Annotated in this window: 25 protein-coding genes (1 of these 25 running past the window's edge); 5 read left to right on the forward strand and 20 right to left on the reverse strand. The window is 75.2% G+C overall.

From position 1 onward, the window contains the following. Positions 1-384 precede the first annotated feature (384 nt). The gene (locus tag N5079_RS30600) at positions 385-825 is read right to left on the reverse strand and encodes an acyl carrier protein (RefSeq protein WP_261587644.1); all 441 of its coding nucleotides are present in this window, start codon (positions 823-825) and stop codon (positions 385-387) included. 200 nt (positions 826-1,025) lie between these two features. Here N5079_RS30600 and N5079_RS30605 point away from each other — a divergent pair, with 200 nt between their 5' ends. Next, positions 1,026-1,784 carry an AfsR/SARP family transcriptional regulator gene (locus N5079_RS30605; protein ID WP_261587645.1) on the forward strand — a complete coding sequence of 253 codons (759 nt, stop codon included), beginning with the start codon at positions 1,026-1,028 and terminating at the stop codon, positions 1,782-1,784. A 167-nt stretch (positions 1,785-1,951) separates the two neighbouring features. Here the strand turns inward: N5079_RS30605 and N5079_RS30610 are convergent, their stop codons facing one another. Beyond that, positions 1,952-3,382 (reverse strand): MFS transporter, encoded by a 1,431-nt coding sequence (locus N5079_RS30610; protein WP_261587646.1) that lies wholly within the window; start codon positions 3,380-3,382, stop codon positions 1,952-1,954. Positions 3,383-3,521: 139 nt separating this feature from the next. On the opposite strand from N5079_RS30610, the gene N5079_RS30615 reads away from it, so the two are divergent. The 4 genes from N5079_RS30615 to N5079_RS30630 all read left to right on the forward strand — a co-directional run bounded on the left by N5079_RS30615 (position 3,522) and on the right by N5079_RS30630 (position 8,757). Next, positions 3,522-4,106: a TetR/AcrR family transcriptional regulator gene (locus N5079_RS30615; RefSeq protein ID WP_261587647.1), complete on the forward strand. Its 585-nt coding sequence runs from the start codon at positions 3,522-3,524 to the stop codon at positions 4,104-4,106. Between the two features lie 241 nt (positions 4,107-4,347). After that, positions 4,348-7,140: a helix-turn-helix transcriptional regulator gene (locus N5079_RS30620; RefSeq protein ID WP_261587648.1), complete on the forward strand. Its 2,793-nt coding sequence runs from the start codon at positions 4,348-4,350 to the stop codon at positions 7,138-7,140. Positions 7,141-7,200: 60 nt separating this feature from the next. Next, entirely contained in the window at positions 7,201-7,746 is a 546-nt protein-coding gene (locus N5079_RS30625) for an allene oxide cyclase barrel-like domain-containing protein (protein WP_261587649.1), read from the forward strand. A 12-nt stretch (positions 7,747-7,758) separates the two neighbouring features. Further along, a complete protein-coding gene (locus N5079_RS30630; RefSeq protein ID WP_261587650.1) occupies positions 7,759-8,757 on the forward strand; it encodes an aldo/keto reductase in 999 nt (332 codons plus the stop codon). A gap of 137 nt (positions 8,758-8,894) precedes the next feature. Here the strand turns inward: N5079_RS30630 and N5079_RS30635 are convergent, their stop codons facing one another. From N5079_RS30635 to N5079_RS30725, 18 genes are all read right to left on the reverse strand, one after another. After that, positions 8,895-9,137 carry a ferredoxin gene (locus N5079_RS30635; RefSeq protein ID WP_261587651.1) on the reverse strand — a complete coding sequence of 81 codons (243 nt, stop codon included), beginning with the start codon at positions 9,135-9,137 and terminating at the stop codon, positions 8,895-8,897. Between the two features lie 29 nt (positions 9,138-9,166). Next, the gene (locus N5079_RS30640) at positions 9,167-10,405 is read right to left on the reverse strand and encodes a cytochrome P450 (RefSeq protein ID WP_261587652.1); all 1,239 of its coding nucleotides are present in this window, start codon (positions 10,403-10,405) and stop codon (positions 9,167-9,169) included. Positions 10,406-10,474: 69 nt separating this feature from the next. Next, the gene (locus tag N5079_RS30645) at positions 10,475-11,584 is read right to left on the reverse strand and encodes an acyltransferase family protein (protein WP_410007846.1); all 1,110 of its coding nucleotides are present in this window, start codon (positions 11,582-11,584) and stop codon (positions 10,475-10,477) included. Positions 11,585-11,694: 110 nt separating this feature from the next. Continuing rightward, entirely contained in the window at positions 11,695-11,910 is a 216-nt protein-coding gene (locus N5079_RS30650; protein ID WP_261587654.1) for a ferredoxin, read from the reverse strand. Then, complete coding sequence (locus N5079_RS30655; RefSeq protein ID WP_261587655.1) at positions 11,907-13,094, reverse strand: cytochrome P450; 1,188 nt, start codon at positions 13,092-13,094, stop codon at positions 11,907-11,909. Before N5079_RS30655 ends, N5079_RS30650 begins: the two co-directional genes overlap by 4 nt. Positions 13,095-13,211: 117 nt before the next feature. After that, positions 13,212-14,891 carry a dipeptide ABC transporter ATP-binding protein gene (locus N5079_RS30660; RefSeq protein WP_261587656.1) on the reverse strand — a complete coding sequence of 560 codons (1,680 nt, stop codon included), beginning with the start codon at positions 14,889-14,891 and terminating at the stop codon, positions 13,212-13,214. Then, positions 14,888-15,688 carry an ABC transporter permease gene (locus tag N5079_RS30665; protein WP_261587657.1) on the reverse strand — a complete coding sequence of 267 codons (801 nt, stop codon included), beginning with the start codon at positions 15,686-15,688 and terminating at the stop codon, positions 14,888-14,890. Before N5079_RS30665 ends, N5079_RS30660 begins: the two co-directional genes overlap by 4 nt. A gap of 3 nt (positions 15,689-15,691) precedes the next feature. Further along, positions 15,692-16,696: an ABC transporter permease gene (locus tag N5079_RS30670; protein WP_261587658.1), complete on the reverse strand. Its 1,005-nt coding sequence runs from the start codon at positions 16,694-16,696 to the stop codon at positions 15,692-15,694. Next, the gene (locus N5079_RS30675) at positions 16,681-18,396 is read right to left on the reverse strand and encodes an ABC transporter substrate-binding protein (protein ID WP_261587659.1); all 1,716 of its coding nucleotides are present in this window, start codon (positions 18,394-18,396) and stop codon (positions 16,681-16,683) included. Before N5079_RS30675 ends, N5079_RS30670 begins: the two co-directional genes overlap by 16 nt. Before the next feature lie 116 nt (positions 18,397-18,512). Further along, entirely contained in the window at positions 18,513-19,499 is a 987-nt protein-coding gene (locus N5079_RS30680) for an LLM class flavin-dependent oxidoreductase (protein ID WP_261587660.1), read from the reverse strand. A gap of 65 nt (positions 19,500-19,564) precedes the next feature. After that, a complete protein-coding gene (locus N5079_RS30685; protein WP_261587661.1) occupies positions 19,565-21,499 on the reverse strand; it encodes an HAD-IIIC family phosphatase in 1,935 nt (644 codons plus the stop codon). Continuing rightward, complete coding sequence (locus tag N5079_RS35410; protein ID WP_315967900.1) at positions 21,496-24,996, reverse strand: type I polyketide synthase; 3,501 nt, start codon at positions 24,994-24,996, stop codon at positions 21,496-21,498. The genes N5079_RS30685 and N5079_RS35410 overlap by 4 nt, the downstream gene beginning before the upstream one ends. Next, entirely contained in the window at positions 24,989-35,518 is a 10,530-nt protein-coding gene (locus N5079_RS30700; protein WP_261587662.1) for a type I polyketide synthase, read from the reverse strand. Before N5079_RS30700 ends, N5079_RS35410 begins: the two co-directional genes overlap by 8 nt. A 60-nt stretch (positions 35,519-35,578) precedes the next feature. Next, positions 35,579-54,883: a type I polyketide synthase gene (locus N5079_RS30705; RefSeq protein ID WP_261587663.1), complete on the reverse strand. Its 19,305-nt coding sequence runs from the start codon at positions 54,881-54,883 to the stop codon at positions 35,579-35,581. Between the two features lie 43 nt (positions 54,884-54,926). Further along, entirely contained in the window at positions 54,927-55,688 is a 762-nt protein-coding gene (locus tag N5079_RS30710; protein ID WP_261587664.1) for a thioesterase II family protein, read from the reverse strand. After that, positions 55,685-56,767 (reverse strand): esterase FrsA, encoded by a 1,083-nt coding sequence (locus N5079_RS30715; protein ID WP_261587665.1) that lies wholly within the window; start codon positions 56,765-56,767, stop codon positions 55,685-55,687. Before N5079_RS30715 ends, N5079_RS30710 begins: the two co-directional genes overlap by 4 nt. Then, on the reverse strand, positions 56,764-57,519 hold the full coding sequence (locus tag N5079_RS30720; RefSeq protein WP_261587666.1) for a 2-oxo acid dehydrogenase subunit E2: 756 nt from the start codon (positions 57,517-57,519) through the stop codon (positions 56,764-56,766). The genes N5079_RS30715 and N5079_RS30720 overlap by 4 nt, the downstream gene beginning before the upstream one ends. Then, positions 57,516-57,671, reverse strand: partial view of a phosphopantetheine-binding protein gene (locus N5079_RS30725; protein ID WP_261587667.1) — the 3' portion only. 78 nt of this gene lie beyond the right edge of the window; only the last 156 of its 234 coding nucleotides appear in the window; the start codon falls outside the window, past its right edge; the stop codon is at positions 57,516-57,518. The genes N5079_RS30720 and N5079_RS30725 overlap by 4 nt, the downstream gene beginning before the upstream one ends.

The following is a 57,671-nucleotide window of genomic DNA, read 5'->3' on the forward strand; positions in this document are numbered from 1 at the left end:
ATAGTCCGTTTGAACACGGCCCGCACGACCACCTCTAGAACGGGCGAATGCGGTGACACGCTGGACAGACATGTGTCGCCCGACGGCACCCAGTGGGAGGGCGGCCTATGATGACACACAAGAGAAAAGCCACAGCATCCGATCTTGGATACTGTGGCTCCGACCTGCGAAAACGCGGTCGGGACGACAGGATTTGAACCTGCGACCCTTGACCCCCAGGCAAAACAACAAGTCGGCCTGGACTGCACTAAAGCGGCCCTGAGCTGGGGAAACAGTCCCTAGCGGTCCGTCAGCATCCGCACACGTCCAGACGCGTTGTCACTCAGTGTGTCACCCAGAGGTCGGGCTATCTCCACGGGACACGAACGTCCACGCCGAGTGCCCTCACCGATCACCCTTCGTCCTGAGGTTCCTTCCGCTCCCCGGCTTCTGCGATCTCTTCGAGACGCGCCCGGTCGCGGCGTTCAGCTGATTGCGCAGGTGGACCGTGGTGACCGAGTCGAATCCCATGTCCAGGAGATCCTGGTCGTCGAGGATCGCACCGCTGTCGGCGCGGCCCAGCACCCTGGCCACCACGTTGCGCACCAGTTCGGACACCGCCGGCCGGCGAGTGCCCAGGCCCGCCAACCGCTCGGCGAACGGCATCGAGACCGCGGCCGACTCGGCGGCGACCGCGCGGCGCACCGGGGGAGGGACCAGGCCGCGCAGGACGGGGTGCACATCGCCGCGTGCCCGTACCGCGGCGGTGTCCAGCGCCATCGGTATCAGTTGCGCACCGTCTACGGCCATGGCGGCGTCGAAGAGCGCCGGACGACGACGGCTCACTCCTTCCCGCTCCGCGCGGCAACGCCCCCGGGATGCACCGGCACGTCACCCCGCTTCCTCGCGCAATACGCACCCCGAAATGCGCGCCGTACGCACTTCCGCTGATGTCAGGGGCGTGAGCGATCGCAAGAATCGTCGTCATCGCGGTGATATGCGCCGATTTCCAGGAGCACCTCAGGCAGCCGTGCGCGGGGGGACGAATGAGATACGAATTGCTCGGGCCACTACGCCTGGTGGACGAGGAGACGCACACGATCAGCGCGCCCAAGGTCGAGACGCTGCTGGCCGCGCTGCTGATCCGGGCGAACCAGCCGGTGTCGACCGACGAGCTGCTCGACGAGCTGTGGGGGAACGAGCCCCCGAAGCGCGCTCGCGCCGCTCTGCACGTGTACATCTCGCATCTGCGCAAGAACTACGTACAGCCCGCGGTGGACGGGGCCGCCATCCGGACGCACGCCCAGGGCTACCTGCTGGACACGGACCGCGCGTCGGTGGACGTGTTCCGCATGCAGGGTCTGCACGCCGCGGGCCGGGACAAGGCGGACCGCGACCCGGAGCGGGCGCTGGAGTTCTTCGCCGCCGCCGCTGCCCTGTTCCGCGGACCCGTGCTCGCCGGGATCGACAACGGGCTCATCGTCGGCGCGTTCGCCCGCTGGGCCGAGGAGGTCCGGCTGGAGTGCCTGGAGGCGATCGCGATGTGCTCGCTGCGGCTCGGGCGGCATCGAGAGGTGATCGGCGACCTGTCGCGGTGGGTCGAGCAGTACCCGCTGAACGAGAACCTGCGCGAGCAGCTCATGCTGGCGCTCTACCGCTCCGGGCGGCGGGCGGAGGCGCTGGAGGTCTTCCAGTCGGCCCGGCAGGTGCTGAGGGAGGAGCTGGGGCTCGACCCCCGCGTGACCATGCGCCGGCTCCAGTTCGCGATCCTCTCCGCCGACGCCGACCTCGCCATCGCCGGATGAGCAGGGCGGCCCCGGGCGGCCATGCACGGCCCGGCGGCCGGCTGGGGTCCCCGGCCCCGCGCGGGCTGCGGGCCACGACACGGACACGACGCGGGGAAACGACACGAGGGGCGAGCCGGCTGCGGACGGCTCGCCCCTCGCCATGGGACGCGGAGCGAACGGCCGCGTCAGCCTCGGGCGGCGGGTGTAGCCCCCCGCGCCCCGGGGCGGTACCAGAAGACCAGCGCGACGAGCAGGGCGATCACCAGGGCGCCGCAGGCCCAGAAGAACACCGACGAGATGGTCTCGGCGAGACCACCCGTGCCCTGCGTGAGCGGGATCAGCATCGCGGCCAGGCCGAGCGAGCCGCCGATCGTGAGCGCCGTCTGCAGCACCCCTGCGGTGACGCCGGCGTACTCCTGCGGCGCGGTGGTCAGGACGATCATGTTGAACGGAATGATCGCCACGCCGACGCCGAGCCCCATGACGATGAGGGCCGGGAGCACACCGCCGGCGTAGGTGCTGCCGCCGTCGAGACGGGTCAGCCAGGCCACCCCGGCCAGCACCACGAGTAGGCCGACCACGGCACGCGTCTTGAGACCGATCGTGGCGATGTACTTGGTGAGGATCTGGGTGCTGACGAGCAGCGCCAGGCCGAAGGGCAGGATGGCCAGGCCGCTCTGCAGTGCGTTGAGGCGCAGCACGCCCTGGAGGTACTGGACCAGGTAGATCAGGAAGCTTGTGAGCACGGCCGCGAGCAGCAGCAGGACGAGGAAGGCGCCGGCCCGCTCGCGGCCGGCGAAGACGGCCAGGGGCAGCAGCGGCTCGGCGGCCCGCCGGTCCACCAGCAGGAGAACCACGGCCAGCACGACGGCGGCGCCGAGGGCGGTCAGCGTCCAGCGGTCGCCCCAGCCCTTCTCCGCGGCGTGGACGAGGCCGTACACGGCGGCGGCGAGGGTGGCCGTGCTGAGCAGCGCGCTGGGCAGGCCGAGCGGGCGCGACCGGGTCGCCTCGTCCCGCAGGCCGAGTGCCCGGGCGGCGACCGCGATGATGACCAGGCCGATGGGCACGTTCACCAGCAGGCTCCAGCGCCAGTCCCCCGCCCACGTGAGCACGCCGCCGAGCACCATGCCGGCGGAGGCGCCGAGCCCGGTCACCGTGGAGTAGAGGCCGAAGGCTCGCTGCTGCCGCTCCCCCTGGAAGACGATCGCCAGCAGCGCCAGCCCGGTGGGACCGGCGATCGCCGCGCCGGCGCCCTGCAGGACGCGGCCGGCGAGCAGCACCTCCAGGTTCGGCGCGAGCCCGGCGATCAGGGAGGCCACCACGACCAGCCCGATCCCGGAGAGGAAGACCCTGCGGTGCCCGAGCACGTCGCCGAGGCGGCCGGCGAACAGCAGGAGGCCGCCGAAGGCGAGGAAGAAGCCGTTCGGCACCCACGATCCCCCGGCCACCGACAGATGGAGGTCGGACTGGAGGGTCGGGAGCGCGACGTTCACGATCGTGCCGTCGAGCTGCAGCATGAACTCCGCCCCGACGATCGCCGCGAGCACGAGGGCCCAGGCGCGGTCGGCCCGCGACACGCCGGCCGAGACGTCGCCGGAGACGCTTTCGGTGGTCATGGAACCTCCACGGTCCGCTGACAGGGACATCAGAGCGAGGCGACCTCAGGTTAGTGGGCGCATTTATACTGAGGTCGTCTCAGGTTAGGTGAGAGGATTTAAGCTGAGGCAACCTCAGGATGTCAAGCGGGAGGTACCGGTGGACGGCAAGCCCTACATCGCCCAGCGCCCCAAGCGGGCCGACGGCCGGCGCAACTACGACGCGATCCTGGCCGCGGCCCGCAAGGCGTTCGAGAGCGCCGGGGCCGACGCCTCTCTGGAGGACATCGCGAGCCAGGCCGGCGTGGCGATCGGCACGCTGTACCGGCACTTCCCCACGCGGGCCTCGCTCGTGGAGGCCGCGACCCGGGACGGCCTGGAGAACCTCGTCGCCCACGCGGAGCGGCTGACCGCCGGGCCGGACCCGCTCGACGCGCTGATCGCCTGGATGCGTGAGGCGGTGGTCCACTTCAGCACCTTCCGCGGCCTGGTGGGCATCCTCGCGCAGAGCATGTACGACGAGGGCACGCCCTCCCACACGATGTGCAGCGCGATGCACCGCAGCGGCGCGGACCTGCTGCGCGCCGCCCAGGCGGCCGGCAGGGTGCGGCCCGACCTGACCCCCGACGAGCTGTTCGACCTCCTCAGCGGCGCCGCTTGGGTGCGCGAGCAGGCCACCCCCGACCGGGACGGCAGCGCCCGCTTCCTCGAACTGTTGCTGGAGGGCATCACCACGCGGGACTGACTCTCCACATGGTCGCACCTGACCCTTCGTAACACAGGTCAAAAAACCAATCAATCCGGTATGTAATGTAGAGTAAGGAGGAATCCCATCCCGCACAGCCGGATCGACGAAGACCGGTGCCCGAACCTCCGCCCTCTGCTACCGCTGGAAGTTTCGGCCCAGATGCGAGAAAGAAGCGCGATTAAGGGCCGGAAAGCTCTTTTCGGTCATCAAGTGCCTGGGGTCGTCACAGACAATGAGCGTGTACGAAGACAGACTGACCGACACCGTGTCGACCAGGGTGGTGCGCACGGCCGAGTTCGACCTGCTGCGGTCCCTGACCCAGGAGCCCGGCTCCGAGGGGCGTCTCATCGCCGTCCTCGGGGAGCCGGGGTCCGGGAAGACCCACCTGTTATCGGCGCTCGCCCGGGAACGGCAGTGGACCGCCCTTCCCGCTACCGTCTACCGATGCTCCTCGGGCGACCGGGAGCGGGCGATGAACGCCGTCAGGAAGCTGCTGTGGCGCGCGCGCCGGGCCGGCGAACGCGAGGGGGGCGACCGCCCCGTGATCGGCCTCGCCCGCCGGCGCCACCGGCCCGACCGCGAGCTCGTGGTCATCGAGGACGCCCACCTCGCCGACGACCAGACGATCGGCGAACTGGTGGGCATCGCCGGGGGCGACCCCGCGCCGCTGGTCGACGTGATCGTCTCGCTGCGCCCCCGCCAGACCCCCGACCGCCTGGCCGAGGCGGTGTCCGTCACCGCGGCCTTCGGACGCACCGTGCGGATCGAACTGGGGCCGCTCGACGACGAGCAGATGCTCGCCATGTCGCCCGTCCCCGCGCCGTACGAGCTTCGCCACCGCAGCGGCGGCAACCCGTTCAACCTCCGGGCGCTGCAGGCGCTGGAGCACAGCGCCCGCGGCGACGGCGCGCTCGCGCCGTACGAGTTCGCCGTGATGAGCGAGGTGCGCGACCTGACGCTCACCGAGCGGTACGCGCTGCACGCCGCGGCGATCCTGCGCTCGCGGTTCGACGCGGACCTGCTCGCCGAGGTCGCCGAACTCGACCCGCTGGTGGCCTCCGCCGCGCTGCGCCGCCTCGTCCGCCGGGACCTGGTGCGGGTGGAGCCCATCGGGACGCTCTTCTCCATCAGGGACGAGGTCTTCGGCACGCTGCTGCGCCAGGTGATCGACCCCTGCTGGGCCGCGCTGGCCCACCAGCGGGCGCTACACCGGCTGTCCGCCCGCGGGCAGGCCGGCACCCAGATCGGCTTCCACCTGGTCAGCTCCCTGTCGCGGGCCCGGGCGAGCGAGCTGGCGCAGATCGTGGACGCGTCCCAGGAGATCATGGAGACCGACGTCAGCGAGTGCGTCTCCTGGCTCACGCCGGTGCTCGGCGAGGCGCCTGTCTCAACGGAGATCGGAGTGCGCGCCCGGCTGGCGCTCAGCACGGCCTTCGGCCGCCTGGGACGGATGCCCGAGAGCCGCGACCTGCTGTTCGTGGTGCACGAGTCGGGCGCGGCCGTGGACCCGGCGGCGCTGGCGGAGCAGGTCGCGTTCGTCTCGGTGGTCGAGGGCGTGCTCAGTCAGGACGTGCAGACGCTCGACCTGCTCGGCGACCTCCTCGGGCGACCCGACCTGCGCGGCTCCCCCGTCTGGCCCCGCCTGGTCTTAGCGCGCGGCTTCCGCGTGTCGATGCTGGGCCGTACGGCCAGCCGGGCCGAGACGGAGCCCGCGCTGCGCGCGGCGCGGGCCGCGGGCGACGACCCGGTCGCCGCGGGGCTGCTCGGGCTCGGGGCGCTGGCGTCGGTCGCCGCCGGGGACGTGGATCGGGCCCTGGCAGAGGCCGACGCCGCCGCCGAGTCGCTGGACCGCACCCCCGAGCACCTGATGGCGCGCCACATCGAGTGCCTGCTGCTGGCCGGGCTCGCCTACATTTACCTCGGCCGCAACGCCGACGCCCAGCGGCAGGTCGGGCGCGGCGTGGAGATCGCCCGGCGGCGCCAGCGGCCGTTCCTGCTGCCGACGGTCCTGGTGCTGCTCAGCGAGACCGAGCGCCACCTCGGCCGGCTCAGGCAGGCCAGGGACGCGGCCGACGCGGCCATCGTCGAGTCAGATGCGGGCAACCCGCTGCGGCACGCCCAGGCGGTCGCCCTGAAGTCCGCCGCCGAGGTGTGGATGCAGCCTCCGGGCAGCGGGCGGGCCAAGTCGCTCGCCCAGCAGGCGCTGGCGCAGCAGGCGCTGACCGGCGCGCACGTGAACGGCAGCGCCTCGATCGCGGCGCTGACGCTCGCCAAGTGCGCCTGGCTGGACGGCGACCCGACTCACTGCGTCACGCTCCTGCTCAACGAGGGCCGGGGCGCCGACATGCAGGTGATCCCGTCGGGCAGCCGCCTCACGATCTGGGAGACGCTCTGCGCCGCCGGGCTGGACGCGGGCATACCCCTGGACGACTGGGCACGCCGGGCCCAGGAGCACGCCCGTGCCGTGCCCGTGCCCCCCAACCTGGCGTACGCCGCCATGACCCGCGGCCACCTGCTTCGCGTGCAGGGGTCGCCGGGCGAGGCGGTGCGGTGTTACCGCGAGGCGGCCGACCTGTTCGCCTCGGTCGGCATGCCGGTGGAGCAGAGCTACGCCCTGGGACAGGCGGCGCGGGCGCTCGGCGAGCAGGGCCGCGCCGAGCAGGCGGCCCACATGGTAGGGCTCGCCGCCGAGATCGCGCGGCGGTCGGAGGCGGTGACCCTGCTCGACTGGCTGGGCCGGCGGACCGGCCGGCCGGCCGCGGCCCCCGCCCCCCACCCCGGGGCGCGGCAGGAGGTATTCGGGCGGCTGGAGGTGTTCGGCCGCCTAACCCACCGGGAACGCGAAATCGCGCTGCTCATCTGCTCGGGGATGAAACGGCGGGACATCGCCGACCGGCTTACGATAAGCATGCGAACGGTCGACGTCCATCTGACCCGCATTTACCGCAAGACCGGGGTCAGCTCGCGCATGGAACTCGCGCTGGCGATTCAGCGGAATACGGCCGGGCAGGAATACGCGACCCGCTTTTAGGGCCGCTTGAGCGCCTCCTTTTAGTGTCGGAACACGTTGTTTCCGCCTCGGGAGGCGAATATGGATCTGCGCGCGCTGTCCGACCGGATCGCGCCGGTGCACGAAGCGGTGAGCTCCTTCCTGCTGCCGTTCCTGGCCGCGCCGCCGGAGACCACCTCGGACCGGGTGGGGGCCCTCGCCCGGCCCGGCCGGTCGCTCATCCTGCGCGACCTCACCGAGAGGGTCGTGGAGTACCACTCCAACAACGCCGACCCCACCGGGACGACCCCGACCGAGAAGGACTTCGCCACGGTCAGGCTGGAGATCTTCGGCCCGGACGGCGAACCGCTCGGCGAGACGACCGGCGCGGGCCGCATGCTCTACAAGCAGGAGCACGACGGCCACTTCATCGCGTACTTCGGCGAGGAGATCCGGCTGCGGGACGGCAACGTCATCCGCTCCGGCGGCCTGGTGGACGACGCGCGGCTGACGGCGGGCGAGGCCGCGCACTTCCCGGCCGTCGTCGTCGCCGGGCCGCTGCGGGGGGCCGTGGGCGTCCGCTGGTTCCGCCCGCTGGTCAAGGACGCCCACGACGCGTACGAGTCCGCGATCGTGGTCTACCGGTAGCGGAGGGACGCCATGACTCTGACCCGGCTGCCCGCCCGCAGAATCGGCTCCCTGACGGTCGGCGCCCAGGGACTCGGCTGTCTCGGCATGTCCGAGTTCTACGGTCCCGTCTCGGAGGCCGAGGCGATCGCGACCATCCAGCGCGCCCTCGACCTCGGCGCCACCCTGCTCGACACCGCCGACGTGTACGGCCACGGCGCCAACGAGGAACTGGTCGGCCGCGCCGTCGCCGGGCGCCGCGAGTCAGCGGTGGTGGCGACCAAGTTCGGCGTCGTGCGCCCCGGCCCCGGCGTCGGCTCGGGGGTGCGGGGGGATGCGCCGTACGTGCGGCGGGCGTGCGACGACTCCCTGCGGCGGCTCGGCCTCGACCACGTCGACCTGCTCTACCTGACCCGGATCGACACCGAGGTCGGCGTCGAGGAGACGGTCGGCGCGATGGCGGAACTCGTGGCCGCGGGGAAGGTGCGCGAGATAGGGGTGTGCGAGGCGGCGCCGGAGACCATCAGGCGCGCCAGCTCCGTGGCCCCGATCGCCGCGCTGCAGACGGAGTGGTCGCTGTTGTCCAGGGACATCGAGCGGCGCGTCCTCCCCGTGTGCCGGGAACTCGGGATCGCCGTGGTGCCGTACGCGCCGCTCGGCCGGGGCTTCCTCACCGGCACCGTCCGCTCCCGGGACCAGTTGGACGACGGCGACTTCCGGAGCTTCGGCCTGCCCCGGTTCTCGGCGGAGAACCTCCCCCGCAACCTGCCCCTCGCCGACCGCCTGGGCAAGCTCGCCGAGGAGCTGCGGATCACCCCGGCCCAGCTCGCGCTGGCCTGGCTGCACCACCAGGGCGACGACGTCGTCCCGATCCCCGGCGCGAAGCGGCGGGCCCATCTGGAGGAGAACGTCGACGCGGTGTTCCTGACCCTGACCCGGGCCGAACTGGCGGCGGTCGAGGCCGCCGTGCCGGCGGACGAGGTGCACGGAACCCGCTGGAACGAGCAGAGCATGCGTTTCGTCGATCTCTGACGCGTTCCGCCGCCGCGTCACCGCCGGAATCGGGGGCGCGCACGCGGCGGGAATCACCGGAGACTCGCCGAGCCCGGCGAGCCGGAGGGGCGGCGCCGCGGGAGATCGTCCCGGGCGCCGCCCCCCGCCCGCATGGGTCAGCCGACGGTGTCGGGGGCGCCCGCCTCCGCCGGGCCCCCGACCGCGCCGGAGCGGAGGATGGCGATGGCGCGGGACGGGCACAGGTCCTCCGCCACCTCCACCTCCCGGCGCCGCTCCTCCCCCGGCTCGGCGTCCAGCACCACCACCAGCCCGTCCTCGCCGTGGTCGAAGACGTCCGGCGCGCTGATCGCGCAGTGCCCGGCGGCCATGCAGCGGCTCCGGTCGGCGGTCACCTTCATCGCTTCTCCTCTCTCGCCCCTGCCGGGGCTCACCACTCGATCGGCATGGTGTGGACGCCCTGCATCGTGCCGCCGCTGCGCGTGGGCAGCGCCTCCAGCGGGACGCCGAGCCGCAGGTCCGGGATCCCCTCGAACAGGATGGAGAAGGCGACCTCCAGCTCCATGCGGGCGAGGTTCTGCCCCAGGCACTGGTGGATGCCGAACCCGAACGTCAGGTGCTGGCGGCCCGACGCCGCGTTCCCGCCGCGGGTCCGATGGACGTCGAACTCGTACGGCCGGGGGAAGACGCCGGAGTCGCGGTTGGTCATCGAGGACGAAACCAGGACGCCCTCCCCGGCCCGGATCACCTCACCGTCGATCTCGATGTCCTCGGTCGCCACCCGGACGCCGGAGACGTCGGTGATGGAGACCAGGCGCAGCAGTTCGTCGACGGCGGCGGGCAGGACGCCCGGGTCCGCCCGGAGCGCGGCGAGCTGGTCGGGGTGCTCCAGCAGCGTGACGACGCCCAGCGCGATCATCTGGGAGGTCGTGTCGTGCCCGCCGATGAGGAGCGCGAGCGCGATGCGGAGCAGGTCCTCGCGGGTGAGGTCGCCGTCCTCGTCGACCTCGCTCGCGAGGCGGCTCAGCACGCCGGCGCCGCCGGGCTCGTGCTCCTTGCGCGTGATCAGGCCGTCGAGGTAGTCCCACAGCTCCCGGCCCGCCCTCTCGGCGTCCTCGGCCGACTTGGCCTGCAGCAGCCCCACCGTCTTCGCCTCGAAGAACTCATGGTCGTCGTACGGCACGCCGAGCAGCTCGGAGATCACCATCGAAGGGATGGGCAGCGCGTACGCCTCGACGAGGTCCACCGGCGGCCCCTCCCGGAGCATGTCCGCCACCAGCCGCCGGGCGAGGTCCTCCACGTGCGGGCGCATGGCGCGCACCTGCTTGAGGCTGAAGTCCGGGGCGAGCAGCCGGCGGTGCACGTCGTGGACGGGCGGGTCGAACCCGATGATCGCGATGGGCTTGAAGATGGGCGCGTCCAGCCGGGGCAGGACGGAGGGGAAGTCGTCGCGGGACCGGTCGGCCGACATGCGCGGGTCGGCCAGCAGCCGGCGGGCCTGGCTGTGGCCGGTGACCATCCAGATCCACCTGCCGTCCCAGAGCCGGACCCGGTGGAGCGGCCCCTGCCGCCCCAGGTCCTGGTAGCCCGGGGACGGCTGCCAGGGGCAGGCCCGGTCCTGCGGGTAGGCGAACAGGTCCTCGTTCGCTGTGGTCGACGGAGCGTTCACGTGGGATACCTCGGTTCCTTCCGTCTCGAGGGCATTACGGTGCTTCAAGGGCGTGAGGGTGTGTCCGGGTCAGGCGGTGGGCTCGGGCGAGCGGGTCCCCGGCAGCGGCGCGGCCCCGTGCCCGCCGACGGGCCTCGCGCCGGCCCAGGCCCGCATCGCCGGCTCCTCGACGAACCGCGTCAGCCCCCAGGCCAGCAGCGTCGTGACCCCGAACAGGGCCGTGACGAAGAACAGGGCGGACGGGGCGTCCCACGTCCGGCCGGCCCCGAGCGCGACGTGGGAGTACGTCAGGACCAGGAAGTGGACCAGATAGGAGGCGTACGAGATGCCGCCGAGCCAGACCAGGGGCCGGGAGCGGAACGGGCTGAAGCGGCCCCGGTGGTCGGCGACGGCGACCGCGGCGATCAGCAGGGCGATCGGCAGCGCGACGGGCGCGGTGAGCCCGTAGACGGTCGGCCACAGGAACATCTGCAGGCCGAAGGCGGCGGCGAGGATCGCCAGCGCGGGCGCCCAGCCCAGCCGGATCCACCGGCCGGTGACCACGATCCTGGCCATGAGGATGCCGAGGACGAAGTCCAGCGCCCGGGTCGGCGGGAACGACACGAGGAACCAGTTCTGGGTGAGCGACATCTCCTGGCCGGGCAGCTTCGGCGTCCCCGGCAGGACGGCGAGGGCGATCGCGGGCAGCACGGCGATCACCACGGCGACCACGCCGGCCGCCGGCCACAGCCGCGCGGCCGGGATCCGCCGGACCAGCCGGTACAGAAACGGGAACGCCAGGTAGAACAGCACGTCGCAGGCGAGCGACCAGGTGACCACGTTGATCGAAAGGATGAATTCGGCCCGGGGCAGCCAGGTGTGCACGAGCAGCAGGCTCGGCAGCGCCGTCAGGAGGTCGACGGACTGGCCGGCCCAGAGGGCGAGCCCGAGGGCGGCGAGCCAGGTGACGACGTGGTTGGGGTAGACCTTGACGAGCCGCCGCCGCCACAGGCGGGTGCGCGGCTCGCCCTCCCGGACCGACCAGGTCAGCACGAAGCCGCTCAGCACGAAGAAGAACTCCACGCCGAGCCAGCCGGACGTGAAGGCGTACGTCTGGAGCGAGGCCGCGACGTCCGGGTGGAAGTAACCCAGCACGCAGGCGTGGCAGACGAACACGAGGAACGCCGCGACGAATCTCATTCCGGTCAGCGAGGGGAGAGGAGAGGCTTGCTGTGCCGTTTCTGTCATTTTCGTCCGCCTGTTTAGGTTGTGCGTGAGCCATGGACCCCGGCGGGGCCCAGCAGATGGGATCAGCCCTCGGAGGGGCCGTCGCCGATCCGGATCGCCCGCGACGGGCAGAGGTAGGCCGCCTTACGGACCCGGTCCTCCAGCTCCGGCGCGACCTGCGGGGTGAGGACCACGACCAGGCCGTCCTCGTCCTGGTCGAAGACCTCGGATGTGGCGGCCATGCAGCGGCCGCCGCTGATGCAGCGCTCCTGGTCGGCCGACACCCACACGGCCGTCACCACGCGACCGGGAGCTGGAGCACCCGCTGCACGGTCCCCGCGCCGAGGATGGGCAGCTCGCCGACCGGGGCGGCCAGCCGGATCCCGGGGATCCGGGTGAACAGCTCCTTGAACGCGACCTCCAGCTCCATCCGGGCGAGGTTCTGGCCGAGGCACTGGTGGATGCCGAAGCCGAACGTGAGGTGGTGGCTGTCCTCGCGCAGGACGTCGAGCTCGTCGGCGCGCTGGTGCACGGCCGCGTCGCGGTTGGCCAGCGTCCCGGAGACGAGCACGCCCTCCCCCTCACGGATGAGGTGACCGGCGATCTCGATGTCGCCCTTGGCGACCCGGGTGGCGACGAGGTCGGTGGTGGCGATGTAGCGCAGCAGCTCCTCGACCGCGCCCGGCAGGCGGTCGGGGTCCTCGCGCAGCAGCGCGAGCTGCTCGGGGTGCTCCAGCAGCGTGATGACGCCCAGCGCCAGCGAGGAGGAGGTGGTCTCGTGCGCGGCGATGAGCAGCACCAGCGCGATCGACACCAGCTCGTCGTGGCCGATGTCGCCGGTGACGACGCGCTCGCGGACCAGCGTGCCGAGCAGCCCGTCGGACGGGTCCTTGATCTGCTCGGCCACCAGCCGGTCGATGTAGTCGAACAGGTCCTGCGCCGCCGTCGCCGACTCCTCCTCGGTGCCGAGCATCACCTTTCCGCTGGCGTCCTGGAAGAAGTCGTGGTCCTCGTACGGCACGCCGAGGTGGCGGCAGATGACCAGGGACGGCAGCGGCACCGCGAGCAGCGGCACCAGGTCGGCCGGCGGGCCGTGCTCGACGATCCGGTCGACGAATCCCGCGACGATCCGCTCGATCTCCGGCCGCATCCGGCGGACCGACTTGAGGCTGAAGTGGGGGTTGAGGTACCGGCGGTAAACGTCGTGGACGGGCGGGTCCATCGCGATGAGCGCCAGCGTGCGGGCGATCTGCGAGCGGAACCGGGGCGCCACGATGGGGAACCCGGGATGGGTGCGCTGCGAGGACAGGTTCGGGTGAGTGAGGATCTCCCGGGACTCCCGGTACCCCGTCACCATCCACGCCTCGCGCCCGTCGAAGAGGGTCACCTTGAGCACCGGTCCACGCTCTCCGATCTCGCGGTAGCCGGCGGGCGGCTCGTAGGGACAGGTGCGCTTCTGCGGGTACGGCGGAGCTTCCGTCATTTCCCTTTTCCTTCGGCGAGAGAGGTGCGGGACGTCATTCGTTGGCGAGCGACGCCGCGATGTTAAGCAGGCGGGGAATTCAGGAACAAGACGAATTAAGCAGAGCTTCAGAATGGCTTATGCGCCGGTCACGCCCGCCCCCCTTGAAACGCGACGGAAACGCGACGCAAAGCGGGGAACGGCGTCGATGAGCGCTTTCGTGTACGGATGCTCGGGATGGTCGAATACCTTTTCCATTTCGCCGCTCTCCACCACCCGGCCGTCTTTCATCACCATCACCCGGTGGCTCAGCCGGCGGATGACGGCGAGATCGTGGGACACGAACACGTACGCCACGCCGAGCCGCTCCTGGACGTCGGCGAGCACGTCGAGGACTTGCGCCTGGATGGACGCGTCGAGCGCGGAGACCGGTTCGTCGCAGACGATGACCTGCGGTCCGGGGGCGAGCGCGCGGGCGATGGCGAGGCGCTGCCGCTGCCCCCCGGACAACTCCCGGGCGCGCCGGTCGAGTACGTCCGGGGCGAGTCCGACGTGTTCCAGCAGCAGCGCCACCCGCCGGTCGCGCTCCTCGCGCGGCGCACGGTCCGCCCGCAGCGGCTCCTCCAGGATCTGCCGCGCGGTGTAGCGGGGGTCGAATGACGACAGCGGGTGCTGGTAGATCATCTGCACCCCGCGCCGCGCCGCGCGCCGCGCCGGGCCGCGCAGCCCGTCCCAGGGCCGCCCGTCGAGCAGCACGCGCCCGGCGTCCGGTTCCAGCAGGCCCATGAGCAGCCGGCCGAGGGTGGTCTTGCCCGAGCCGGACTCGCCGACGACGCCGAGGGTTTCCCCGGCCCTGACCGTGACCGACACGTCCTCCACGGCGGTGAACTCGCCGCGCCCCGGCAGGGTGTAGCGCTTGACCAGGCCCTCGGCCCGCAGCACCTCGCGGGCCGTCCCCGCGTTCCCCGGCCCCACGTCCTCCGGCCCGGCGGGGCTCGCCCGTCCCGGCCGGGCCGCGCGTCCATGCCAGGCGACCGCGCCCACGAGCGTCTTCGTGTACGGGTGCGACGGCGACTCCAGCACCGCGGCCGCCGGACCGTCCTCGACGAACCGCCCGTCCTTCATCACGTACACGTGGTCGGCGATCTCGGCGACTACGCCGAGGTCGTGGCTGATGAGCAGCACCGCGGTGCCGTCGTCCACGCGCTCGCGCAGCAGCGCGAGCACCTGACGCTGCACGGTCGCGTCCAGGGCCGTCGTCGGCTCGTCCGCGATGAGCAGGTCGGGCCGCGCGGCGAGCGCGGAGGCGATGAGCGCGCGCTGGCGCAGCCCTCCGGAGAGCTGGTGGGGGTACTGCCGCGCGCGGCTCTCGGGGGCGGGGATCCCCGCCTCGCCGAGCAGCCGCACGACCTCGGCGTCCACCTGCCGTCCCGGCACGATCCGGTGGGCGCGCAGCGGCTCGGCGACCTCCGCGCCCACGCGGCGCAGCGGGTCGAGCGAGCCCAGCGCGTCCTGCAGGACGAACCCCACCCGGCGCCCGCGCAGCGCGCGCCAGGCCCGTCCCCGCACCTGGCGGAGGTCGACGCCGTCGAACGTCAACTCGGCCGCGCCGACCCGCGCGCCCTCCCCCGTGAGGCCGACGAGGCCGCGGGCCGTGACGCTCTTGCCCGAGCCCGACTCGCCGACGATCGCGACGACCTGCCCGCGCTCGACGCGGAACGACACGCCCCGCACCGCCTCCACCACCCCGTGGCGGGTGGGGAAGCGCACCGTGAGGTCCCGTACGGCGACGAGGGGGCCGCGGCCGGCCGGCGTCACGAGAGCCTCCCCTCGACGCGGCGGTTGAGGTGCTGCCCGACGAACGTGACGGCCAGCACCGCCACCGTGATGGCCACCCCGGGGAACACGGCGGGCCACCAGGCGAGCGCGAGGAACTCGCGGCTGTCGGAGAGCATGGCCCCCCACTCGGCCGTCGGCGGCCGCGGGCCGAGGCCCACGAAGCTCAGCGAGGAGCTCGCGACGATCATCGCGCCGAGGCTCACGGTGGCGAGCGCCAGGACCGGGCCCGCCGCGTTGGGGAGCACGTGGCGGGCCACCACCTGGGCCCGCGACCAGCCGAACCCGTGGGCGGCCTCGACGTACTGGGCCGACCGCAGGCGGATCACCTCGCTGCGCGCCACCCGGGCGAAGCCCGGCATGGAGACCACGGCGAGCCCGACGGCGGCGGTGCCGCTCCCGGGCCCGAGCACGGCCACGACGAGGAACACCAGCAGCAGGCCGGGGACGGACAGGACCACGTCGAGCGACCGGCTGAGCACCTGGTCGGCGACGCGGCCGAGCTGGGCGGCGGCGACCCCGATCACGACGCCCGCGGCGAGCGCCAGCAGGACCGCGCCGGTCCCGATGAGCAGGGACGGCCGGGCGCCGTACACGATCCGGGCGTACAGGTCGCGGCCGTTCTGGTCGGTGCCGAGCCAGTGCCCGGCACTAGGCGGGTGCAGTAGGGCGTTCAGGTCCGCCGCGTCCGGGTCGATCCCGGTGAACAGCGACGGCACCGCCGCCATGACGGCCAGCACCACCAGCACGGCCGTCCACGGCCACAGGCTCCTGGGCATCCGCTACCTTCCCGCGTCCCGCGTCCGGGGGTCGATCACCCACGTGAGGATGTCGACCGCGATGGTCACCAGCACGAAAGCGACCGCCGTCACCAGGACGACCGCGATGACCATGGGCATGTCCTTGTTCGTCACGGCCGACAGCGCCAGCCGCCCGATGCCCTGCCGGGAGAAGACGATCTCGATGATCACCGCGCCGCCGATCAGCGAGCCGGCGATCCACCCGAGCAGCGTGGTGACGGGAAGCAGGGCGTGGCGCAGCACGTGGCGCAGGCGCAGGGCCGCCTCACCGATGCCCCGGGCGCGTGCGGTCACCACGAACGGCTCGTCCATCGCGCGCAGCAGCCCCTCCCGCAGCACGCCGGCCACCACGGCCGCGGGCCCGGCGGCCAGGGCGGCGGTCGGCAGGACCAGCCCGGCCGGCGAGGAGGACCCGATGGCGGGGAACCAGTGCAGCGTGAAGGAGAAGACGGTCAGCAGCAGCAGCCCGAGCCAGAACGGGGGCAGGGCCACGACCAGCGACTCGGCCGACGCGAACAGCGAGCGCACCCACGCCCGGCGGTTGGCGCTCACCACCCCGAGCACCACCGACGCGACGACCGTGGCCAGCAGGGTGGTCGCCACCAGCAGCAGCGTGCCGGGAAACTGGGCGGCGATCTCGTCCCACACCGGCCTGCGCAGCACGTACGACTCGCCGAGCTCTCCGCGGACGATCCGGCCGAGGTAGGTGAGGTACTGCACCGGGAGCGGGTCGTCGAGTCCGTACTCCGCGATGATCCCGGCCCGCACCTCGGGGCCCACCGAGGAGCGCGCGAGCAGGACGTCGGCGGTGCTGCCCGGCATGACCTGCAGCAGCACGAACGTCACCGTCACCGCGCCCCAGAGCACTCCGGCCGAAGCGGCCAGGCGCACCAGCACGAGGCGCACGAGCGTCTCCCGGCCCTGGCCGGAGCGGCGGCCGTTCCGCGCCGCCGCCCCGGCCGGGGACGTCTTCAGGACGCCAGCCATATGCCGGACAGGTCGGGGGTGCCGTCGACGTTGAACCGCACGTCGCGGACGCCCTCGCGCGCCGCCAGGGTGGACAGCGGCGAGTAGATCGGCAGGACGGCCGCGTCCTCGGTGATTCGCCGCTGCACCTCGGCGTAGACGCCGAACTGCTCGGCCTGGTCCTTGGCGCCGAGCGCCCGCTTGAACGCGGCCTCCGCCTCGGGGTTGTCGTACCTGGCCATGTTGTTGCTGATCCCGCGCTTGGGCGTAGGGATGTTGTCGGCGCCGAACAGCACCCGCAGCACGTCGGGCCCGGGCGAGGAGAAGCTGGTGTCGATCAGCTCGTAGTCGCCGGACAGCAGGCGGTTGACGAAGGTGCCGCCGTCGAGGTTCTCCTCGACGAGCTCGACGCCGAGCTGCTTGGCCGCGGCCTGGATCTGCACCGCGAGGTTGCTGACCGACGGGTCCGACCACATGTGGCGCAGGGCCAGCCTCTTGCCGTCCTTCGTCCGGTAGCCCTGCGCGTCCCGCTGCGTCCATCCGGCCTGGTCGAGCAGCCGGTTCGCCTCGGCCGGGTCGTAGCCGTACGCGGCGGCGACCGAGTGGTCGTAGCCCGGGGTGCTGGCCGACAGCGGCCCGTCGGCGCCGTCGTACACGCCGAAGTAGACGTTCTTCACGATCCGCCGCCAGTCGATGCCGGCCCGCAGGGCCTTGCGCACGTTCACGTCGCTCAGCGGGCCCTTCGCCGTGTTCGGCCAGTAGCTGTAGTTGGCGCCGGGGAACCGGGTCGTGTGCAGGGCGAAGCCGGGCGTGTTCTTCAGCGTGCCGATGCCGGCCGGCGCGAGGCCCGTGACCGCGTCGACCTGGCCGCTGGTGAGCGCCCCAAGGCGGGCCGAGTTGTCCGGCACGACCGTGACCTCGATGCGGTCCAGCAGCGTGGGACCGCCGCGGGCCGCCCCCTCGGGCGCCCACGCGTACGCCGGGTTCCTGACGTAGTCGATGCCCTTCTGCGGGGTGAACCCGCCGTCGCTTTTGAACGGCCCGGTGCCGACGACGACGGCGCACAGCTTCGAGGCCGGTCCCTTCAGCGTGGCGGGGGACTCGATCCCGAGGTTGGGCTGGGCGAGCGCGGACAGGAACCCGGAGTCGGGCCGCTTCAGCCTCGCCTCGACCGTCAGCGGATCGATGACCTTCGCCGACTCGTACGCCGCGATCAGGCTGCCGGCGAGCAGCGACTTGGTCTTCGGGTCGACCACGTGGTCGAGGTTGGCCACCACCGCCGACGCGTCGAACTTCTGGCCGTCGGTGAAGGTGACGCCCTCGCGCAGCCGGAAGGTGTAGGTGAGCCGGTCGTCGGAGACCGTCCACTCACGGGCGAGCCAGGGGTGCAGGCCGCCGTGCGGGTCCTGGTAGACCAGCGAGTCCACGAGCGGCCGGGTCAGCAGCCGGGCCGACTCGGTCGGGCTCTGGTGGGGGTCCAGGCACTCCGGTTCCTTCTCCACCGCCAGCCGCAGGGTCCCCCCGCTGCGAGGGGACGCGGCACCCGCCCCGCCGCCGCCCGCCGCGCCTCCGGCGGCGGGGGCCGCCGCATCGGAGGAGCAGCCGGCGGCGAGAGCCAGCACCAGCATGGCGGCCCCCGCCGTCACGGCGGGGGCGGTGGTTCCGCGCCTCCTGGTGGTTCCGGGCCTCCTGGTGATTCCGGGCCTCCTGGCAGCACCCATACTCGTCTCATTCCTCGCCACGTCGCTAACGGCCGGAAGGGATCTCCGGCCCGTACACACAGTGGTGGCCGGTTCTAAAGCGGGACTGAACCGGCGGCGACGCGGCTGTCAGGCGACTACAGAGACGAGACAATCTTGGCGATCAGCTCGTAGGAGCGGATCCGGGCCTGGTGGTCGGGCACCTGCGTGAGCACGAACAGTTCGTCGGCGCGGGTGCGGCGCAGGAGGTCCCCGAGCCGGGGGGCGATACGCTCGGCGCTGCCGACGAACTGGGGGTCGATCTTCTCGCGCAGGAACCGCTCCTCCGCGGGGGTGAAGACGTGCGCGGCCGTCTCCTCCTCCGTGGGCAGGACGGTGGCCGGGTCGACCGTGCGCATCAGGATCTGGCCGTACACGAAGGAGGCGGCGAGCCGGTGCGCGCGCTCGTCGCTGTCGGCCGCGACCGCGATCACGGCCACGCAGGCGTGCGGCTCGGCCAGGGCCGCCGACGGCCGGAACGCCTGCCGGTACGCCTCCAGCGCCTCCGGCGCCCCGCCGCCCACGATCGCGTGCGCGTACACATACGGCAGGCCAAGCCGGCCGGCGTTCGCGGCGCTGGAGGCGCTCGACCCGACCAGCCAGATCTCGGGCGGGGTGTCCGGCTCGGGGATCGCGCGCACGCCGCCGCTGCCGCCGGCGAAGTACTCGTTCAGCTCGAGCAGCGCGTCGCCGAAGTCGAGCCGGCGCGGGTCGCCCAGGCGGGCCGCGGCCTCCCCCGAGCCGCCGGGCGCGCGGCCGAGGCCGAGGTCGACCCGTCCCGGGTAGAGCCCGGCCAGCACGCCGAACTGCTCGGCCACCACGTACGGCGAGTGGCTGGGCAGCAGCACCGCGCCCGAGCCGACCCGGATCGTGGAGGTCGCCGCGAGGATGGAGCCCGCGAGCACGGCCGGGCTGGAGGTCGCGAGCGCGGGCGTGTTGTGGTGCTCGGCCACCCAGTAGCGCCGGTAGCCCAGGGACTCGACGGCCCGGGCCAGGTCGACGGAACGGCGCAGCGCGTCACCCGCGGTGTCGCCGCGCCAGACGGGGGCGGTGTCGTGCACGGAGACGGCGATTCCCTCGGCCAACGTCCTCTCCTTCGCAAGGGGGTCATATAGGGGGTCAAAGGGGCGTATGCGGAGGTTTCCTCACCTTACGTCGTGGCACAGTCAACCTGAGGTAGCCTCAGATTGTCAACGCCTCGAGGGAGGACCACCCGGCCCTCGGCATGCAGCGTGAGATGGGCGGGCACGCCGACGATCTCGCCGAGGTCATGGACGAACCGCGACTCCGGCGGCGTCTCCCCCGCCAGGGCGAAGCCGTAGTGCGGGTAGAGATCGCGGACCTTGCCGTTCTTGGCGGTCGGCACGTAGCGGCCGTGGACCTCGGCGAAACCGGCCTCCCGGGCCGCGTGGAGCACCGCCGACAGCACTGCCTGCTCGATGCCGCGGGAGAAGACCCGGCAGCTCAGCAGGAAGTTCTCGATCACCAGGCCCTCCGGCCGGGCGCGCAGGAAGACCGCACCGACGACGCCGTTGCTCCCGAAGCGATCCGCCGCCGAGATCGCCAGCACCCGGGAGCCGGGCCGCTCCGCCCGCTCCCGGACCTCCTCCGGCGACAGGCGCTCGGTGGTGAGGTTGAACTGGTTGGTCCGCAGCGTGATCTGGGAGAGCCGGGCGGTCTCCCCCGGCTCCGCGGGGGCCAGCCGTACGGACACGTCCAGGCCGGCCAGGAACTCCTCGGCCGAGCCGGCGGCGGCGAGGAACTCCGAGCGCGCCGCCTCCTCGTGGTAGCGGCGGGTCCGCGCCCGGTCCTCCGCGGTGACCTCGGTCGTGGTGAACCACCCGTCGGCGAGCAGCGTCGTCGCGTGCAGCGCCGGATCGTCGCCCAGGTGGACCACGACGGTTTCCGGAAGCTCGGCCGCGACAGCGGCACACTCGTGAACGCTGTCGTCGGCGAAGACGACGCTGTCGCCGCCGAGGTTGAGGCCCTCGGTCAGCGCGCGCAGGTTCACCGGCTTGGGGCTCCAGTTGGCCAGGATCCGGACGAAGTCGTCCTCGCGCAGCAGCATGCCGGGGTGGTCGCGCAGGGCGGCGAGCACCGTGTCCCGGTCGTTCTTGCTGACCGCGGCGAGCAGCACGCCCTGGGAGGCGAGCTGCTTCGCCACGCCTTGGAAGCGGCGGAATGCCTCGCCGCGCGAGCCGTGCCCGACCTCGATGCCCTCCACGCCGTCGTCGCCGAGGATCCCGCCCCACAGCGTGCCGTCCAGGTCGAGGGCGAGCACCTTCCTGGCCCGTCCGGTCCTCGCCCTGACGAGGTGGCCCAGCTCCCGCGCGTACGCTCCGAGCAGTCCGTCGGACAGGTGCGCCCCGGCGTAGGTCTCGAAGCGGGGGTCGCTCAGCTCGGTCGCGGACGACAGCAGCGGGTCGACGTCCACCACGACCACGCGGTCGGCGGACGCGCCGAGCTCCAGCAGCTCGGCGTTGGCCCGGCGCCAGGCCGCGCCCAGCCGGGCCCGCGACCTGTGGTCGAGCAGCCGCGCCTGCCACACGCGGGGCAGCGGCACCGTGTTGAGCACGAGCGCCCCCGAGCCGCTCTCGCCGTACCGCGCGGCCAGCCCCCGCCACAGGGCGACCTTCCCGGCGAGCACGCGCTCCGCGTCCTCGACCGTGAACGGCACGCCCACCTCGTCGAACACGGTCGCGTGGTCGAGCACGCAGACCACGACGTCGGGCTTCTCGGCGTACAGCTCACTGCCCGGGTCGCCCAGCTCGAAGACGTACGAGCCGAAGCCGGTGAGCCGGACGGACGGCACGTATCCGTGGCGGGCCAGCTCGCCGACGAGCCCGACGCGCAGCGCCTCCAGCGTGCCGTGCCCGGTGACGGTCACCCGCACGGCCGGCAGCCGCGGGTGGAGCTCACGGGCGGCGTCCAGGTCGGCGCGGGCGAGCAGCCGCGCCGCCCGGGCGGCGTCCTCTGCGGACATCGCGGCGAGGAGCGGGCCCACCTCGTCGAAGCGCTCGGCGAGCGCCCCGTCCCGGTGCAGCCCGCGCAGCCGCGCGAGCGCGGCGGCGGTGTCAGTGGTCATCGGGGCTCCATGGCGTCGTGCTCGGATCGTCGGTGCGGGTCGCCGGCGCCCGGGCCGTCCGGCGGGAAGCTCGCGGGCGCCTGAGCGGTCTCGGCAGCTGGGGCGATCTCGGAAACCGAGGAGGCGAGCAGCTCGTCCAGGCGGGCCGCCAGCTCGTGGGCCGTGCGGTGGTCGAGCACCAGGCCGGGCGGGACGTTCACGCTGGTCTCGCGGGAGATCCGCCCGGCAATCTCCAGCGCGCCGAAGGAGGTGATGCCTGCCTGGGTGAGGTCGTCGTGCGGGCCGACCGCCCCGGCGGCATGCCCGAGGGCGCCGTCCACGGCAACGAGAACCATGGCCAGCAGCACGCCGTGCCGCTCCGCGGCGGGCACGCCGTCAAGCGGGGACGACGCCGGCGCCGGAATCTCGCCGGGCCCCTGCCCGCTCGCGTCGGACCGCCAGCGCCGCAGCGCCGCCACCACCTCCCGTACGACGTCGGGAGGCGCGGCGACGCCGCCGACGAGGGCGGCGAACCGCCCGGCGTCGAGGTCGTCCACGGCGCGCCACAGCTCCCGCTCGCGCGGCGAGCCGCCCCGGACGCCGTACGAGGGGGTGATCCAGTGACGCTCGTGCCGGAAGGGGTAGGTCGGGACGGCGGCCGGGTCGGCGGCCGGGCCCTCGCCGATCACCTTCGCCCAGGGGACCGCGACGCCCCGCGCGTACGCCTGGGCGAGCGCGCGCAGCACCGAGCGGGCCTCGGCCGACGGGTCGCGCACCAGCGGGATGGCGGCGACCTCGCCGCTCTCCTCCGCGAGGCAGTCGGCGACCATCCCGGACGTGGTGGCGTCGGGGCCGATCTCCACGAAGGTGTCCACGCCGAGGGCGCGCAGCGCCCGCACGCCGTCATGGAAGCGGACCGGTTCGCGCACCTGGGCGGACCAGTGGTCCGGCGCGGCCAGTTCCTCGCGCGTCGCGACCCTCCCGGTGCGGGTGGAGACCAGCACGGCGGCGGGCTCCCGTACGGTCAGGGCGCGGGCGGCCTCCGCCAGGCCGGGCAGCGCGGGGTCCATGTGCGGCGAGTGGAACGCCTGGCTCACCGCGAGGGGCTTGGTTCGCACCCCTCGCGCCCGCCAGCCGGCCGCCAGCCTGCGGACGGCGGCCGCGTCCCCGGAGATCACCGTCGAGCGGGGGCCGTTGACCGCGGCCACCGCGACCAGGCCTTCCACCTCCTTCAGCGAGGCGGCGACCTCCGACTCCGGGGCGCGCAGCGACACCATCGCGCCGCCCTCGGGAGCCGCCTGCATGGCCAGGGCGCGGGCGACGACCAGGGACGCCGCGTCGTCGAGCGAGAGGGCCCCTGCGGCGTGCGCCGCCGTGAGCTCCCCGATCGAGTGGCCGAGCAGCGCGCCGCCGGTCAGGCCCAGGTCTTCGGCCAGCCGGAACATGGCGAGCTGGGTGGCGAACAACGCCGGCTGGGCGAACTCGGTGCGCCGCAGCAGCGCGGCCGTCGGCGACCCCTCGGGGGCGGACACCACCTCGGCCACACCCGGACCGTCCGCGCCGCGCAGCGCGCGGGCGCGGTCAAGGGCGGCGCAGGCGGCGTCGAACGCCTCGGCGTACGCGGGGAACCGCCGGCGCAGCTCCCGTCCCATGCCGGGGCGCTGGGTCCCCTGCCCCGAGAACACGAAGGCCACCGCGGGGGCGGGCCTGGCGGCGCCGACAGGCGCGGCGGGCGCGGCCAGCGCGTCCAGCTCGCGGGACAGCTCGGCGGCGTCCGCGCCGATCGCCACAGCCCGGTGGCGGAACGACGAGCGGGCGCCGATCAGCGTCCGCGCCACCGCCGCGAGATCGACCCCCTCCCCGCCGTGGCTCGCCCTCTCAATGGCCGATCCCGACCTCTCCGCGCCTCCGGCAACCCGCTCCCCGGCCGCTTCCGCGCTCTCCCCGGTCGCGTCGAGGCGCTTCCCGAGCGTGCCTCCGGCACGCAGGAGGTCGCGCAGGCGTGCGGCCTGGGCGCGCACCGCCTCGGAGGACCGGCCCGACAGCACCCAGGGTACGGCCACCGGTTCCCCACCCGGTTCCGCCTGCCGCTCCTCGCCGAATCCAGGCTCCGGCGCAGCCCCGATCTCTCCGCCCGACGCCGAGGGCTCGGGCGCGGGGGGCTCGGGCGCGGGGGGCTCCTCGACGATGAGGTGGGCGTTGGTCCCGCTGATGCCGAAGGAGGAGACGCCCGCCCGGCGGGGCCGGTCGCCTCCGGGCCAGGGCCGGGGCCGGGTCAGCGGGGCCACGCCGCCCTCGTCCCAGTCGACCAGCGCGGACGGCTCGTCCGCGTGCAGGGTCGCCGGAAGCGTCCCGTGCCGCAGCGCCTGGACCATCTTGATGACCCCGGCGACCCCGGCGGCGGCCTGCGTGTGTCCCAGGTTCGACTTCACCGAGCCGACCCACAGGGGCTCCCGCCGTCCCGGGGCCGTGCCGTACGCCTCGATGAGGGCGCCCGCCTCGATGGGATCGCCGAGGGCCGTCCCGGTGCCGTGCGCCTCGACGGCGTCCACGTCCGCCGGGGCCAGCCCCGCCGCCCGCAGGGCCGCCTCGATCACCTTCCGCTGGGCGGGGCCGCTCGGCGCGGTGATGCCGTTGCTCGCCCCGTCGGAGTTGATCGCCGACCCGCGGATGACGGCGAGGACCGGGTGGCCCGCGCGCAGGGCGTCGGAGAGGCGTTCCAGCACCAGCATCCCCGCGCCCTCGCCGAAGCCCGTGCCGTCGGCCGACCGGGAGAACGCCTTGCACCGGCCGTCCGCCGCGAGCCCGCCCTGCAGGGCGAACTCCATGAACACCCGGGGCGTGGCCATGACCGTCGCCCCGCCGGCGAGCGCCAGGTCGCACTCGGACGCCCGCAGCGACCGTACGGCCAGGTGGATCGCGACGAGCGAGGACGAACACGCCGTGTCCACCGTGAGGGCGGGCCCCTCGAACCCGAAGGTGTAGGCCAGGCGGCCCGAGGCCATGCTGGTGGCGTTCCCGGTCATCAGGTAGCCCTCGGCCTCGGGCGGCACGCCGTCCAGGGGCGGGGCGTAGTCCTGGTAGATCACCCCGGTGAACACCCCGGTCCGGCTGCCGCGCAGCGAGGCGGGGACGATGCCGGCCCGCTCCAGGGCCTCCCACGACACCTCCAGAAGCTGGCGGTGCTGGGGGTCCATCGCGGCGGCCTCGCGCGGCGCGATCCCGAAGAAGGCGGCGTCGAAGCCCGCGGCGTCGTCGAGGAACCCCCCGGCTTTCGTGTGCTCGTGCAGTGCCGGATCCCAGCCGCGGTCGTCCGGCGGCTCTCCCACCGCGTCGGCGCCCTCGGCGACCACCCGCCACAGGTCCTCGGGCGAGTGGACGCCGCCGGGGAACCGGCAGGCCATCGCCACCACGGCCACCGGCTCGGGTTCGATCAGGGCCGCAAGCTCCCGCTTCACCCGCGTGAGCTCGGCCGTCGTCCACTGGAGGTACTCGACCAGTCGCTTCTCGTCAGACATGCCGCCGTCCCTCGGATCGGAGCTCGGAGTCGATGAACCGGAACAGCTCCTCCGCGGTCGCCGGGATCTCCCCGCCGCTCACGGAAGCGGGGGGAGCCGCGAGCGCCGGGACCGCCGGCTCCCGGTCGTCCGGGCCGCCGGGGCCGTCCGGGACCAGGCGGCCGAGCAGGTATTCCGCCAGGGCGTCCGGGGTCGGGTGGTCGAAGACCACGGTGGCCGGCAGCCGCAGGCCGGTCGCCTTGCCGAGCCGGTTGCGCAGCTCGACGGCGGTCAGCGAGTCGAACCCGAGCTCCCGGAAGCTGCGCTGCTCGCCGGCGTCGTCCCCGGGCGCCCGGCCGAGCACGGCCTCGACGTACCGCAGCACCGTCTCGTTCGCCAGCGCGCGCCGCCGCGCGGGCTCCGCCGCGGCGAGCAGGCCCGGCAGGTCGGGGGCCGTCCCCGCCGGAGCGCTCGCCGGGGACGCGTCCGCGCGGGCGAGCCCGCGCAGCGGCGCGGCGAGGTCCGGTACGGCCGCCAGCCTCGCCGGGTCGAGCCGTACGGCCGCTAAGGCCGGGGCGGCCGCGTCCAGCGCCGCGTCGAGCAACGCCAGGGCGTGCTCCGGCGCCATCGGCAGCAGGCCGGAGCGCGCCATTCTGGCCCGGTCGGCCGCCGAGAGCCCGCCGGTCATGGCGCTGTCCGACCGCCACAGGCCCCACGCGACGGAGGTCGCCGGGAGGCCCTCGCGGGCCCGCCGAGCGGCCAGGGCGTCGAGGAAGACGTTGGCCGCCGCGTAGGCCGCCTGGCCCGCGCTGCCGACGATCCCGGCCGCGCTGGAGAACAGCACGAACGCGGCGAGGTCGAGGTCCCGCGTCAGCTCGTGCAGGTGCCAGGCGCCGTCGGCCTTCGGCCCGAGCACGGCGTCGAGCCGTCCGGCGTCAAGGGTGGCCAGGGTGGCGTCGTCGAGGACGCCGGCCGCGTGCACCACGGCCGTCAGCGGCCGCTCGGCGGGCACCTCGCCGAGCACGCGGGCCAGCGCGGCCCGGTCCGCGACGTCAGCGGCGGCGACCGTCAGCCGCGCCCCGAGCGCGTCCAGCTCGGCGCGCAGGTCCTCGGCTCCGGGAGCCCGCTCCCCCTGCCTGCTCACCAGCAGCAGGTGCCGTACGCCGTGCCGCCGGGCCAGGTGCGCGGCGACCAGCCGTCCCACGCCGCCCGTGCCGCCCGTGACGAGGACCGTCCCCTCGGGGTCGAGCGGGCGGGGGATCCGCAGCGCCACCTTGCCGACGTGGCGGGCGAGGCCGAGGTGCCGTACGGCCTCGGGGGCGCGGCCGGTCTCCCAGGCCGTGACCGGGAGCGGGGCGAGCACGCCCTCGGCGAAGAGCCCGGCGATGTCGGCGAGCATGGCGGCGATCCGGTCCGGCCCGGCCTCGGCCAGGTCGAAGGCCCGGTAGAGGACGCCGTGCCGGTCGCGGATCTCGCCGGGGTCGCGCACGTCGGTCTTGCCCATCTCGACGAAGCGGCCGCCTTTCGCGAGCAGCCCCAGCGAGGCGTCCACGAACTCGCGGGCCAGCGAGTTGAGCACGATGTCCACGCCCCGGCCGCCGGTCGCGGCGAGGATGGCCCCGGCGAAGGACAGGTCGCGCGAGTTCGCGACACGCTCGGGCGGCAGGCCCGCCCGTTCCAGGTACGGCCACTTGGCGGGACTCGCGGTGCCGAAGACCGTGAGCCCCCAGTGGCGGGCGAGCTGGATGGCCGCGCCGCCCACGCCACCCGCCGCCGAGTGCACGAGCAGCCGCTCACCGGGCCGCGCGGCGGCGAGGTCGCGCAACGCGTAGTAGGCCGTGAGGAACACCGCGGGCACGGTCGCCGCCTGGGCGAACGTGAGCCCGGCCGGGATCGGCGCGAGCAGGCGGTGGTCGGTGACGGCCGACGGCCCGATGCCTCCGGCGACGAGCCCCATCACGCGGTCTCCCGGCGCGAGGCCGGTGACGCCGTCGCCGACCTCCAGGACGACCCCCGCACCCTCGGTGCCGAGGTCGGCCGCGCCGGGGTACATGCCGAGGACCAGCATCGCGTCGCGGAAGTTGAGCCCCGCGGCCCGCACAGCCACCCGCGCCTCGCCGGGCCCGAGCGGCCGGTCCTCCACGGGCCGGCACACGAGGTCCTCGGCGACGCCGCCCTCCCCCGCCTCCAGTCGCCAGCCGCCGCGCGGCCGTACGAGGTCGGGGCGGCGCGGGGCCAGCCGGGGCGCCAGCGGACGTCCGTCCCTGAGCGCGGTCTGCGGCTCCCCGGTGGCGGCGGCGTCGAGCACCGCGGCGAGCGGGGCGCCGCCGTCGTCCACGAGGACGATCCGGCCCGGCTCCTCGCTCTGGGCGCTGCGGACGAGGCCCCACACGGCGGCGCCGTCGAGCGCGCCCACCGGGTCGCCGGGGGCGACGGCGACCGCGTCCCGGGTGCGTACGACGAACAGCGTCCCGGCGAGCCGGGCGTCGGCGAGGCCGCGCCGCAGCGTGCCGAGCACCTCCAGCAGGGCCGTCCTGACGGCCTCCGGCACGCCGCCGTCCAGTGGAGCGGCGGGCGCGGTGATCAGCAGCACGCGGGGGGCGGGCGCCCCGGCGTCCAGGGCCGCGAGCGCCGCGTCCAGGCCGGGGAAGTCCGCGTCCGTGGCGCCGAGCACCCAGGCGTGCTCGCGCGGGACACCGGAGCCGGGGGTCACCGGCTCCCAGACGAGCTCGTACAGCGAATCACCGCCGGAAGCGGCGGCGAGGTCGGCCGGGTCGGCCGCGCGGAACGTCACCGCGTCGACCGACGCCACCGGCGCGCCGTCCGCGGCGGCCAGTTCGACGGCCACCGCGTCGTCGCCCGCCCGGCGCAGCCGCACGCGGACGGTCTCCGGGGCGCGGCCGTACGCGGTGAATCCGCGCCACGTGAAGGGCAGCCGTACGGCGCCGTCGTCGGGGAACAGGCGGGCGGGGGCGAGGGCGTGCAGGGCGGCGTCCAGCACCGTGGGGGCGAGGCGAAAGCCGGCGGGGACTTCCAGGGAGACCTCCGCGACGACGTCCTCCCCCGACCGCCACGCCGCCCGCAGGCCCCGGAAGGCCGGGCCGTAGCGGTAGCCCATCGCCGCCAGGTCCTCGTACAGCCCGTCGACGGGCAGGGGGACGGCCCCGGCCGGCGGCCACGCTCCCCCGAGGGATCTCCCGTCCGGGCCCGCGGACACGGCGGACCCGGGCACGGCGGGGGCGAGGACGCCGGCGGCGTGGGTGGTCCACGGCGCGCCGAGAGGGTCGTCGGCGGCGTCCGGGCCGGAGGCGGGCCGGGCGTGCAGGCCGATCTCGCGCCGCCCGTCCGGCCCGGCCGGTCCCACCGTCACCTGGATCTCCGTCACGCCGGACGGCTCCAGGATGAGCGGCCGGGTCAGGGTCATCTCCTCCACGCGCGGCGCGCCCACCGTCCCCCCGGCGAAGGCGGCCAGCTCCGCGAGCACCGCGCCGGGCACCAGGACCGTGCCCTCCACGGCATGGTCGGCCAGCCAGGGGTGGTCGCCGAGCCCGAGACGGCCGAGCAGCAGCACGCGGTCCTCCCCCGCCGGCCGCAGCACGGCGTCCAGCAGCGGATGGGCGGCCCGGCGGGCCCCCGGCACGGCGGCCGCGGTCCGCACCGGCGCGTCCAGCCAGTGACGACGCCGGTCGAAGGCATAGGTGGGCAGGGTGGGAATCGGCCGTGGCGCGCGGCTCGACGGCCCGGCGAGCAGGTGGGCGCCCCAGTCGACCGGCACGCCGTTGACCCAGGCCTCGGCCACCGAGACCAGCACGCGGCGCAGGCCGCCGTCCTCCCGCCGCAGGGTGCCGACCACGGCGGGCGAGTGGGCCTTCGGGTGCGCATCGAGAATCTCCTGGACCCCCATGCCGACCACCGGGTGCGGGCTGACCTCGATGAAGACCTCGCGCCCGGCCGTGAGGGCCGCCTCCACGGCCGGCTGGAGCAGCACGGGGCTGCGCAGGTTGCGGTACCAGTACGCGGGCCGTCCGAAATCGGTCTCCCCGGCGGGATCGACCCTCTCCCCGGTCACCGTGGAGAAGACGTCGGCCTTGTACGCCGGCACCGGCGCGGGCTCGGGCAGCACCTCGAGCAGTTCCGCCTCCAGCGGCTCCACCTGGGGAGAGTGGGAGGCGTAGTCCACGTCGACGAGCCGGACGCGCACGCCCCGCTCCTCCAGTTCGCGCCGCAGGCGGTCCACCGCTCCCGCGGCCCCCGCGACGACGGTGGCGGCGGGCCCGTTGATGGCGGCCACCGCGATCCCGGCCACCTCGCCCTCGGTCGCCTCGATGGCCTCCGCGACCGCGTCCGCCGGAGCGGCGACCGACAGCATCGCGCCCCCGCCGGACAGCGCCCGCAGCGCGCGGCTGCGCAGCGCCACCACCGCCGCCGACTCCTCCAGCGACAGGGCCCCGGCCGTGAGCGCGGCGGCGATCTCGCCCTGGGAGTGCCCGACGACCGCGGCGGGCCGTACGCCGAAGGACTCCCAGACCGCGGTCAGGCCGGTCATCGTGGCCCACAGGACGGGCTGGACGACGTCGACCCTTCCCAGGTCGGCGCCGTCGAGCAGGGCCTCCCGCAGGGACCACCCGGTGACCGGGTCGAGGGCTGCGGCGCACTCGGCGATCCGGGCGGCGAAGGCGGGCGACTCCTCGATCAGCGCCCGGGCCATGCCGTCCCACTGCGCGCCCTGGCCGGGGTAGAGGAAGACGGGCCGGCGGGTTTGCCTGGCGTACCCGGTGACGGCGGTCGCGGCGGGCGTCCCCTCGGCGACGGCGGCGAGCCCCTCGACCGCCTCCCTGATGTCCGAGGCCACGACAACCGCCCGGTGCCCGAACTCGGCCCTGGTGCGCACCAGTTCCGCCGCGACGTCGGCCAGCGGGACGCCGGGGTGCCGTTCCAGGTACTCGGCCAGTTTGCGCGCCTCGCCGCGCAGCGCGCCCGGCGACTTGGCCGACAGGACCAGCGGGACCGCGGCGGCGGGCACCGGCTCCGGCCGGGCTTCGGGTACGGCGTCCGCGGCGGGCGGCTCCTCGACGATCACGTGGGCGTTGGTGCCGCTCATGCCGAAGGCCGAGACGCCGAAGCGCCGCAGGCGGTCCCCGGCGGGCCAGGGCACGGCCTCGGTGAGCAGTTCGAGCCCGCCCGCGTCCCAGTCCACGTGGCGCGACGGGCCGTCGATGTGCAACGTGCGCGGCAGCGTCTCATGCTCCAGCGCGAGGACCATCTTGATGAGGCCGCCGACCCCGGCCGCGGCCTGGGTGTGGCCGATGTTCGACTTGAGCGATCCCAGCCGCAGCGGCGGGCGGTCGCCCCTGCCCGCGCCGTACGTGCGCAGCAGGGCCCGCGCCTCGACCGGGTCGCCGAGCGTGGTGCCGGTGCCGTGGGCCTCGACCGCGTCCACGTCGGCCGGGGACAGCCCGGCGGCGCGCAGCGCCTCCTCGATCACCCGCTCCTGGGCGGGGCCGTTGGGGGCGGTGAGGCCGTTGCTCGCGCCGTCCTGGTTGACGGCCGTCCCCTTCACGACGGCGAGCACCGGGTGACCGTTGCGCCGCGCGTCCGACAGCCGCTCCACGAGCAGCAGGCCGACGCCCTCGCTGAAGCCCGTCCCGTCGGCCGCGTCCGCGAACGCCCGGCACCGGCCGTCGGGCGACAGCCCGCGCTGGCGGCTGAACTCGACGAACGTCGCCGGCGTGGCCATGAGTGTCGCGCCGCCGACCAGGGCGAGGTCGCACTCCCCATCCCTCAGGGCCCGTACGGCGAGGTGGAGGGCGACGAGCGAGGACGAGCACGCGGTGTCCACCGTGATCGCCGGGCCCTCCAGGCCGTAGGTGTAGGCGATCCGGCCGGACGCCACGCTCCCGGCGCTGCCGGTGCCGAGGTAGCCGCCGTGCTCGCGGGGGTCGTCCTGGGCCCGCGCGCCGTACTCGGTGTAGATGAGGCCGACGTAGACGCCGGTGCGCGAGCCCCGGAGGCGGGCCGGGTCGATGCCGGCGCGCTGGAACGCCTCCCACGACGTCTCCAGGAGCAGCCGCTGCTGTGGGTCGGCCGCCCGCGCCTCCCGGGGGTTCAGCTCAAAGAAGTCGGCGTCGAAGTCCGCGGCGTCGTGGATGAAGCCGCCGTGGCGGGCGTAGGACGTGCCCGGGATGTCGGGGTCGTCGTCGAACAGCGCCGCGAGGTCCCAGCCGCGGTCGGCGGGGAACGGCCCGATGGCGTCGCCGCCCGCCTCCAGTAGATCCCAGAGCCCTTCGGGGGTGGTGATGCCGCCGGGATAGCGGCAGGCCATGGACACGATCGCGACGGGCTCGTCCGCCACTTCGCCACCGCGCCGCTCCGGAACCGCCGGGGCCGCGGCGGTGGCGGCTCCCGTCAGGGACTCGCCCAGATGGTGAGCCAGGGCACGCGGAGTGGGATGGTCGAACACGAGCGTGCTCGGCAGGCGCAGGCCGAGGGTGCGGCCCAGGTGGTCGCGGAGTTGCACGCCGGTCAGCGAGTCGAGCCCCAGGTCGCGGAAGGGCCGGTCGGGACGTACCTCCCCGGCCGAGTCGTAGCCGAGGATCCCGGCGACCGCCCGCGCCACCAGGTCGAGCAGGCGATCCTCCCGTTCTCGCGCGCTCAGGCCGTCCAGGGCGGCGTACGCCCCGGCGGCCGTCGCGGGAGAGACGTCGTTCCCGGAGGTCCGGCTCTCCAGGGCCTTCAGACGCAGCCCTGGGGACACGGCGGGGGACGCCTCGCGGTCGGCCTCTTCCGGTGCGGCACGTACGCGGACCTCGTCGGCGGTCAGCACGACCCTGCCGTCGCGGTCGGAGAGAAGCACGGAGAAGGTGTCCGGGCCGCTCCTGCCCAGCCGCGCCCGCAGCGCCCCCGGGGGGCCGCCGGGCGGCGCGTACGCTCGCACGCCGCTCCAGGCGAAGGGCACGACGACCTCGAACGGGCCGTCATCCAACGTCACACGGTCCAGGAAGGCGGCCTGCACCGCGCCGTCCAGCACGGCGGGATGCAGCGCGAAACCCTCCTCCCCCGAGGGCGGCACCGCCGCCTCTCGCGCCGGGGCGGCCGACGCGTAGACCGCCAGCTCGGCGAACAGCTGGCCGTCCCGCCGCCAGGCGGCGCGCACGGCGCGCAGTGCGGGGCCGTAGTGCACCCCCGCCTCGGCCAGCCGGTCGTACCCGGCCGCCGCGTCGATCGGCTCCGCGCCCTCGGGCAGCCATTCGACGCTCGAGACGTCCGGCCGCGCCTGTCCCGTCCCGACCGGCTCCGCGCCGGCGGCCCTGTCAGGGGGAACCTCCGCGCTCAGGAAGCCGGAGGCGTGGAGCCGCCAGGCACCCGCAGCGTCACCCTCGCCCGTCCTGGCGTGGATCGTGAAGGTGGCGCCGCCCGGCGCGTTCTCCACCTCGAGCTGCACCTGGACGGGGCCCGCCGTCTCCACCGGGGCGACGAGCGTGACGTCCTCCACGACGGGCAGGCCCACCCTCTCACCCGCCGCCAGCGCCAGCTCGACCAGCGCGCTCCCGGGCAGCAGCTCGCGCTCCCCCAGCCGGTGTTGCCGCGCCCACCCCCCGGCCGGCAACGCGCCTGAGAACAGCACCCTCCCCCCGGCGGCGTCCTCGACGGCGACGCCGAGCACGGGGTGGCCCGTCAGGGGAAGGCCGATCGGCCCGGCGGGCCCTGCGGTGACGGTGTCCAGCCAGTACCGCCGCTCCTGGAAGGCGTACGTGGGAAGGTCGAGCACCTGCCCCGCCGCGAACGGACCCCACTCCACCGGGACGCCGGCCGCGAACAGCGATCCGGCCGAGGTGAGCAGCCGGTCGAGCCCTCCGTCGTCGCGGCGCAGCGTGGCCACCACGTCCGCCTCCACGCCGGCCTCCTCGGCCGTGTCCCGCAGCGGCGCCGCCAGCACCGGGTGCGGGCTGACCTCCAGGAAGCACCGGTGGCCCGCGGAGATCAGGGCGGCCACGGTCTTGCTGAGCCGCACCGGCTCGCGCAGGTTGTCGTACCAGTACGCGGCGTCGAGCGTGGCGCCGTCCAGCTCACCGGCCACCACGGTCGAGTAGAAGGGCGTGCCGCCGGACCGGGGGCGGATCCCCGAGAGGCGGGCGAGCAGGGTGTCGCGCAACGGCTCCACGGCGGGCGAGTGGGACGCGTAGTCCACGGGCACGAGCCGGGCCCGTACGCCCTCGGCCTCGCACCGGGCGACGAGCTCGCGCACCGCGTCCGCCTCGCCCGACACGACGGTGGCGGAGGGCCCGTTCAGGGCCGCGACCGCGACGCCGTCGAGGTCGCCGAAGCGGCGGCGGACCTCGGCGGCCGGCAGCTCGACCGACGCCATCGCCCCGCCGCCCGCGATGTCCGCGATGGCGCGGCTGCGCCGGGCGACCAGGGCCGCGGCGTCGGCCAGGTCCAGGACGCCGGCCGCGTACGCCGCCGCGATCTCGCCCTGGGAGTGGCCCACCACCGCGGCCGGTTCGACGCCGAGGGAGCGCCACGCGGCGGTCAGCGAGGCCATCACCGCGAACAGGGCGGGCTGCACCACGTCGACCCTGCTCAGGAGGTCGGCCGCGCCGCCCTCGGGCGAGGTCACCACCTCGACGAGATCCCAGTCGACGTGCGGGGCGAGGGCGGCGGCGCACCGCAGCATCTCCTCCCGGAACGGCTCGGAGGCGGCGAACAGCTCGCGGGCCATCCCGGCCCACTGGGACCCCTGGCCGGGGAAGACGAACACCGGCCACGCCGGAGCCTGCGCCTCCCCCGCCACGGCATGCGGGGACGGCAGGCCCTCCTCCAGAGCGGCCAGTCCTCCGGTCAGTCCGCGCACATCCGTCCCCACCACGACCGCGCGGTGCGCGAGGTCGGCCCGCGCCGTACGCAGCGTGTGGGCGACGTCGGCGGGGTCGGCGCCGGGGTTGTCCTCCGCCCACTGCCGCAACCGGCCGAGCTGGGCACGCAGGGCCCCCTCGGTGTGCCCCGACACCGTCCAGACCACCGGCCGCCCCGCACCGGGCACCTCCGGCGCCGCGCCGGACGTGGCCTCCTCGGAGGACGGGGCCACCGGTGGGAGGGCGCCCCCCGCGCCGGACCTACCCTCGCCCGGCCTCCCCAAAGGGGAGGGCCTCCCGGTCTCGGCCGGAGGCTGCTCGACGATCACGTGGGCGTTGGTGCCGCTGATGCCGAAGGAGGAGACCGCGGCCCGGCGGGGGCGGTCCCGATCGGGCCAGGGACGGGCGGCGGTGAGCGGGGCGAGACCGCCGGCGGCCCAGTCGACGTGCGAGGTGGGCTCGTCGATATGCAGGCTCGGGGGGAGCACGCCGTGCCGCATGGCCAGCGCCATCTTGATGACGCCGCCGACACCCGCGGCCGCCTGGGAGTGCCCGATGTTGGACTTGAGCGAGCCCAGCCAGACCGGATCGCCGGCCGGGCGGGCCCTGCCGTACACCTCCATGAGCGCGTTGGCCTCGATGGGGTCGCCGAGGCCGGTGCCGGTGCCGTGCCCCTCGACCGCGTCCACCTCCTCCGGGCCGAGACCGGCGTCGGCGAGCGCGGCCCGGATGACACGCTGCTGCGCCGCGCCGTTGGGCGCGGACAGGCGGCTGCTCGCGCCGTCGGAGTTGACCGCGCTGCCGCGCAGGACCGCGATGATCGGGTGGCCCCTGCGCCGGGCCTCCGACAGCCGCTCCACGAGCACCAGGCCGACGCCCTCGGCCCAGCCGGTGCCGTCGGCCGCCGCGGCGTACGCCTTGCACCGGCCGTCGGGGGCGAGCCCGCGCTGGCGGCTGAACTCAATGAACGTGGCGGGGGTCGCCATGACGGTCGCGCCTCCGGCCACGGCCAGGTCGCAGTCCCCCCGGCGGACCGCCTGCGCGGCGTAGTGGAGGGCGACCAGCGACGACGAGCATGCCGTGTCCAGGGTGACGGCCGGCCCCTGCAGGCCGAAGGCGTAGGCGATGCGGCCGGAGGCGATGCTCCCCGCGCTGCCGGTGCCGATGAATCCCTCGAACCCCTCGGGGGCGCGCACGTGGCGGGACCCGTAGTCGGAGTACATCACCCCCACGAACACCCCGATCCGCTCGCCCGACAGCCCGCGCGGGTCGAGCCCGGCCCGTTCGAAGACCTCCCAGGCGGACTGGAGGAGCAGGCGTTGCTGGGGGTCGACGGCCAGGGCCTCGCGCGGGCTGATGCCGAACAGCTCCGCGTCGAAGTCTGCCGCGTCGTGCAGGAACCCGCCCTCGGAGGCGTAGCTGGTGCCCTCCCGGTCCGGGTCGGGGTCGAACAGCTCGTCGAGGGGCCATCCCCGGTCGCGGGGGAAGGGGGTGATCGCGTCGGTACCCGACTCGACCAGCCGCCACAGGTCCTCGGGCGTCCGCACGCCGCCTGGGTAGCGGCAGGCCATGGCGACGATCGCCAGCGGCTCGTGCTCGGCCTGTTCGAGCCGCTCCAGCTCGGCGCGGGCGCGCAGCAGGTCGGCCGTGGTCCGCCGGAGGTAGTCGCGCAGCTTGTCTTCATTCGCCATGGATGAACCGCTCTCCGTCCTGAAGATCCGTCGTTCTGCGGGAAAGGGCGTGCGGCGCGGTCACTCGCTCAGCTCCCGGTCGAGCAGGCCGAACAGCTCGTCGTCGGAGGCCGCCTCGACTCCGGCCAAGGAGTCGCCGCCGTTCGCGGCCTGCCGTCCCCCGGCGGGGTCGAGGACACTCAGCGCGCCGCGCAGCGCCCGTACGAGCTCGGCCCGCTGGCGGTCGCCATCGGTGAGGCCGGAGGCGGCCGACACCCAGACGTCCAGCGCCGCCGGGTCGAACACCGGCCGCTCCCCGTGCACCCGGTCGAGCAGGTACGCGGTCAGCTCCCGTACGGTCGGATGGTCGAACAGCACGGTCGCCGGGAGCGGCTCACCCGCCTCCTCTCCGAGCCGGTTGCGCAGCTCGATCGCCGTGAGCGAGTCGAGGCCGAGGTCGAACAGCCCGCGATCCTCGGGCACGCGCGTCCCGGCGGGCAGGCCGAGCACCTCGGAGACCCGGCCCGCGACGACGCCGCGCACCAGGGCCCGGGCCGCCTCCTCGTCCAGCCCGCCGAGGCGCCGCGCCAGCGGCACGGCCCTTACGGCGGGCGCGGCGTGAGCGGAGGGCGCCAGATCGGCGAGCACCTCGGGCGGCTCGCCGTGCCGCCGGGCGAGCGCGGCCCGGTCGAACCGCGCCGGAACCAGCACGGCGGAGCCCGCCGCCAGCGCGTGGTCGAGCAGGTCGAGCGCCTCGCCGGTGTCCAGCGGGCGGACGCCCATCCGGTCGAGCCGGGCACGCGCGGACGCGCTCAGCTCGGCGGCCATGCCGCCGCCTGTGTCCCACAGGCCCCAGGCGAGCGACAGTCCGGGCAGCCCTGCCGCACGCCTGTGCCGGGCGAGCGCGTCCAGGAACGCGTTGGCCGCGGCGTAACCCGCCTGCCCCGCGTTGCCCAGCACCCCCGCGACGGAGGAGAACAGCACGAACGCCCTCAGCGGCAGGTGTGCGGTGAGCCGGTGGAGGTTCCATGCGGCGTCCACCTTCGGGCGCAGGACCCGGTCGAGCCGCTCGGGGGTCGTGTTCTCCAGCACGGCGTCGTCGAGCGCGCCCGCCGCGTGGACCACCGCGACGAGGTCGCCGGCCACCCCGGCGACCAGCGCCTCCGCCGCCGCGGGGTCGGCCACGTCGCAGGCGGCCGTACGGACCTCGGCGCCGTCCCGTGCCACGAGTTCCTCGGCGAGGGCGCGCAGCGCGGGATCGGCGTCGCCGCGCCGGCTGACGAGCAGCAGCCTGCGGCTGCCGTGGCGGGCGGCCAGGTGCCGCACGATCTCGCCGCCGAGCGCGCCGCCGGCTCCGGTGACCAGGACCGTGCCCGAACACAGGTCCGGCGCGTCGCCGGGGGCGGCGGACAGGGCGCGCAGGCGGGGGCGTACGGCCTCGCCCCGGCGGAGGGCGATCTGGCCGGGCCGGGCCGCCAGGGCGTGCGGCAGCTCGGCCAGCGACTCCGGACTGCCGTCGAGGTCGACCACGCCGACCTTGCCGGGGAACTCCTGGATCGCCGCACGGACGAGCCCCCACAACGCCGCCCCGATCAGCCCGCCGAGATCGCCCGGCCCGCCGGAACCGGCCGGTTCGGGGGCCTGCGGTCCCTCGTCTCCTGTGGCTCCCCGCGTCACCACCACGAGGTGGCCGTCGTCGGGCAGCCCGAGGACGGCCGCGCGTGCCGCGTCCAGGGCCGCCCGGACCGCCACGCCCGGGGCCTCCGGAGACGCGGTGCGGCCTCCCGGTTCGCCCCCGGGGTTCCCGGTGTCGCCGTGCCCGCCGTACGCGCCGGTGGGGTAGGTGACGACGGGCCAGGGCGCGTCGGCGAGGAGCCCTTCGGGGGCCAGGACGACCGCCGGCGTCCCCGACGCGGGCGTGCCGTCGAGCGGGGCCGGGACCCACACGACGTCGTACGGCCGCGGGCCGGCTCCGCCCGCGCTCAGCAGCGCGCGTTCCTCGACCGGGCGTACGCGGACCTCCGCCACCGACAGCACCGGGGCTCCTCCGGCGTCGGCCGCGTCGAGCGCGAACGACTCCTTTCCGGTGAGCCGGATCCTGACCAGCAACCTTCCCTCCGGCGCCGTGTGGAGACGCACGCCGCGGAAGGCGTAGGGAACGGGAATGCGTCCCTCCGGCGGATCTCCGGCGCCGGCGATCCACGGATGGAGGGCGGCGTCGAGCAGCCCGGAGACGATTCCGCTGCCGGTCTCCACCTCGGCGTACAGCTCCTCCCCGCTCCGCCACAGTGCGCGCAGGCCCTGGAAGGCGGGGCCGTACTCGTAGCCGCGCGCGGCGAACTCGGCGTACACGCCGGTCACGTCCACGGGCGCGGCCTCGGGCGGGCGGCGGCCGGACCAGGCGGGCCCGGGGTCGTCGTCGCCGAGCGCCGCCTCGGCGTGCAGGGTCCACTCCTCGGCACCGGAGGGACGGCCGTGGACGCGGACCCGGGCGCCGTCGACCGTGATCCGCAGGTGGACCTCCCCTTCCGCGGGGATCGGCACCGGGGAGCGCAGTTCCAGTTCTCGCACCGCGGCAGCGCCGTGCCGGGCCGCGAGCCAGGCGGTCACGTCGAGGAGGGCGGCGGCCGGGAGCACCGGGACCCCCGCCAGCGCGTGGTCGGCCAGCCAGGGCTGCCGCCCGGCCGACAGCACGCCGGTGTAGACGGTCTGCCCGCCGTCGGGGACGGTGACAGCGGCCATGAGCAGCGGGTGGCCGGGCTCGTCCGCGCCGACGCCGGTCGCGGTCGCGTCCGCCGCGGGGGCCGCGAGCCACAGGCGCTCGCGGCGGAAGGCGTACGTGGGCAGCGTGACAACGGCGCCGCCGCCCAGCAGCGCCCGCCAGTCCCAGGCGACCCCGGCCACGAAGGCGCGGGCCACGAACGTCCACAGCGCGGTCACCTCGCCGGCCCCGCGGCCGAGCGCGGCCGCCGCGACGGCGTCCTCGCCCAGGTCGCACTGGCGGACCATGGCGGTGAGCGCCGCGTCGGGGCCGATCTCCAGGAAGCGGGCGGCGCCGAGGCCGCGCAGCCGTACGACCGCGTCGGCGAAGCGTACGGTCCCCCGCACCTGGTCCGCCCAGTGGTCCGGCGACGCCAGCGTGCCGGCGCCGGCCTCCTCGGCGGTGAGCGTCGACACGAGCGTGCGGTGCGGGGCCGACGCGGCCAGGTCCGCGATCTCCGCGCGGAAGGGCGCCAGCATCGGCTCCATGTGGGCCGAGTGGAAGGCGTGGCTCACGGTGAGCCGTCTCGTCCGGTGCCCGCGCGCGGACAGGCTCCCGGCCAGCCTCTCCACGGGCTCGGCGTCTCCGGAGATCACCACCGAGCCGGGGGCGTTGACGGCGGCGACGTCCACGGGCGCCTCCGCCTCCCGCGCCAGCCGTTCCACCGTAGCCCGGTCGGCCTGCACGGCCACCATCAGCCCGCCCTCCGGCAGTTCCTGCATGAGCCGTCCGCGTGCGGCCACGAGCGCCGCCGCGTCCGGCAGGGTCAGCGCTCCGGCGACGTGCGCGGCGGCGATCTCGCCCACCGAGTGCCCCGCGAGGGCGTCGGCCGGCAGGCCCCACGACTCCAGCAGGCGGAAGAGGGCGACCTCCAGCGCGAACAGCGACGCCTGCGTGTAGCGGGTCCGGTGGATGAGCCCCGGCACGCCCTCGCCCGCGATCACCGCCGCCACGTCGACGCCATCGATCCGGCGCAGCTCCTCGCGCACCTCGTCGAAGGCCCGCGCGTACGCCGGGAACGTCCGGTACAGCTCTGCGCCCATGCCGGTCCGCTGGCCTCCCTGACCGGCGAACAGCACGGCGGTCCGGCCGCGCACCGCCGTACCGGTGACGACGACGGGGAAGCCGTCGGCCGGCGGCCGCGTCCCCGCGACGAGGTGGTCGAGCCCGGCGATCAGCTCGGCGCGGTCCCGGCCGAGCACGACGGCCCGATGGTCGAACGCGGTCCGGGTGGTGGCGAGCGACAGGGCGACGTCGGCGATCCGCAGCCCGGGGTCGGCGAGCACATGCCGCCTGAGGCGGGCAGCCTGCTCGCGCAACGCTTCGGCGGTGCGGGCGCTGAGCACCCACGGCACGACCCGCGTCCCGGGCGTCCCCTCATCGTCGGGCGCGGCGCCGGCCGCCGGGGGCTCGTCACCCATCTCGAGGATGACGTGGGCGTTGGTGCCGCTGATCCCGAACGAGGAGACCGCGGCCCGGCGCGGCCCGGGGGTGTCGGGCCAGGGGACCGGCTCGGCGGGCACGGTGACCGCGCCGCCGGACCAGTCGACGTGCTCGCTCGGCCGGGCCAGGTGGAGGGTGGCGGGCACCCGCCCGTGCCGCATGGCCAGCACCATCTTGATGATCCCGGCCACCCCGGCCGCCGCCTGGGTGTGGCCGATGTTCGACTTGACCGAGCCCATGAGCAGCGGCGCGCGCCCGTCCCGGTCCCGGCCGTACGTGCCGAGCACCGCGCCCGCCTCGATCGGGTCGCCGAGCCTGGTGCCGGTGCCGTGGGCCTCCAGCACGTCGACGTCCGACGGCCGCAGGCGGGCGCCGCGCAGGGCGGCCCGGATGACCCGCTCCTGCGCCGGGCCGTTGGGCGCGGTGAGTCCGTTGCTCGCGCCGTCCTGGTTGACCGCGGAGCCGCGGACCAGGGCGAGCACGCGGTGGCCGTTGCGCCGCGCGTCGGAGAGGCGCTCCAGCACGAGCAGCCCCACGCCCTCGCCCCACGCCGTGCCGTCGGCGTCGGCGGAGAACGGCTTGCAGCGGCCGTCGGGCGCCAGCCCGCGCTGGCGGCTGAACTCGACGAACGTGGCCGGGCTCGCCATCACGGTCGCACCGCCGGCGAGGGCCAGGGCGCACTCGCCGAGGCGGAGGGCCTGCGCGGCCTGGTGGACGGCGACCAGCGAGGAGGAGCAGGCGGTGTCCACGGTCACCGCCGGGCCCTCCAGGCCCAGCGTGTAGGAGATGCGGCCGGACGCGACGCTGCCCGCGCTGCCGCTGACCAGGTAGCCCTCCAGGTCGCGGGCCGCGCCGCGGCGCTGGTGGACGCGCGCCCCGTAGTCCGAGTACATGACGCCGACGAACACCCCGCTCTGGGAGCCGCGCAGCGTCGCCGGGTCGATCCCCGCGTCCTCGACCGCCTCCCAGGCGGTCTGCACCAGCAGGCGCTGCTGCGGGTCGACAGCCAATGCCTCCCGGTGGCTGATCCCGAAGAACTCGGGGTCGAACTCGGCGGCGTCGTGCAGGAACCCGCCGTAGCGAGTGATCGACGTGCCCGGGTGCTCGGGATCGGGGTCGAACAAATCGGGGTCCCAGCCTCGGTCGGCGGGGAACTCGGTGATGGCGTCGGTGCCCGAGGCGAGCAACTCCCACAGCTCCGCGGGTGTCCGTACGCCGCCGGGGAACCGGCAGGCCATGCCGACGATCGCGACGGCGTCGTCGTCCGGCCCGTACGGCTCCCGCGGACCCTCGGCCTCGTCACCGCGCGTGCCCGGGCCGGCGAGGAGGCCGTCCAGGTGGGCGATCAGGGCGGCCGGGGTGGGGTGGTCGAACACCACCGTGGCGGGCAGGCGGACGGCGAGGTCGTCGCCGAGCCGGTTGCGCAACTCGACCGCGGTCAGCGAGTCGAACCCGAGATCGGTGAACGCCCGGTCCGGATCGATCTCCGAGCCGTCGGCGTGGCCCAGCACGGCGGCCACCGCGTCGAGAACCGCCCGTGCGGTGTCCGGACCGTCGGGCCGCACGCTGTCCGGACCCCCGTGCCGAGCGCCGGGCCGCGCGTGAGGTCCTGCGCCGGGCCGCGCGGAAACTGTTGCGGCGGGTTGTGCGGCGGTGGGGCGGGTCCGCCCCGGCGCGGCCGGGAGGTCGAGGCTGCCCGCCACCACGACGGGGGCGTCCAGCCGCAGGGCGCGGTCGAACAGGTCGAGCCCGTCGGCCGGGGCCATGGGCCGGATGCCGGCCCGCCCGAGCCGGGCGACGTCCCGCCCCGCCAGACCGCCGCCCATCCCGTCGCCGACGTCCCACAGGCCCCAGTGCACGGTCAGCCCGGACCGGCCGGACCGCCGTCTGCGCCGCGTGACCGCCTCCAGCGCGGCGTTCGCGGCGGCGTACGCGCCCTGACCGGCCGTGCCGAGGGCACCGGCCACCGAGCCGAACAGCACGAACGCGTCGAGATCCGCGTCGCGGGTGGCCTCGTCGAGGTTGCGGGCGGCCGCGAGCTTGGCGTCGAGCACCCGGTGCAGGGCCGCCGTGGTGAGCCCTTCGACGACGGCGTCCTCCGCGACGCCCGCCGCGTGGACGACGCCCGTCAGCGGGCCGTCGAGGCCGCCGAGCAGGGCGGCCAGGGCCCGCGGGTCCGCCGGGTCGCAGGCCCGTACGGCGACGGCAGCGTCGAGCGCGGTCAGTTCCGCCCGGATCGCGGCGGCGTCCGGGTGACGCTCGCCCCGGCGGCTCACCAGGAGCAGGTTCCGCACGCCGTGCCGGGTGACCAGGTGAGCGGCGATCCGCCGGCCGAGCGCGCCGAGACCGCCGGTCACGAGCACCGTGCCGCCCTCGGCGCTGCGCGGCCACAGCGGCGGCGTTCCGGAGGACGGCGCCGCGAGCTCCGCGACGAGTCGCGGCACCAGCGGCGCTCCCCCGCGGATCGCGGCCTCGGGGAACGCCGCGCCGACAGCCGCGAGCAGCCCCCGATCGAGGTCTCCCGGCCCGGCGTCTTCCGGCCCGGCGTCTTCGGGGCCGATGTCGAGCAGGGCGAACCTGCCGGGGTGCTCGGCCCGGGCCGACCTGACCAGGCCCCACAGGGCGGTGGTGGACGGCCTGGCGTCCTCGGCGCCGTCCACGGCGAGGCCACGCGTCAGCACCACCAGGCGGGCGTCACCGGCCGCGGGATCGGCGAACCACCGCTGCAGCACCTCGCGGGCCGCGTCAAGCACGGCGTACGGGTCGTCGTCGCGGTCGAGCCCGTCCAGCAGCACGAGCGGCGGCGGGTCTTCGGGGAGGTCGTCGGCGAGGGCGAAGTCCCCGACCGGCTCGGGCGGCGGCGCCGCCTCCCAGGCCACGCCGTACAGCGCGGCGGCGGCCGTGAGCGGGCGCAGCCGCAGCCGCTCCACGGTCAGCACCTCCCGCCCGTCGTCGCCGATGAGGTCCACCCGGTAGGCGTCGGGGTCCAGCGGGGTGAGCCGGGCGCGGACACGGGTGGGACTCGCTCCTGAAGCCCGCGTACGGGCCGCCCCCGGCGCCGGGTGCGCGGCCGCGTCGGATTCCGGGTGCGCGGCCGCGTCGGACGCCGGGTCGCCGAATGCCGGGTACACGGGCGCCCCGGGCGCCGGATGCGCGCGGACGCCGCTCAGCGCGTACGGCACCCGCCGGGGGCCGTCGAGCCCGTCCAGCGAGAGCGCGTGCAGGGCGGCGTCCAGCAGAGCCGGGTGCGCGGCGTATCCGGCGGCCTCGACGCGGAGCGACGGCGGCAGCGCCACCTCGGCGTACAGGTCGCCCTCGTCGCGCCAGGCGGAGACGAGCCCCTGGAACGCCGGGCCGTACTCGTAGCCGTGGTCGGCGAGCAACCGATAGGTGTCCTCGGGCGTGCCCGGATCGAGGCGCGTGCCCGGGCCCGAAGCGACCGGCCGGCCGGGGAGGACCTCGTCCTCGGTGAGCGTGGCCGTGGCGTTGACGGCCCATTCCGCCGGCCCCGCGGCGCGGCTGCTGCGGACCGTGAGGTTCCCGCTCGCGGACACGGCCACCTGGAGACGGACCTCCGCCACGCCCTCCAGCTCGATCGGCGCGTGGATCACGAACTCGCCGAGCGTCGGGCGGCCGGCCGTCGCGCCCACGGCGAGGGCCAGCTCGACCAGGGCCGTGGCGGGGACCAGCACCCGCCCGCCGACCCGGTGGTGGGCCAGCCACGGCTGCCGGCGGATGGACAGCACGCCGGTGAACAGCCGGTCGCCGTCCGGCAGCTCGGCCTCGCCGGCCAGCAGCGGGTGCGAGGACGTGTCCAGCCCGTACGCCGCCGGCCGGTCGTCGTCCACGGGCGGCAGCAGCCAGTAGCGCCTGGTCTCGAACGGGTACGTGGGCAGGTCCGTGAGCCGGCCGCCCTCCACGAGCGGCCCGAACTCGACCGGCACGCCCGCCACGTGCAGGCGGGCGAGCGCCACCCGGAACGCCTCCGCGTCCGGACGATTGGGCCTGAGCAGCGGCACCGCGACCGCCGCGTCGTCGGTCTCCGCGTCGTCGGTCTCCTGGGCGAGCGCGGCGAGCGACCCTTCGGGGCCCAGCTCGGCGAACCGGATCACGCCCGCCTCCCGCGCCGTGCGGACCGCGTCGGCGAACCGCACGGCGCCGCGCATCTGGGCCACCCAGTAGTCCGGCGACGACATCTCCCGCTCCCCGGCGAGCTTCCCGGTCGCCGTGGAGATGACGGGCACCTGGGCGGGGGCGAACGTCAGCCCCGCCACCACCTGGCGGAACTCCTCCAGCACGTCGTCCATGTGGGCCGAGTGAAAGGCGTGGCTCACCTTGAGCCGAGTGGCCTTGCGGCCGGCGGCCTTCCACCGCCCGGCGAGACGGTCGACCTCGTCCGCGTCGCCCGACAGCACCACCGAAGCCGGTCCGTTGATCGCGGCGATCTCGACGGCGCCGTTCGCCGACGCGGCCAGTTCGGCCGCCTCCTGCGGCGTCGCGGCGAACGCGGCCATCGCGCCGCCCTCCCTGGCCGACTGCATCAGCCGGCCGCGGGCGGCCACCAGCACGCAGGCGGAGGCGAGATCGAGCACCCCCGCGACGTGCGCGGCGGCGAGTTCGCCGACCGAGTGCCCGATCAGGAAGTCGGGCCGCAGGCCGTACGACGCGGCGAGCCGGTGGAGCGCGACCTCCACCGCGAACAGCGCCGGCTGGGCGTACCGCGTCTGTCCCAGCCGCTCGGGGTCGGCCAGCAGGTCCCGCAGGGCGACGCCGATGTGCGGCTCCAGCAGCGCGGAGATCTCGTCGAACGCGGCGGCGTACACCGTGGAGGTCTCCAGCAGCCCGGCGCCCATGCCGGCCCGCTGCGCCCCCTGCCCGGAGAAGAGGAAGGCGAGCCGCTGGTCCGGCACCGCGCGCCCGGTGGTCACCCCGGGGTGGCGTCCGCCGTCGCGGAGGGCCGCCAACGCCTGAGCGGGATCCGCAGCAGGGCCCACGTCCACGACGGCCCGGTGCTCCAGCCGCGGCCTGCGGGTGAGGGTGTACGCGACGTCGCGCGGCGCGGCGGACCCGGCGGCGAGGACGTCGTGGACGAGGCCCGCCTGGGCGCGCAGCGCGGTCTCCGTCTTCGCCGACAGCACGAACGGCACGCCCCCGCCGAGGTCCGCGCCCGCCCGGCCGAGGGCCTCGGTCGTCGCGTCCCCGGTCTCGGTCGCCGCCGTATTGGGGCGCGCGCTGTCCCGGCCGGGGGTCCCGGCGCCTGAAGCGGTGGTGTCGGTCGTGTCGGTCGTGTCGGTGGTGTCGGTCGTGTCGGTGGTGTCGGTCGTGTCGGTGGTGTCGGTGGTGTCGGTGGTGTCGGTGGTGTCGGTGGGGGGTTGCTGGAGGATGAGGTGGGCGTTGGTGCCGCTGATGCCGAAGGACGACACCGCCGCCCGCCGGGGGCGTCCCGGCCAGGCCCACTCCACCGGGCGGGTCAGCAACGCCACACCCGAGCCGTCCCAGTCCACATGCGGACTCGGCTCATCCACATGCAACGTCGCGGGCAACCGCTGATGCCGCAGGGCCATCACCATCTTGATGACCCCGCCCACCCCCGCCGCCGCCTGAGCATGCCCGACATTGGACTTCAACGACCCCACCCACAACGGCACCCGCCGGTCGCGCCCATAGGCCGCGATCAACGCCTGCGCCTCGATCGGATCCCCCAGCCGGGTCCCCGTCCCATGCGCCTCCACCACATCCACATCACCAGGACCCAGCCCCGCATCCGCCAGCGCCCGCCCGATCACCTGCTCCTGAGCCCGCCCGTTCGGCGCCGTCAGCCCGTTACTCGCCCCGTCCTGATTCACCGCCGACCCCGCCACCACCGCCAGCACCCGATGCCCCAAAGCCCGCGCCCGCGACAGCCGCTCGACCACCACCACCCCGGCGCCCTCGGCCCACCCCGTGCCATCCGCCGACGCCGAAAACGCCCGGCACCGCCCATCAGCCGACAACCCCCGCTGCCGGGAGAACTCCACGAACATCCCCGGCGAGGCCATCACCGCCACCCCACCGGCCAACGCCAGCGAACACTCCCCCGACCGCACCGCCCGGACCGCCAGATCCAACGCCACCAACGACGACGAACACGCCGTATCCACCGTCAACGCCCGACCCCGCAAACCCAGCACATACGCGATCCGCCCCGACGCCACGCTGGACTCGTTGCCGGCCAGCAGCAGGCCCTCCAGCTCCTCGGGCACCGTGCGCAGGCGGGCGGCGTAGTCGTCGTACATGGCCCCGATGAAGACCCCGGTGTCGCTCTCCTTCAGCGACAGCGGGTCGATCCCCGCCCGCTCCAGCGCCTCCCACGACACCTGCAACAGCAACCGCTGCTGCGGATCGGTCGCCAGCGCCTCCCGCGGGCTCATCCCGAAGAACGCCGCGTCGAACTCGCCCGCGTCGTAGAGGAAGCCGCCCCTGCGGGTGTAGGCGGTGCCCCGGTGGTCGGGGTCGGGATGGTAGAGGCGGTCCAGGTCCCAGCCCCGGTCGTCCGGGAAGTCCCCGGTCGCGTCGACACCGTTCGCCACCAGATCCCACAGATCCTCCGGCGAGGCGACCCCGCCCGGGAACCGGCACCCCATCCCCACGATCACCACCGGATCGTCATCCGCCGCCCGCACGGCCGCCACGGACGACGTCGCCCTGTCCTCCGCGGTGAGGAGCCCGAGCAGGTGCCCGGCGAGCGCGGTGACCGTGGGGAACTCGAAGACGACGGTGGCGGGCAGGGTCAGCCCGGTCAGCGTGTTGAGCCGGTTGCGCAGCTCGACCGCGGTCAGCGAGTCGAAGCCGAGCTCCTTCAGCGGACGGTCGCCGGGCACCTCGGCCGGGTTAGCGTGGCCGAGGACGGCCGCGGCCTGCTCGCGGACCAGCCGGGTGACGAGGTGGACGCGCTCCTGCGGCCGCTCGGCCCGCACCCGTCTCGCCCAGGCTCCGCCGGGCGTGCGCCGGGCCCCGCGCGGGAACGCCACGAGGCGGGAGAACAGGGCGGACAGCCGGCCGGCCGCCGCCTCCTCCCGCAACACGGCGTCGTCGAGGGGCGAGACCACCACGTACGGCTCGTGCGCCCGGTCGAAGGCGTCCAGCGCCGTGGCGGTGGCGAGCGTGCCGACGCCGTACCGGGCGAGCCGGGCCCGGCCGGCGTCGTCCAGGCCGCCCGTCATGGCGCTGGCCTCGTCCCAGACGCCCCAGGCGATGGACGTGGCGGGCAGGCCGAGACCCCTGCGGTGCTCGGCCAGGGCGTCGAGGAACGCGTTGGCCGCGGCGTAGTTCGCCTGTCCCGGCACTCCGAAGGCGGCCACGGCGGAGGAGAACAGCACGAAGCGGTCCAGCGGCAGGCCCGCGGTCAGCTCGTGCAGATGCCAGGCCGCGTCGGCCTTCGGCCGCAGCACGGCGGCCAGTGCGTCCGGGGTCAGCTCGCTGAGGGTGGCGTCGGCGAGCACGCCCGCCGTGTGCACCACGCCGCGGAGCGGGCGGCCGGAGGGGACGGCGGCCAGCAGATCCGCCAGCGCGTCCCGGTCGGCGACGTCGCAGGCCGCCACCGTGACCTCCGCCCCAGCGGCGCGCAGGTCGCGGGCGAGCGCGTCCGCACCCGGGGCGTCCGGTCCGGAGCGGCTCACCAGCAGCAGGTGCGGGGGCCGGGCCGAACCGGTCAGCCTGCGGGCGACGAGCGCCCCCAGCGTGCCCGTGCCGCCCGTGATGAGCACCGTCCCCGGGTCCGCGTTCCCCTCATCCGAGGCGTCCCTTTCGCCCACCGGGGCCGTGCCGTCCCCGCCGGGCGTCCCCGCCTTCTCCGCCGCCTTCTCCGCCGCCTTCTCCGCCACCGCCGGGCCTGCCGGGCCGAGGTCCTGCGCGACGAGCCTGGGGACCAGGACGACCCCGTCGCGTACGGCCACCTCGCGCTCGCCGTGGCCGGCAGCGAGCAGCGCCACCGGCGCGGGGCCGTCCACGACCGCGAGCGAGAATCGGCCGGGGTGTTCCGCGGCGGCGGTGCGGACCAGGCCCCTGATCGCCGCGGAGGCCAGATCCCGTCCGTCGACGACGACGGTCAGCAGCGCGCCGTCGGCCGCGGGATCGGCGAGCCACCGCCGCAGCAGGGACAGGACGGCGGCGGTCCTGGCGTGCGCCTCCTCCGCCGCCGAGGCTCCGGAGGCGGACGGGGAGGCGCCCACCGGCACCAGCACAGTCCCGGCCCCGCTCCCGGCCCCGGTCCCGGCTCCGGCGACGGCTTCGGGATCGGCGAGGACGTCCACGCCCGTGCCGTCGCCGAGATCCAGCAGGTCCGCGACCGGACCGAACCCCTCCAGCACGGCGACACGGCCCGGCGCCTCACCGCCATCGGCGAGGGGCTCCCAGGCGACGGCGTACGCCTCGGGGACGGCCCGGCCGCCGGTCAGGTCGGCGCGCGTCGCGGGCCGGAAGGCCAGCGACTCCACTCCCCCGGCGACCCGTCCGGCCTCGTCGGCGAACAGGTACCGGAACCGGTGGCCGCCCAGCGGCTCGATGCGGGCCCGCAGCGTACGCCCCGGCTCGCCGGAGAGACGCAGGCCCTCGAACGCGAACGGCAGCAGCGGCGCTCCCGCATCGGGGACGGCGAGACCGGCGAGACCGGCCACCACGGGGTGGAGCGCCGCGTCGAGCAGCGCCGGATGCGGCGCGAAATCGTTCGTCCCCGCTGGGGAGTCCACGTCACCGGGAACGTTCAGTTCCGCGTACACCGTGCCGCCGTCCCGCCAGGCGGCCGCGAGGCCCTGGAACGCCGGTCCGTAGTCGTACCCCAGCCGGTACAGGTGGGCGTAGACGTCGGACACGTCGACCGCCTCGGCCCCGGCGGGCGGCCAGGGCAGGAGTTCCTCGTCGGCGCGCGTGACCGCGACCTTCTCGGTGGAGGCCGGGGTCGCGGGCGTGTCATCGGCCTCCGCGAGCACGCCGGAGGCGTGGCGGATCCAGGGCTCGTCGTCGCCGGTCCGGGCGTGCACGTCGATGCCGCGCCGCCCGTCCGCGCCGGGCGTCCCGACGAGCACCTGCACCTGCGCCGTACGGCCGGCGTCCAGGACGAGGGGGGCCTCGACGGTCAGTTCCCGCACCGTGAGGCCGCCGGTGAGCCGGCCCGCGTGCGCGGCCAGTTCGGCGAAGGCCGTACCCGGCAGCAGCACGGTGCCCAGGACCCGGTGGTCGGCGAGCCAGCCCTGCGCGGCCGGGTCGATCTGCCCGGTCAGGACGGCGCCGCCGTCCGCGAGGGTGACCATGGCGCCGAGGATCGGGTGCCGGGCCGCGGCGAGGCCGAGCCTGGCCGCCTGGGCCGGTCCTGCGGAGGGTGTGAGCCAGTAGCGCTCGCGCTCGAACCGGTAGGTCGGCAGGTCCACCGTCGTCGCCCCGCCGACCGGCCACGTGACGGAGGCCCCGGCGAGGCGGGCCACGGCCAGGGCCCGACGGAACGCGTCCGCGCCGCCCTCGCCCCGCCTGAGGGTGCCCGTGGCGAGGCCGCTCACGCCCCGCGCGGCCAGGATCTCCTCCACGGCGACGGTGAGCACCGGGTGCGGGCTGATCTCGATGAACCTGCGGTGGCCGGTGTCGGCCAGCCCGCCGACGACGGCGTCGAAGCGGACGGTCTCCCGGAGGTTGCGGTACCAGTAGCCGGCGTCGAGCGTGGCCGTGTCGACCGGCTCACCGGTCACCGCCGAGTGGAACGCCACCCCGGCCGGCCGCGGCGTCAGCCCGGCGAACGTCTCGAGCAGTTCCTCGCGCAGCGACTCGACGTACCGGGTGTGGGAGGCGTAGTCCACCGGGACCCGGCGGGCGCGCACGCCGTTGTCCTCGCACCAGGCGAGCACCTCGGTGAGCGCGGCGGCGTCCCCGGCGACGACGGTGGAGCGCGGCCCGTTGTGCACGGCGACCTCGACGGCCCCGCCCCAGCGGGCCGCGAGTTCGGCCGCCTCCCCCGGGCCGAGCGCCACCGACACCATGCCGCCGTCTCCGGCGATGCGGGCGATGGCCCGGCTGCGCAGCGTGACCAGCCGCGCCGCGTCGGCCAGGGACAGCGCGCCCGCGACGTACGCGGCGGCGATCTCGCCCTGGGAGTGCCCGGCCACCGCGTCCGGCCGGACACCCGCGGCACGCCACATCGCGGCCAGCGACACCATCACCGCGAACAGCACCGGCTGCACAACGTCGACTCGCTCCAGCGAGGGGGCGCCGGGGTCACCGCGCAGCACGGCGTGCAACGACCAGTCGACGTGGGGGGCGAACGCCTCGGCACAGGCGTCGATCTTGGCGCGGAAGACCGGGTCGGCGGCCAGCAACGCGCGGGCCATCTCGGGCCACTGCGACCCCTGCCCGGGGAAGACGAAGACCGTGCGGCCGGTGATCCGCTCGCCGGTCACGGCGGCCTCGTGGACCTCTCCCCGGGCCAGCGCCCGCAGGGCGGCCCGATGGTCGTCCAGGACGGCGGCGCCGTGCGCGAGCCGTGCCCGGGCCGCGAGCGTGGCGGCCACCTCGCGCAGATCGAGCTCCGGATGGTCGCGCAGGTGATCGGCGAGCGCCGCGGCCTGCCTGCGCAGCGCGGCGGCGTCGGTGCCCGACAGCAACAGCGGCACTTCCGACGGCCCGGCCTCGTCCCCGGTCTCGGTCGCCGCCGTATCGGGGTGCGCGCTGTCCCGGCCGGGGGTCCCGGCGCCTGAAGCGGTGGTGTCGGTGGTGTCGGTTGTGTCGGTGGTGTCGGTGGTGTCGGTGGTGGGGGGTTGCTGGAGGATGAGGTGGGCGTTGGTGCCGCTGATGCCGAAGGACGACACCGCCGCCCGCCGGGGGCGTCCCGGCCAGGCCCACTCCACCGGGCGGGTCAGCAACGCCACACCCGAGCCGTCCCAGTCCACATGCGGACTCGGCTCATCCACATGCAACGTCGCGGGCAACCGCTGATGCCGCAGGGCCATCACCATCTTGATGACCCCGCCCACCCCCGCCGCCGCCTGAGCATGCCCGACATTGGACTTCAACGACCCGACCCACAACGGCACCCGCCGGTCGCGCCCATAGGCCGCGATCAACGCCTGCGCCTCGATCGGATCCCCCAGCCGGGTCCCCGTCCCATGCGCCTCCACCACATCCACATCACCAGGACCCAGCCCCGCATCCGCCAGCGCCCGCCCGATCACCTGCTCCTGAGCCCGCCCGTTGGGCGCCGTCAGCCCGTTACTCGCCCCGTCCTGATTCACCGCCGACCCCGCCACCACCGCCAGCACCCGATGCCCCAAAGCCCGCGCCCGCGACAGCCGCTCGACCACCACCACCCCGGCGCCCTCGGCCCACCCCGTGCCATCCGCCGACGCCGAAAACGCCCGGCACCGCCCATCCGCCGACAACCCCCGCTGCCGGGAGAACTCCACGAACATCCCCGGCGAGGCCATCACCGCCACCCCACCGGCCAACGCCAGCGAACACTCCCCCGACCGCACCGCCCGGACCGCCAGATCCAACGCCACCAACGACGACGAACACGCCGTATCCACCGTCAACGCCCGACCCCGCAAACCCAGCACATACGCGATCCGCCCCGACGCCACGCTGGACTCGTTGCCGGCCAGCAGCAGGCCCTCCAGCTCCTCGGGCACCGTGCGCAGGCGGGCGGCGTAGTCGTCGTACATGGCCCCGACGAACACGCCGGTGTCACTCTCCTTCAGCGACAGCGGGTCGATCCCCGCCCGCTCCAGCGCCTCCCACGACACCTGCAACAGCAACCGCTGCTGCGGATCGGTCGCCAGCGCCTCCCGCGGGCTCATCCCGAAGAACGCCGCGTCGAACTCGGCGGCGTCCCGCAGGAACCCTCCGTGCCGCGTGTACGAGGTGCCGGGCCGCCCGGGGTCCGGGTCGAAGAGGGCGGCGAGGTCCCAGCCGCGGTCGGCGGGAAACTCGCCGATGGCGTCGACGCCGTTGGCGACCAGATCCCAGAGGTCCTCCGGCGAGGCGACCCCGCCGGGGAACCGGCACCCCATCCCCACGATCACCACCGGATCGTCGTCCGCCGCCCGTACGGCCGAGACGGGCGCGTCCGCGCGGGGGCCGCCGGCCAGATGGGGGGCCAGGGCGGCGGGGGTGGGGTGGCTGAACAGCGCGGCGGCCGGCAGGTCGGCGCCGAAGGCGTCGTTCAGCCGGTCGCGCAACTCCACCAGGCCCAGCGAGTCGAGGCCGAGGTCCCGGAACGTAGTCTCGGGGTCGACGCGCCCGGGGTCGGCGAAGCCGAGCACCGCCGCCACTTCCTCGACGACGCGGCGCTCCCCGGCCGCCGTACCGACGGGAAGGGCGGCCGGGGTGGAAACCGGCTCCGGAGCGTGGGCCGAGACCGGGGCGGGGACCGCCGGTGCACCCTCACCCGGGGCCAGCCAGTGACGCTCACGCTGGAAGGGATAGGTCGGCAGCGGAACCCGGGGGGCGCCGGGCGGGAAGACGGCGTCCCAGTCGAGGCGCACTCCGGCGGTGAACAGCTTGCCGACGGCGGCTTCGACGTCGTCGTCCTTGCCGAGGACCGGCACGAACGGCGCCTCCGCCCTCAGGGTCTCCCGCCCGGCAGCGCTGAGCGCCGTCCCCGGCCCCGCCTCGACGAAGATCCCGGCCCCCAGCGCACGCAACCGGGTCAGGCCGTCGGCGAAGCGGACCGTACGGCGGGCGTGCTCCACCCAGTAGCCGGCCCAGTCGTCCGCGCCGGCGAGGTCGAGCGGTTCGCCGGTCACCGTCGACACGAACGTGATGCGGGCCCTGCAGTACGTGAGCCCGTCGAGCACCGCGCGGAACTCGCCGAGCGCGGGGTCCATCAGCGGCGAGTGGAAGGCGTGGCTCACCGGGAGCCGCCGGGTCCGGTGCCCGCGCGCGGCCGCGAGTGCGGCGACGGCGTCGAGCGCCGCGTCCTCCCCCGCGACGACGACCGACCGCGGCCCGTTCACGGCGGCGACGACCGCGAGGCCGTCCACCTCCGCGAGCAGCCCGGCCGCCTCGTCCTCCGAGGCGCCGACGGCGAGCATCCCGCCGCCGGAGGGCAGCGCGTCCATCAGCCGCCCTCTGGCCGCGATCAGCTCGGCGGCGGACGACAGGTCGAGCACGCCCGCGACGTGCGCCGCGGCCACCTCCCCGATGGAGTGACCGGCGACGAAGGACGGCTCGACGCCGAGCGCCTCCAGCAGGCGGAAGGTCGCCACCTCGACCGCGAAGATCGCGGGCTGGGTGAAGGCCGTGCGGTCGAGGAGCCGGGCCTCCTCTCCGCCCGGCTCGGACCACACGACGTCGGGGAGCGGCCGGGGCAGCCGCTCGCCGAGCGCCGCCACGGCCTCGTCGAACGCGGCCCGCCAGGCGGGGTGGTCGCGGTGGGCCCGCCGTCCCATGCCGGGCCGCTGGCTGCCCTGCCCGGGGAACAGCACCGCGACGGGTGCGGTCCTGGCCCTGCCCGTGACGAGGCCTGCCGCGGGGCGTCCCTCGGCCAGCGCCGCCAGCCCGGCCGTCACGTCGCCCGTGATCGCCGCCCGGTGCTCGAATGCGGTCCGGGTGGTCGCGAGGCTCCGCGCCAGGCCCGCGGCACGCTGCCCGCCGAACGGCCCGTGTACGCCGAACGGCTCGGGGCCGCCGGAAACGTCAGACCCGCCGGATAGCTCAGACCTGCCGGAAACGTCAGACCCACGCGGCGCCTCGGGCCCGCCGAGGAGGTCGTGCTCGGCCACGAGGTCGCGCAGCCGGGCCGCCTGCTCCCGCAGCGCCGCGCCGGTGCGCGCGCTGAGCACGAGGGGGGTGCGCGCGCCCGCCGCGAGGGAGTCGCCGGCCGTTGGTCCGGCCTGCCGCGCGGCGGCCACCGCGTCGTCCCGGCGGGGCGGCTCGGCGACCACGACGTGGCAGTTGGTGCCGCCCATGCCGAACGAACTGACGCCCGCGACGAGCCGCTCGCCCTCCCGGGGCCACGGTCCGCTCGCGCCGCGGACGGACAGGCCCCAGCCGTCGAAGTCGATCTCCGGATTCGGCTCGGCGAAGTTGAGGCTCGCGGGCAGGCGCCGCCGGTCGACGCTCAGCACGGTCTTGATCAGCCCGGCGACACCCGCCGCGCCCTCCAGATGCCCGATGTTCGTCTTCACGGACCCGACCTGGAGGACCGGCCCTTCCGCGAGGCGGGCCAGGCCCAGGCCACGCGCCTCCACCGGGTCGCCGACCCGGGTGCCGGTGCCGTGCAGTTCGACGTACTGCAGCGCCGAGGGCGCGACGCCGGCGGCCGCCCACGCCTGCCTGAGCACCTCGGCCTGGGCGCGAGCGCTGGGCGTGGTGAGGCCGTCTGTGCCGCCGTCGTTGTTGACCGCGCCGCCGAGCAGCACGGCGTAGATCCGGTCGCCGTCCTCGACGGCGGCGTCCAGCGCCTTGAGCAGCACCAGCCCGGCGCCCTCGCCCCGGACGTAGCCGTTGGCCCGGCGGTCGAAGGTGTGGCACCGGCCGTCCGGCGACAGCCCGCCGAACCGGGCCACCGCCGCCGTCCCGGCCGGGTCGACGATCAGGTTGACGCCGCCCGCGAGCGCGAGGCGCGACTCCCCGCGCCGCACGCTCTCCGCCGCGAGGTGGACGGCGACCAGTGACGACGACTGCGCGGTGTCGACCGCGACGCTCGGCCCGCGCAGCCCGAGCGTGTACGACACGCGGTTGGCGATGATGGCCCGGGTGGTGCCGGTGAGGGTGTGGCGGCCGATCACCGAGGCCCGCGACAGCGTCGCGTACTCGTCGGCGATGGAGCCGACGAACACGCCGATCGGCGTGTCGCGCAGCGTGGCGGGCACCACCCCGGCGTCCTCCAGCGCCTCCCACGCCAGTTCCAGGACGAGCCGCTGCTGGGGGTCCATGGCCGCGGCCTCGCGCGGGGAGATCCCGAAGAACTCCGTGTCGAATCCGGCGATGTCGTCGAGGTAGCCGCCGTACCGCACGCCGGGGTGCTCGCGGGCGAGGTCGTCCAGCAGCGCGGACCGCGCCCGCCTCTCGGGCACCTCGCGGACGGCCGTGCGGCCCTCCTCCAGCAGCCGCCACAGGGCGTCGGGGCCGGACGCCCCGGGACCAGATGCACCGGGCAGGCGGCACGCCACTCCGACGACTGCGACGGGCCGGGACACCTGCTGGTCGGGGCTGATCACGTCGTGCCTCACTCTCAGTCGTGGTGCGGGCGGCCGGCGGGGATCAGACGGGTACGGCGAGCCCTCGCCGTACCGTCTCCGAGACGTCCTCCAGCCGCCGGGTCAGGTAGAAGTGGTCTCCGGGCAGGACGGTGAGCCGGAAGGGGCCGGTGGTGTGCTCCCGCCACCGGTCGGCCTGGGCGACCGTCACCCGCGGGTCGCGGTCGCCGACCAGCGCCGTGATCGGGCAGCGGACCGTGGCACCGGGCTCAGGCAGGTAGGCGCGCAGCGCCCGGTAGTCGCCGCGCAGCGCGGGCAGCACGAGTTCGCGCAGGTCCGCGCTCTCCAGCACCTTCCGCGAGGTGCCGCCGAGAAACAGCACCTCCTCCAGCAGGGACCGGTCGTCCCGCAGGATCTCCGGGTCCACGCGGGTGAGGGCGGGGGCCCGCCCGCCGGAGACGAACAGCCGCTCCGGGGGCGTGCCGAGACCCCGCTCGGCCAGCAGCGCCGTCTCGAACGCCACCAGGGAGCCCATGCTGTGCCCGAAGAAGGCCGTGCGGGCGCCGTCCGGCTCCCCGGCGATCACCTCGGCCACCCGGCGGGCCAGCGCGCGCACGTCCTCCACGGCGGGCTCGCGCCGCCGGTCCAGGCGTCCGGGGTACTGCACGGCGAGCACGCGCACCGCCGGGGCGAGGGCCCGCGCGAGCGGGACGAAGAAGCCCGCCGAGCCTCCGGCGTGGGGGAACGCCACCAGGCAGGGGGCGTCCGGCGCGGCGGGGGCGTACTCGCGCAGCCAGTCGTCCCGGATCCGCGCGGCGGCGGTCACCGGCCCGCTCCCGCCCGGGCGGCCTCCAGGGCCGCGGTCAGCGCCGCCATCACCTCCGGATCGGCGTCGGGCCGCATCCGCTGCACGGCGAGCAGGCTCCACACCCGGGTCTCGGCGAGGTGGGAGGGGGCGCCGTGGACGTCGTCGTGCTCGACCAGCCGCAGGTCCCGTACGTGCCGCTTCAGGCGTTCGACGTCGCCGGGAGGGATGATTTCGTCGCGCCTGGCGGTCACCGCGGCGAGCGGCACGGTGAGCGCGGCCAGGTCGGCGTCGCGGAGGGCCCAGTCGCGCACGTGGGCGAACACGGCCTCCGGCGGCACTCCGGTGAGATGCGCGAGCGTGTCACGGGTGATCTTCGGCACCCGGGCCTGCCAGTCGGCGTCGGTGAAGAAGTCGTGGATCGGCGGGCCGTTGCCGACCACGCCGCGCACCCGCGGGTCGCGCAGCGCGGCGGTGATCGCCGCGTGGCCGCTGAAGCTCAGCGCGAGCAGGTACGTCTCGTTCACCCGGGCCCGGCCCTCCAGCGCGTCGAGGATCGCCGGGAACAGGGTCCAGGCGTCGGGGCCGTACCGGAGCGGGCTCTCGCCGACGCCGGGCAGGTCGGCCACGACCCCGGCCATGCCGAAGGACGCGATCTGCGGCAGCACCGCGCCCCACTGCTCCTTGGGGCTCACGATGCCGCCGGTCATCACGAGCAGCGGCCGGGGCCGTTCGGCCGACAGCCCCGCGGCCCACACCCGCACCGGCACCCCGCCGACCTCCACGACGACCGCTTCCAGGCCCGGCACGCCGCGCCGCCACCGGTCGAACGCGTCCAGGCCGCGGGCGAGCGCGCGCTTGCGGCCCGGACCGTCGACGTACGGGAACCGGCCCATCGTGTAGTACTGGGCGGCGAGGGCCGTCTGTCCCGCCGCGTCCCACTCGTCGCCGGCGCGGATCCACTCGTACGGCCAGGAACCTGGCTCGTCGCCCGCGTCCGTGGTGACGCGGTCCAGCAGGGCCGCGTAGTGGTCGGCGGGCAGGCCCTGCGAGATCGCGTGCGCAACGACGAACCGCTTGAGTTCCGTCAGGTCGTTCATTCCTCGTACGCCTCCAGCGCGTCCTTGATCTCGGTGAGCACGTCGGCCGCCTCCGCGCCGTCGATCACGCGATGGTCGAAGGCCAGCGACAGGCGCATGACCGGGGCGATCACCACCGCCCCGTCCCTGGCCACCGGGCGGTCGGCGATCCGGCCCACCCCGAGGGTGATCGTGGTCCCGCCGACCGAGTGGAAGCCGTCGACCGCTCGGTGGCCGAGCGAGGTGACGCTGAACGTGCCGGTGATCACTGGCCGGCGGTCGAGCAGCCCGGCCGCCTCGCGGAACCGGTCGAGCGCCTCCCGCCAGGACAGCCGCCGCAGCGCGCGGATGCCGGCGAACTCCTCGGCGGTGCCGGGGTCGGCCGCCGCCGCCCGGTCCAGGTGGGCCTGCACGTCGGCGAGCGACGCCGACTCCAGCCCGGGGATCACGGTCGCGAGCACGACCCGGCGGCCCTCCCACGTCTTGTCGAGGGTGACCTTGGCCGCCACCGTGTCGTAGGAGGCGACGACCGGGTCGAGCCCGCCGTGGATCGCGGCGTTGGCCTCCGGGTGCTTGGCCAGGACACCGGCGGCCGCGTGCACGACGTAGGAGACGACCGAGCGACGTTCTCCCGCCCGGCGGGCCCGCTCCCGCCCCGCGACGATCGCGGTGGCGTCCACCTCCGTGTCGAGGAAGACCGGCGAGAAGTCGCGGATCTGGTCGAGGAAGAACAGGGTGTGCCTGCGCTGAGGAGGGAACGGCTGCCCGGTCATCGGTTCACCAACTCGTAGATCGTCTCCAGGCTGGCGGCGTCGAGGAAGTCGGGCAGCGACAGCGGCCGGCTGACCCGCTTCTCGAGCAGCACGAGCATGGTCAGCAGGTGCAGCGAGTCCCAGCCCGGCACCTCGTCGAACGTCCGGCCCAG

This window comes from Planotetraspora sp. A-T 1434, assembly GCF_025420585.1.
Classification (GTDB): domain Bacteria; phylum Actinomycetota; class Actinomycetes; order Streptosporangiales; family Streptosporangiaceae; genus JAOEGB01.

What these genes read in the sequence shown, in the direction of transcription:
- N5079_RS35410 (WP_315967900.1), bottom strand. Translation starts at nt 24,996, where the DNA reads ATGTCTGACGAGAAGCGACTGGTCGAGTACCTCCAGTGGACGACGGCC.
- N5079_RS30635 (WP_261587651.1), bottom strand. Translation starts at nt 9,137, where the DNA reads ATGAAGGTGACCGCCGACCGGAGCCGCTGCATGGCCGCCGGGCACTGC.
- N5079_RS30700 (WP_261587662.1), bottom strand. Translation starts at nt 35,518, where the DNA reads ATGGCGAATGAAGACAAGCTGCGCGACTACCTCCGGCGGACCACGGCC.
- N5079_RS30630 (WP_261587650.1), top strand. Translation starts at nt 7,759, where the DNA reads ATGACTCTGACCCGGCTGCCCGCCCGCAGAATCGGCTCCCTGACGGTC.
- N5079_RS30655 (WP_261587655.1), bottom strand. Translation starts at nt 13,094, where the DNA reads ATGACGGAAGCTCCGCCGTACCCGCAGAAGCGCACCTGTCCCTACGAG.
- N5079_RS30675 (WP_261587659.1), bottom strand. Translation starts at nt 18,396, where the DNA reads ATGGGTGCTGCCAGGAGGCCCGGAATCACCAGGAGGCCCGGAACCACC.
- N5079_RS30625 (WP_261587649.1), top strand. Translation starts at nt 7,201, where the DNA reads ATGGATCTGCGCGCGCTGTCCGACCGGATCGCGCCGGTGCACGAAGCG.
- N5079_RS30715 (WP_261587665.1), bottom strand. Translation starts at nt 56,767, where the DNA reads ATGAACGACCTGACGGAACTCAAGCGGTTCGTCGTTGCGCACGCGATC.
- N5079_RS30720 (WP_261587666.1), bottom strand. Translation starts at nt 57,519, where the DNA reads ATGACCGGGCAGCCGTTCCCTCCTCAGCGCAGGCACACCCTGTTCTTC.
- N5079_RS30610 (WP_261587646.1), bottom strand. Translation starts at nt 3,382, where the DNA reads ATGACCACCGAAAGCGTCTCCGGCGACGTCTCGGCCGGCGTGTCGCGG.
- N5079_RS30665 (WP_261587657.1), bottom strand. Translation starts at nt 15,688, where the DNA reads ATGCCCAGGAGCCTGTGGCCGTGGACGGCCGTGCTGGTGGTGCTGGCC.
- N5079_RS30670 (WP_261587658.1), bottom strand. Translation starts at nt 16,696, where the DNA reads ATGGCTGGCGTCCTGAAGACGTCCCCGGCCGGGGCGGCGGCGCGGAAC.
- N5079_RS30605 (WP_261587645.1), top strand. Translation starts at nt 1,026, where the DNA reads ATGAGATACGAATTGCTCGGGCCACTACGCCTGGTGGACGAGGAGACG.
- N5079_RS30685 (WP_261587661.1), bottom strand. Translation starts at nt 21,499, where the DNA reads ATGACCACTGACACCGCCGCCGCGCTCGCGCGGCTGCGCGGGCTGCAC.
- N5079_RS30645 (WP_410007846.1), bottom strand. Translation starts at nt 11,584, where the DNA reads ATGAGATTCGTCGCGGCGTTCCTCGTGTTCGTCTGCCACGCCTGCGTG.